The organism is Methylobacterium sp. J-078 (assembly GCF_022829285.1).
Taxonomy (GTDB): domain Bacteria; phylum Pseudomonadota; class Alphaproteobacteria; order Rhizobiales; family Beijerinckiaceae; genus Methylobacterium.
The window spans coordinates 222,001-275,912 of the sequence record NZ_JAKSYI010000069.1; the positions used below are offsets into that span (position 1 = coordinate 222,001).

The 53,912-nt window shown below is 69.8% G+C and carries 51 protein-coding genes, 1 pseudogene and 1 riboswitch (1 of these 53 running past the window's edge); of the genes and pseudogenes, 27 read left to right on the forward strand and 25 right to left on the reverse strand.

The annotated features are described in order from the left end of the window. Together MKK58_RS11890 and MKK58_RS11895 are read right to left on the reverse strand one after the other, a co-directional pair. Positions 1-1,271, reverse strand: partial view of a CheR family methyltransferase gene (locus MKK58_RS11890; RefSeq protein ID WP_243912248.1) — the 5' portion only. 178 nt of this gene lie to the left of the window's left edge; 1,271 of the gene's 1,449 nt are visible here — the first part of the coding sequence; its start codon is at positions 1,269-1,271; the stop codon falls past the left edge of the window. Between the two features lie 11 nt (positions 1,272-1,282). Then, positions 1,283-1,906 (reverse strand): chemotaxis protein CheW, encoded by a 624-nt coding sequence (locus MKK58_RS11895; RefSeq protein ID WP_313899282.1) that lies wholly within the window; start codon positions 1,904-1,906, stop codon positions 1,283-1,285. 135 nt (positions 1,907-2,041) lie between these two features. Here MKK58_RS11895 and MKK58_RS11900 point away from each other — a divergent pair, with 135 nt between their 5' ends. From MKK58_RS11900 to MKK58_RS11935, 8 genes are all read left to right on the forward strand, one after another. Next, positions 2,042-2,317: a PepSY domain-containing protein gene (locus tag MKK58_RS11900; protein WP_243912249.1), complete on the forward strand. Its 276-nt coding sequence runs from the start codon at positions 2,042-2,044 to the stop codon at positions 2,315-2,317. Between the two features lie 282 nt (positions 2,318-2,599). Next, positions 2,600-4,375, forward strand: a complete 1,776-nt coding sequence (locus MKK58_RS11905; RefSeq protein ID WP_243912250.1) for an acetolactate synthase 3 large subunit — start codon at positions 2,600-2,602, stop codon at positions 4,373-4,375. 112 nt (positions 4,376-4,487) lie between these two features. Beyond that, the gene (ilvN, locus tag MKK58_RS11910) at positions 4,488-5,030 is read left to right on the forward strand and encodes an acetolactate synthase small subunit (protein ID WP_238280494.1); all 543 of its coding nucleotides are present in this window, start codon (positions 4,488-4,490) and stop codon (positions 5,028-5,030) included. A 105-nt stretch (positions 5,031-5,135) separates the two neighbouring features. After that, positions 5,136-5,399, forward strand: coding sequence for a type II toxin-antitoxin system PemK/MazF family toxin (locus tag MKK58_RS11915; RefSeq protein ID WP_243912251.1), 264 nt, complete (start codon positions 5,136-5,138; stop codon positions 5,397-5,399). Then, on the forward strand, positions 5,396-6,034 hold the full coding sequence (locus tag MKK58_RS11920; RefSeq protein WP_243912252.1) for a glutathione S-transferase family protein: 639 nt from the start codon (positions 5,396-5,398) through the stop codon (positions 6,032-6,034). The genes MKK58_RS11915 and MKK58_RS11920 overlap by 4 nt, the downstream gene beginning before the upstream one ends. Positions 6,035-6,125: 91 nt before the next feature. Beyond that, entirely contained in the window at positions 6,126-6,770 is a 645-nt protein-coding gene (locus tag MKK58_RS11925; RefSeq protein WP_243912253.1) for a TetR/AcrR family transcriptional regulator C-terminal domain-containing protein, read from the forward strand. Between the two features lie 26 nt (positions 6,771-6,796). Continuing rightward, positions 6,797-7,816, forward strand: coding sequence for a ketol-acid reductoisomerase (gene ilvC / locus MKK58_RS11930; protein ID WP_238280482.1), 1,020 nt, complete (start codon positions 6,797-6,799; stop codon positions 7,814-7,816). A 218-nt stretch (positions 7,817-8,034) separates the two neighbouring features. Beyond that, positions 8,035-8,688, forward strand: a complete 654-nt coding sequence (locus MKK58_RS11935; RefSeq protein ID WP_243912254.1) for a pyridoxamine 5'-phosphate oxidase family protein — start codon at positions 8,035-8,037, stop codon at positions 8,686-8,688. 10 nt (positions 8,689-8,698) lie between these two features. Here the strand turns inward: MKK58_RS11935 and tam are convergent, their stop codons facing one another. The 3 genes from tam to trpS are packed head-to-tail and all read right to left on the reverse strand — an operon-like array spanning position 8,699 to position 11,269. After that, on the reverse strand, positions 8,699-9,481 hold the full coding sequence (gene tam / locus MKK58_RS11940) for a trans-aconitate 2-methyltransferase (RefSeq protein WP_243912255.1): 783 nt from the start codon (positions 9,479-9,481) through the stop codon (positions 8,699-8,701). 25 nt (positions 9,482-9,506) lie between these two features. Beyond that, a complete protein-coding gene (locus MKK58_RS11945) occupies positions 9,507-10,205 on the reverse strand; it encodes a haloacid dehalogenase type II (protein ID WP_243912256.1) in 699 nt (232 codons plus the stop codon). Next, positions 10,202-11,269 (reverse strand): tryptophan--tRNA ligase, encoded by a 1,068-nt coding sequence (gene trpS, locus MKK58_RS11950; protein ID WP_243912257.1) that lies wholly within the window; start codon positions 11,267-11,269, stop codon positions 10,202-10,204. Before trpS ends, MKK58_RS11945 begins: the two co-directional genes overlap by 4 nt. A 244-nt stretch (positions 11,270-11,513) precedes the next feature. Between trpS and MKK58_RS11955 the strand changes: the two genes are divergently transcribed. After that, entirely contained in the window at positions 11,514-13,301 is a 1,788-nt protein-coding gene (locus tag MKK58_RS11955; protein WP_243912258.1) for a di-heme-cytochrome C peroxidase, read from the forward strand. 8 nt (positions 13,302-13,309) lie between these two features. Here the strand turns inward: MKK58_RS11955 and nth are convergent, their stop codons facing one another. Continuing rightward, the gene (nth, locus tag MKK58_RS11960) at positions 13,310-14,101 is read right to left on the reverse strand and encodes an endonuclease III domain-containing protein (RefSeq protein WP_243912259.1); all 792 of its coding nucleotides are present in this window, start codon (positions 14,099-14,101) and stop codon (positions 13,310-13,312) included. A 256-nt stretch (positions 14,102-14,357) separates the two neighbouring features. Then, positions 14,358-14,466: riboswitch (glycine riboswitch) on the forward strand. A 51-nt stretch (positions 14,467-14,517) separates the two neighbouring features. On the opposite strand from nth, the gene gcvT reads away from it, so the two are divergent. The 5 genes from gcvT (at position 14,518) to MKK58_RS11985 (ending at position 20,251) form a co-directional block, all read left to right on the forward strand. Continuing rightward, entirely contained in the window at positions 14,518-15,648 is a 1,131-nt protein-coding gene (gcvT, locus tag MKK58_RS11965; protein WP_243912260.1) for a glycine cleavage system aminomethyltransferase GcvT, read from the forward strand. 31 nt (positions 15,649-15,679) lie between these two features. Next, positions 15,680-16,042, forward strand: coding sequence for a glycine cleavage system protein GcvH (gcvH, locus tag MKK58_RS11970; RefSeq protein ID WP_243912261.1), 363 nt, complete (start codon positions 15,680-15,682; stop codon positions 16,040-16,042). Between the two features lie 178 nt (positions 16,043-16,220). Next, a complete protein-coding gene (gcvP, locus tag MKK58_RS11975; protein ID WP_243912262.1) occupies positions 16,221-19,067 on the forward strand; it encodes an aminomethyl-transferring glycine dehydrogenase in 2,847 nt (948 codons plus the stop codon). Positions 19,068-19,196: 129 nt separating this feature from the next. Further along, positions 19,197-19,631: an EamA family transporter gene (locus MKK58_RS11980; protein WP_243912263.1), complete on the forward strand. Its 435-nt coding sequence runs from the start codon at positions 19,197-19,199 to the stop codon at positions 19,629-19,631. A 107-nt stretch (positions 19,632-19,738) separates the two neighbouring features. After that, on the forward strand, positions 19,739-20,251 hold the full coding sequence (locus MKK58_RS11985) for a methylated-DNA--[protein]-cysteine S-methyltransferase (protein WP_243912264.1): 513 nt from the start codon (positions 19,739-19,741) through the stop codon (positions 20,249-20,251). A gap of 22 nt (positions 20,252-20,273) precedes the next feature. Here the strand turns inward: MKK58_RS11985 and MKK58_RS11990 are convergent, their stop codons facing one another. Continuing rightward, complete coding sequence (locus MKK58_RS11990) at positions 20,274-20,984, reverse strand: GyrI-like domain-containing protein (RefSeq protein ID WP_243912265.1); 711 nt, start codon at positions 20,982-20,984, stop codon at positions 20,274-20,276. Between the two features lie 290 nt (positions 20,985-21,274). Here MKK58_RS11990 and dapF point away from each other — a divergent pair, with 290 nt between their 5' ends. Both dapF and mtaB read left to right on the forward strand, forming a co-directional pair. After that, positions 21,275-22,168, forward strand: a complete 894-nt coding sequence (gene dapF / locus MKK58_RS11995; protein ID WP_243912266.1) for a diaminopimelate epimerase — start codon at positions 21,275-21,277, stop codon at positions 22,166-22,168. A 2-nt stretch (positions 22,169-22,170) separates the two neighbouring features. Next, positions 22,171-23,415: a tRNA (N(6)-L-threonylcarbamoyladenosine(37)-C(2))-methylthiotransferase MtaB gene (gene mtaB / locus MKK58_RS12000; RefSeq protein WP_243912267.1), complete on the forward strand. Its 1,245-nt coding sequence runs from the start codon at positions 22,171-22,173 to the stop codon at positions 23,413-23,415. 30 nt (positions 23,416-23,445) lie between these two features. Here the strand turns inward: mtaB and MKK58_RS12005 are convergent, their stop codons facing one another. After that, positions 23,446-24,147 carry an RluA family pseudouridine synthase gene (locus MKK58_RS12005; protein ID WP_243912268.1) on the reverse strand — a complete coding sequence of 234 codons (702 nt, stop codon included), beginning with the start codon at positions 24,145-24,147 and terminating at the stop codon, positions 23,446-23,448. Between the two features lie 41 nt (positions 24,148-24,188). On the opposite strand from MKK58_RS12005, the gene ftsY reads away from it, so the two are divergent. Continuing rightward, a complete protein-coding gene (gene ftsY, locus MKK58_RS12010) occupies positions 24,189-25,640 on the forward strand; it encodes a signal recognition particle-docking protein FtsY (protein WP_243912269.1) in 1,452 nt (483 codons plus the stop codon). A gap of 71 nt (positions 25,641-25,711) precedes the next feature. Next, positions 25,712-26,329, forward strand: a complete 618-nt coding sequence (locus MKK58_RS12015) for a septation protein A (protein WP_243912270.1) — start codon at positions 25,712-25,714, stop codon at positions 26,327-26,329. Between the two features lie 9 nt (positions 26,330-26,338). Here the strand turns inward: MKK58_RS12015 and MKK58_RS12020 are convergent, their stop codons facing one another. Next, positions 26,339-27,055: a Crp/Fnr family transcriptional regulator gene (locus MKK58_RS12020; protein WP_243912271.1), complete on the reverse strand. Its 717-nt coding sequence runs from the start codon at positions 27,053-27,055 to the stop codon at positions 26,339-26,341. A 417-nt stretch (positions 27,056-27,472) separates the two neighbouring features. On the opposite strand from MKK58_RS12020, the gene MKK58_RS12025 reads away from it, so the two are divergent. After that, entirely contained in the window at positions 27,473-27,703 is a 231-nt protein-coding gene (locus tag MKK58_RS12025; RefSeq protein ID WP_243912272.1) for a DUF6894 family protein, read from the forward strand. A gap of 144 nt (positions 27,704-27,847) precedes the next feature. On the opposite strand, the gene MKK58_RS12030 is transcribed toward MKK58_RS12025, so the two are convergent. From MKK58_RS12030 to MKK58_RS12045, 4 genes are all read right to left on the reverse strand, one after another. Further along, positions 27,848-28,447: a DsbE family thiol:disulfide interchange protein gene (locus MKK58_RS12030; RefSeq protein WP_243912273.1), complete on the reverse strand. Its 600-nt coding sequence runs from the start codon at positions 28,445-28,447 to the stop codon at positions 27,848-27,850. Further along, on the reverse strand, positions 28,444-28,593 hold the full coding sequence (gene ccmD, locus MKK58_RS12035) for a heme exporter protein CcmD (RefSeq protein WP_373320918.1): 150 nt from the start codon (positions 28,591-28,593) through the stop codon (positions 28,444-28,446). Before ccmD ends, MKK58_RS12030 begins: the two co-directional genes overlap by 4 nt. Before the next feature lie 61 nt (positions 28,594-28,654). After that, positions 28,655-29,446, reverse strand: a complete 792-nt coding sequence (locus MKK58_RS12040) for a heme ABC transporter permease (protein WP_243912274.1) — start codon at positions 29,444-29,446, stop codon at positions 28,655-28,657. A 70-nt stretch (positions 29,447-29,516) separates the two neighbouring features. Then, positions 29,517-30,083 carry a DUF2380 domain-containing protein gene (locus MKK58_RS12045; protein WP_243912275.1) on the reverse strand — a complete coding sequence of 189 codons (567 nt, stop codon included), beginning with the start codon at positions 30,081-30,083 and terminating at the stop codon, positions 29,517-29,519. Between the two features lie 176 nt (positions 30,084-30,259). On the opposite strand from MKK58_RS12045, the gene MKK58_RS12050 reads away from it, so the two are divergent. Beyond that, positions 30,260-31,249 carry an AraC family transcriptional regulator gene (locus tag MKK58_RS12050; protein ID WP_243912276.1) on the forward strand — a complete coding sequence of 330 codons (990 nt, stop codon included), beginning with the start codon at positions 30,260-30,262 and terminating at the stop codon, positions 31,247-31,249. On the opposite strand, the gene MKK58_RS12055 is transcribed toward MKK58_RS12050, so the two are convergent. From MKK58_RS12055 to MKK58_RS12065, 3 genes are all read right to left on the reverse strand, one after another. Further along, positions 31,250-33,223: an HWE histidine kinase domain-containing protein gene (locus MKK58_RS12055; protein ID WP_243912277.1), complete on the reverse strand. Its 1,974-nt coding sequence runs from the start codon at positions 33,221-33,223 to the stop codon at positions 31,250-31,252. It lies immediately after the preceding gene. A 78-nt stretch (positions 33,224-33,301) separates the two neighbouring features. Then, positions 33,302-34,129, reverse strand: coding sequence for a Crp/Fnr family transcriptional regulator (locus MKK58_RS12060; RefSeq protein ID WP_243912278.1), 828 nt, complete (start codon positions 34,127-34,129; stop codon positions 33,302-33,304). 233 nt (positions 34,130-34,362) lie between these two features. Then, positions 34,363-34,611: a hypothetical protein gene (locus tag MKK58_RS12065; RefSeq protein WP_243912279.1), complete on the reverse strand. Its 249-nt coding sequence runs from the start codon at positions 34,609-34,611 to the stop codon at positions 34,363-34,365. 225 nt (positions 34,612-34,836) lie between these two features. On the opposite strand from MKK58_RS12065, the gene MKK58_RS12070 reads away from it, so the two are divergent. Further along, complete coding sequence (locus tag MKK58_RS12070) at positions 34,837-35,052, forward strand: hypothetical protein (protein ID WP_243912280.1); 216 nt, start codon at positions 34,837-34,839, stop codon at positions 35,050-35,052. A 78-nt stretch (positions 35,053-35,130) separates the two neighbouring features. Here MKK58_RS12070 and MKK58_RS12075 read toward each other — a convergent pair whose 3' ends face one another. The 3 genes from MKK58_RS12075 to MKK58_RS12085 form a co-directional block, all read right to left on the reverse strand. Beyond that, positions 35,131-35,895 (reverse strand): SH3 domain-containing protein, encoded by a 765-nt coding sequence (locus tag MKK58_RS12075; RefSeq protein WP_243912281.1) that lies wholly within the window; start codon positions 35,893-35,895, stop codon positions 35,131-35,133. Between the two features lie 115 nt (positions 35,896-36,010). Beyond that, complete coding sequence (locus tag MKK58_RS12080) at positions 36,011-37,084, reverse strand: hypothetical protein (protein ID WP_409565235.1); 1,074 nt, start codon at positions 37,082-37,084, stop codon at positions 36,011-36,013. Between the two features lie 104 nt (positions 37,085-37,188). Further along, positions 37,189-40,200 (reverse strand): penicillin-binding protein 1A, encoded by a 3,012-nt coding sequence (locus tag MKK58_RS12085; protein WP_243912282.1) that lies wholly within the window; start codon positions 40,198-40,200, stop codon positions 37,189-37,191. A gap of 204 nt (positions 40,201-40,404) precedes the next feature. Between MKK58_RS12085 and MKK58_RS12090 the strand changes: the two genes are divergently transcribed. The 3 genes from MKK58_RS12090 to MKK58_RS12100 all read left to right on the forward strand — a co-directional run bounded on the left by MKK58_RS12090 (position 40,405) and on the right by MKK58_RS12100 (position 43,939). Beyond that, on the forward strand, positions 40,405-42,072 hold the full coding sequence (locus tag MKK58_RS12090; protein WP_243912283.1) for an alpha-amylase family protein: 1,668 nt from the start codon (positions 40,405-40,407) through the stop codon (positions 42,070-42,072). 231 nt (positions 42,073-42,303) lie between these two features. After that, positions 42,304-43,284 (forward strand): hypothetical protein, encoded by a 981-nt coding sequence (locus tag MKK58_RS12095; protein ID WP_243912284.1) that lies wholly within the window; start codon positions 42,304-42,306, stop codon positions 43,282-43,284. A 4-nt stretch (positions 43,285-43,288) separates the two neighbouring features. Then, the gene (locus MKK58_RS12100; protein ID WP_243912285.1) at positions 43,289-43,939 is read left to right on the forward strand and encodes an NADAR family protein; all 651 of its coding nucleotides are present in this window, start codon (positions 43,289-43,291) and stop codon (positions 43,937-43,939) included. A 99-nt stretch (positions 43,940-44,038) separates the two neighbouring features. On the opposite strand, the gene MKK58_RS12105 is transcribed toward MKK58_RS12100, so the two are convergent. Further along, a complete protein-coding gene (locus MKK58_RS12105; protein WP_243912286.1) occupies positions 44,039-44,347 on the reverse strand; it encodes a DUF3892 domain-containing protein in 309 nt (102 codons plus the stop codon). Positions 44,348-44,439: 92 nt separating this feature from the next. Here MKK58_RS12105 and MKK58_RS12110 point away from each other — a divergent pair, with 92 nt between their 5' ends. Further along, positions 44,440-44,739, forward strand: coding sequence for a HigA family addiction module antitoxin (locus MKK58_RS12110; RefSeq protein WP_243912287.1), 300 nt, complete (start codon positions 44,440-44,442; stop codon positions 44,737-44,739). A gap of 15 nt (positions 44,740-44,754) precedes the next feature. Here MKK58_RS12110 and MKK58_RS12115 read toward each other — a convergent pair whose 3' ends face one another. After that, positions 44,755-46,389, reverse strand: coding sequence for an ABC1 kinase family protein (locus tag MKK58_RS12115; protein ID WP_243912288.1), 1,635 nt, complete (start codon positions 46,387-46,389; stop codon positions 44,755-44,757). 202 nt (positions 46,390-46,591) lie between these two features. On the opposite strand from MKK58_RS12115, the gene MKK58_RS12120 reads away from it, so the two are divergent. Together MKK58_RS12120 and gyrB are read left to right on the forward strand one after the other, a co-directional pair. Then, entirely contained in the window at positions 46,592-47,236 is a 645-nt protein-coding gene (locus tag MKK58_RS12120) for an MBL fold metallo-hydrolase (RefSeq protein WP_238279518.1), read from the forward strand. A 220-nt stretch (positions 47,237-47,456) separates the two neighbouring features. Beyond that, on the forward strand, positions 47,457-49,904 hold the full coding sequence (gyrB, locus tag MKK58_RS12125; protein WP_243912289.1) for a DNA topoisomerase (ATP-hydrolyzing) subunit B: 2,448 nt from the start codon (positions 47,457-47,459) through the stop codon (positions 49,902-49,904). A gap of 38 nt (positions 49,905-49,942) precedes the next feature. Here gyrB and MKK58_RS12130 read toward each other — a convergent pair. From MKK58_RS12130 to MKK58_RS12145, 4 genes and pseudogenes are all read right to left on the reverse strand, one after another. After that, positions 49,943-50,077 (reverse strand): annotated as a pseudogene (locus MKK58_RS12130) (transposase); the annotation flags it as partial. Positions 50,078-50,161: 84 nt separating this feature from the next. Next, entirely contained in the window at positions 50,162-50,647 is a 486-nt protein-coding gene (locus MKK58_RS12135) for a response regulator (protein ID WP_243912290.1), read from the reverse strand. Positions 50,648-51,059: 412 nt separating this feature from the next. Continuing rightward, positions 51,060-52,241, reverse strand: a complete 1,182-nt coding sequence (locus tag MKK58_RS12140; RefSeq protein ID WP_243912291.1) for a DUF1624 domain-containing protein — start codon at positions 52,239-52,241, stop codon at positions 51,060-51,062. Next, on the reverse strand, positions 52,241-53,912 hold a 1,672-nt coding region (locus MKK58_RS12145; RefSeq protein ID WP_243912292.1), incomplete at its 5' end, for a TonB-dependent siderophore receptor. The genes MKK58_RS12140 and MKK58_RS12145, both read right to left, overlap by 1 nt.

Sequence of the window (53,912 nt, forward strand, 5' to 3'; positions counted from 1 at the left end):
CCGAGGCCGAGCATCAGCAGGCCGAGCTGGTAATGGGCCATCACGAAGTCCCGGTCGAGGTAGAGGGCGCCGCGCAGGGCCCGCTCCGCCTCGGCATCCCGCCCGAGGGCGCGGGCCAGCAGGCCGTCGTAATAGTGCAGGGCGGGGTCGGTGGGCGCGGCCCGGATCGCGATCCGCAGCGCCCGCCAGGCCGCGCCGGTCTCGCCGGCATCCGCCAGGGCCCGGATGCGCGCGAGGTCCGGCATTGCCTCGGCCACGTCCTCGGGCGGCGGGGCGGGCCGCGCCACGCGCGCGTCCGGTGCCGGCATGGGAATGGGAACAGGGATGGGTGCGGGGTCGGGGAGCACGGCCGGGCTCCAGGCCGGCGGCGCCGGTGCGGGCCCGACCGCGCCCGGCGGCCGGTAGGCGACGGTCCCGGGCAGGTTGACCGACTCGAACAGGGCGGCGATGGCCGGGTTCGGCTCGGCGTGACCGAGGAGCAGCCAGCCCTCCGGGCGCAGGCGCCGGCCGAGCCCGCGCACGATGCCGAGGACCGCGTCCGCCTCGAAGTAGATGAGCACGTTGCGGCACAGGATCAGGTCGAATTCCGCCTGAGGCAGGGTGCCCCGGCCGTCGAGGAGGTCCACGAGGTTGCGCCGCTCGAACCGGACCATCCGGCGGAATTCCGGCCGCAGGGCGTAGGTGCCGTCGCGCCCCGCCCCCGCCACCGGGGGGCCCGGCACGAAATGGCGCAGGCGCTCGCCCGGCGGCAGGGTGCGCAGGGCCCAGCGGCCGTAGATCCCCGCCCGCGCGGTCTCCAGCGCCGTGACGCTGATGTCGGTGCCGAGGATCGAGACCCGCCAGTCGGGAAGCGCCGGGCCGAGAAGCTCGTGCAGCAGAATGGCGATGGAGTAGGGCTCCGCCCCCGTGGAGCAGCCCGCGCTCCAGACCCGCAAGCTGCGCTCCGCCACGCGCGCGGCGATCAGGGCGGGCAGGATCGTGGCGCGCAGGGCCGTGAACTGCTCGGCGTAGCGGAAGAAAAACGTCTCCCCGATGGTGATTTCGGCCTCCAGGGCCGCCCATTCGGGCCCGCCCGCCGCGCGGTCGTCGAGGAGGGCCCCGTAGGCGGTGGCGTCCGCGAGGCCCTGCGCCCGGAAGCGCTTGCGCAGCCGGTCGAACAGCAGGTCGTCCTTGTCGGCATAGTAATGGTGGCCGGTGCGGGCGATGATCCGCGCCTTGAGGGACGCGAAACCCGGATCGGCTTCCGGTCCGGAACGCGGCGGACGGCTCAACGGCGGCGCGCTCAGGCCGCGGGCAGGGCGGCGAGGCGGCGGGCCGCCGCGTCGGAGAGCGCCGAGAGGCGGTCCCGCTCCTCTGCCGAGAGGAGCGATCCCAAGCCCAGCACATGGACCAGGGCATCGCCGCGGGCGATCTCCGCGACGACGCAGCCGTTCAGGGTCCGCTCGGCCGGGACCGGGCGGATCGCGGCGGCCGCGACGGTGACGAGGTCCTGGACCCGGTCGACCAGGAAGCCGGTGTCGCCCGGCGCGTCGAGCAGGATGTGCCGGTAGAGCCCGTCGGCTTCCGGCGCGCCCGCGCGCAGGCCGAGGAGCCGGGCGAGGTCGAGGACCGGGACCGGCCTGCCGCCGAGGTTGAGGAACCCCGCGAGGGGACCGCCGCCAGCCGGCGGCGCGTGCAGGTCCGGCAGCGGCAGCACCTCGCTCACCGAGGCCCGCGCCAGGGCGCAGGCGACCCCCGCCACATCGAGGAGGAGGAAGGATTCGGGGGGAAGAACGGCATCGGTCTCGGACAGGGCCGGGGGTCCTCGCTGGCGGGATCGCGCTGGCGGGATGCAGGCCGGGAACGCGATCCCCGTCCGGCATCCCCGGCGTGAACCTAGATAGGACGGCGGCGCGCGGGCAGGCAAACCCGAATCCGGGCGCGCGACCCGCCGCCGTGACACGGCGCACCGGACCCGCCTCGCGGGCCGGGGATTTCTCGGCTAAGCCTCGCTCCCGCCCGCCGTGCATCCCGCTCGCTTCCCGCCCACAGGATCAACCCCATGTCCCGGTTCGCCCGTTCCGCGATCGTCGCCCTCGCGACCCTGCCCCTGGCCCTCGCGTTGGCGCCGGCGGCCCGGGCCGAGACGCCCGGCCCCGACTGGCTGACGCCGGCCCAGGTGACGCAGGCGCTGAAGGGCGCGGGCTATTCCGAGATCACCAAGCTGGAGGCCGATGACGGCCACTGGGACGGGGAGGGCCTCAAGGACGGGCGCAGGATGAAGTTCGATGCCGATCCGAAGACCGGCGCGATCCTGGGCGAGGTTCCGATCGAGTAGATCGGCGATATCGTGCCTTCGGCGTTGACCGCTTCCCATCTCTTCGGTAAGACACGCGTCACGATTTTCGATTCGTCCGACGCTTCCCGCGCCGGCCGAACAGGACAAGATCTCTACCGATGCGTGCCATCCTTATCGTAACGGAAGCGCCACTGACGGGGCGGGCCTGACACCAGGGTCCGCGATCCGGATGGTGGCGCATGCAGGGTCCCTCGGGGCCCTTTTTTATTGCCGCGACGAGCCGACGACACGAACACGCACACAGTTTTAAGGAGCAGGACGATGGGCGGCGAGGTCATGACCGGGGCCGAAATGGTCATCCGGGCGTTTCAGGATCAGGGTGTCGATACGCTGTTCGGGTATCCCGGCGGCGCGGTGCTGCCGATCTACGACGCGCTCTTCCACCAGGAGACCCTGAAGCACATCCTCGTGCGCCACGAGCAGGGCGCCGTCCACGCCGCGGAGGGCTACGCGCGCTCGTCCGGCAAGGTCGGCTGCGTCCTCGTCACCTCGGGGCCCGGCGCCACCAACATCATCACGGGTCTCACCGACGCACTGCTCGATTCGATCCCGCTGGTCTGCATCACCGGCCAGGTCCCGACGCACCTGATCGGCACGGACGCGTTCCAGGAATGCGATACGGTCGGCATCACGCGCCACTGCACGAAGCACAACTACCTCGTCAAATCGATCGACGACCTGCCGCGCATCCTGCACGAGGCGTTCTACGTCGCGTCCCATGGCCGCCCCGGCCCGGTCGTCATCGACCTGCCGAAGGACGTCCAGTTCGCGTCCGGCGTCTACGAGCGCCCGACGCAGAACGGCCACAAGACCTACAAGCCGGCCTTCAAGGGCGACGCGGCCCAGATCCAGGCGGCGGTCGAGCTGATGGCCTCCGCGCGCCGGCCGATCCTCTACACCGGCGGCGGCGTCATCAATGCCGGCCCGCACGCCTCGGCCCTGCTGCGCAGGCTCGCCGCCGAGACCGGCTTTCCCGTCACCTCGACCCTGATGGGTCTCGGCGCCTTCCCGGCCTCGGACGACCAGTTCCTCGGCATGCTCGGCATGCACGGGACCTACGAGGCCAACCTGGCGATGCATGATTGCGACGTCATGGTCTGCATCGGTGCGCGCTTCGACGACCGCATCACCGGCCGCCTCGACGCCTTCGCGCCGTTCTCGAAGAAGATCCACGTCGACATCGACGCCTCCTCGATCAACAAGGTCGTCAAGGTCGATGTCGGAATCGTCGGCGATTGCGGCTCGGTGCTCGAGGACATGCTGGCCGCCTGGAAGGCGCAGCCGCGCCAGCCGGACAAGGCGCGCCTGGAGGATTGGTGGACCAAGATCCAGGCCTGGAAGGCGCGCGACTGCCTCGCCTACTGGCCGTCGGGCACGATCATCAAGCCGCAATACGCGGTGCAGCGCCTCTACGAGGCCTGCAAAGGCCGGGAGACCTACGTCACCACCGAGGTCGGCCAGCACCAGATGTGGGCGGCCCAGTACTTCAAGTTCGATGAGCCGAACCGCTGGATGACCTCCGGGGGCCTCGGCACCATGGGCTACGGCCTGCCGGCGGCCATCGGCACGCAGCTCGCCCACCCGGAGGGCCTCGTCATCGACATCGCCGGCGAGGCCTCGATCCTGATGAACATGCAGGAGCTGTCCACGGCGGTGCAGTATCGCTTGCCGGTCAAGATCTTCATCCTGAACAACGAGTACATGGGCATGGTGCGCCAGTGGCAGGAGCTGCTGCACGGCTCGCGCTACTCGCAGAGCTACTCCGAGAGCCTGCCGGACTTCGTGAAGCTGGCGGAAGCCTACGGCGCCAAGGGCATCCGCTGCGAGAAGCCGGGCGACCTCGACGCGGCGATCGCCGAGATGCTCGACTACGACGGCCCCGTCGTCTTCGACTGCGTCGTCGACAAGAAGGAGAACTGCTTCCCGATGATCCCGTCGGGCAAGGCGCACAACGAGATGCTGCTGTCCGACTACCTCGGCGAGACCGGGGTCGAGCTCGGCGACGTCATCTCGGAAGAAGGCAAGATGCTGGTCTGAGCCTCCGGACCCATCCCACCGCATCCGGACCGGGCTCCCGCCCGGTCCCATTCGATCGGCCCGGCCGGGCCTCACACGACACGCCATCGCAGACGCAGATCCGGGGCAGCCCATGAACGCCATGAACACGCACTATCCCGATGCCGGCCGGGTCGAGCCGATCAACCGGCACACCCTGGCGGTCATCGTCGACAACGAGCCCGGCGTGCTCGCCCGCATCTCGGGCATGTTCTCGGGGCGCGGCTACAACATCGAGAGCCTGACGGTCTCGGAGACCGAGGTGGCGCGCCACCTCTCCCGCATCACCATCGTCACCGCCGGGACCGACGCGGTGATCCAGCAGATCAAGGCCCAGCTCGACCGCCTCGTGCCCGTGCACCGGGTCGTCGACCTGACCCTCCAGGGCAAGGCCCTCGAGCGCGAGCTCTGCCTCGTCAAGGTGGCGGGCACCGGCGAACACCGGACCGAGTCGCTGACCCTCGCGGCGGCCTTCGGCGCCAAGACCCTCGACGCGACCCTAAACTCCTTCGTGTTCGAGGTGACCGGCACCACCGAGGAGATCGACCGCTTCATCGGCCTGATGACGGTGATCGGCCTCGTGGAGATCTCCCGCACGGGCATCGCCGCCATGGGGCGCGGCGCCGAGGCGATGTAGGTCCTGGCGGCGAGACCGCGCTATGATGTGATGGCGCCGGTCTGCGACGGAGGCGAGCGAAGCCGGAGCGGGAGGGGTCGGACTACGCGGTCCGTCTGTTGGCCGATGAGGTCCGGCGCCTTGGTCGGTCCGAAGGCCAGACCGTGGAGGTCCTTCCGAAGGCACCGCGCGAGGACGCCGCTATCTCGGCGCTCTGGCCAGGCCGGCGCGGTTCTCGTCGATCAGGTCCGCTCCATCGATCGCCGTGCGCGAACGCTCCGATGGCTGGGAACGGTCCCAGCCCAGACCCTCGCGGAAGCCCGCTCCAAACTGGCGGCCCTCATCGGCATACCGGTGGGCGACCCGCCGAAGGAAAACGAACCGCCATGACCACCCTCTACTACGCCCCCGGCGCCTGCTCGCTCGCCTCCCACATCGCCCTGGAGGAGACAGGCGCGCCCTACGAGACCGTACGGCTCGACCTCGCCAAGGGCGACCAGCGCGCGCCCGAATACCTCGCCGTCAACGAACGCGGCCGCGTGCCGGCGCTGGTGGAGGGCGACTGGGTGCTCACCGAGAACACCGCGATCCTGCGCCACATCGCCCGCACGCACCCGCAGGCCGGTCTCTGGCCGGAGGCCCCGCGCGACCAGGCCCGGGTGGACGAGTGGCTGGGCTGGCTCTCGATCAACCACCACCCGGCCTACGCGCATATCCGCCGGGCCGGGCGCTACACCAGCGACGAATCGGCCTTTCCCGGCATCCAGGCCAAGGGGGCCGAGACCTGCGGCGACCTGTTCACGATGACCGAGGTCAAGCTCTCCAACGGCGGCTGGGCGCTGGGCGAGCGCTATAGCGTCGTCGACCCCTATCTGCTGCTGTTCTGGACCTGGGGGCGGGGCCCGACGCTGGGCTTCGACATGGCCGAGCGCTTTCCCGCCTGGACGCGCCACGCCCGCGCCATGGCCGCGCGCCCAGCCGTGAAGACAGTGTTCGCCCGGGAAGGCTTGACGCTGCCCGAATAAGGATCCGGCGAGGGAGCGCCCCCTTGTTCGGATCGCCGAATCGGACTACGAAGCCGCGTACCGTACGGTACGGTACTGGTATTCGACAGGCATGACCGCGACGGCCACACGGGAAGAGACCGGGCACGAGGCGCCTTCGGCCCGCCAGCAGGCGGTGCTCGATGCCGTGCTCGCCCTCCTGGTCGAGGAGGGGGACCAACTCACCATGGACGCGGTGGCGCGCCGGGCGAGTTGCTCGAAGGAGACCCTCTACAAGTGGTTCGGGGACCGCGACGGGCTCCTGACCGCCACGGTGCGCTGGCAGGCCTCGCGGGTCCATGCGGGCCGCGACGCGGGTGGCCCCCTCGACGCCGAATCCCTGCGCGAGCGCCTGCTCGACTTCGCCGTGAGCTGGCTCGACGTCATCGCGGGCCGCACCTCGGTGGTGCTCAACCGCATCGCCATCGCGCATGCCGGCTCGCGCAAGGGCAACCTCGGCGCCATCGTGCTGGCGAACGGGCGCCTGGCCATCGGCGCGCGGGTCAAGCCCGTGCTCGAGGCGGGACGCGCGGCCGGGCTCCTGGCCTTCGACGACGGCGAGACCGCCTTCCGGACCTTCTTCGGTCTGGTCGGCCGCGACATCCAGATCCGACTTCTTCTCGGCGACGCTCTCGAACTCGACGCCACCGAGATCCGACGCGACGCGGCCCGCGCCGTCGACCAGTTCCTGGCCCTCTACGGCCAGGCCCATCCCTGACACCCCACGAAGAGAGGAACCAATCCATGCGGGTCTATTACGATCGCGACGCCGACCTCAACCTGATCAAGGGCAAGAAGGTCGTCATCGTCGGCTACGGCAGCCAGGGCCATGCCCACGCGCTGAATCTCCGCGATTCCGGCGTCAAGGGTATCGTCATCGCGCTGCGCGAGGGCTCGGCCACCGCCAAGAAGGCTGAAGCCGAGGGCTTCACGGTGATGAACGTGGCCGACGCCGCCAAGCAGGCCGACGTCGTCATGATGCTGACCCCCGACGAATTGCAGGGGGACATCTACAAGGAGTCCCTCGAGCCGAACATGAAGCAGGGCGCCGCCCTCCTGTTCGCCCACGGCCTCAACGTGCACTTCAACCTCATCGAGCCCCGCAAGGACCTCGACGTGCTCATGGTCGCCCCGAAGGGCCCCGGCCACACTGTGCGCGGCGAGTACCTCAAGGGCGGCGGCGTGCCGACGCTCATCGCCATCGCGCAGGACGCCTCCGGCAACGCCCACGACCTCGGCCTGTCCTACGCTTCGGCGAACGGTGGTGGCCGCGCCGGCATCATCGAGACCACCTTCAAGGAAGAGTGTGAGACCGATCTGTTCGGTGAGCAGGCCGTGCTCTGCGGCGGCCTCGTCGAGCTGATCAAGGCCGGCTTCGAGACCCTCGTCGAGGGCGGCTACGCCCCCGAGATGGCCTATTTCGAGTGCCTGCACGAGGTGAAGCTGATCGTCGACCTCATCTACGAGGGCGGCATCGCCAACATGAACTACTCGATCTCGAACACCGCCGAGTACGGCGAGTACGTCACGGGTCCCCGCATCGTCACGCCCGAGACCAAGGCCGAGATGAAGCGCGTCCTCAACGACATCCAGTCCGGCAAGTTCACCCGCGACTGGATGCTGGAGAACAAGGTCGGCCAGACCTCGTTCAAGGCCACCCGCGCCAAGCTCGCCGCCCACCCGATCGAGGAGGTCGGCGCGAAGCTCCGCGGCATGATGCCGTGGATCTCGGAGAAGGCGCTGGTCGACAAGGCCAAGAACTGATTCTTGCCCGTTGCAGCCGGGCTTCGCTCGGCTGCACGTCGCGGAGGAAGCCGGCGTCGCGCGAGCGGCGCCGGCTTTTTCGTGCGCGGACGACAGGTCGCCTCGCCCTCGCCATGGCGAGAGATGAAGGGATCGAATGTTGTGCTCGGAGAGGTTTCCCGCGATCATCGCCGCCAACGGCTGCCCGGTTGAGAGCGGCCGAAACGCAGAGGACCCCCATGGCATCGCTCTATTACGACGAGCATCGCGCGCTTCAGGAAGAGTTCAACACCGTCAAGCTCGCGGAGCGCCTGGACACCGGATGGGTTCAGGAGCAGATCGGCGAGACCGAGGCCGCCTTCATCGGCAGCCGGGACATGTTCTTCCTGTCCACCGTCGACCCCGACGGCATGCCGACCGTCTCCTACAAGGGCGGCAGCCCCGGCTTCGTGAAGGTGCTCGACGGCAACACGCTGGTGTTCCCCGGCTTCGACGGCAACGGCATGTGGTACTCGATGGGCAACATCGAGGGGCAGTCCAAGGTCGGCCTGCTGTTCATCGACTTCGAGACCCCGCACCGGGTCCGCGTCCAGGGCCATGCCCGGATGCTGCGCGACGATCCCCTGATGGCCGAGTACACGGAGGCCAAGTATCTCGTCCGGGTCGAGGTCACGAAAGCCTGGGTCAACTGCCCGCGCTACATCCACAAGTATCAGAAGGTGGCGCAGAACCGATACGTGCCGACCCCCGAGAAGGAGACGCCGCTCGCCCTCTGGAAGCGCCTCGACATGGTCGCCGACGTCATCCCCGAGGAGGACAAGGCCCGCGTCGCGAAGGAGGGCCGGATCGAGCTGCCGGAGTACGAGGCCCGGGTCGCCCGCGGCGAGAGCTGAGCCGCGATCCTTACGGCGCCCGGCGCGCGACGATGAAGACCCGCGGAAAGGCGAGCAGACGGCGTCCGTCGCTCCGTGGGGGATACGCTTCGTCGATCGCGGCCGCGTAGGCTTCGAGGAAGCCGGCCGCCGCGTCGGGTGCCAACGGGTCCAAGAAGGGGCGCAGCCCGGTCGCGCTCACCCAGGCGAGGATGGCGCCCGCATCCGCCATCCGGTGGTAATAGGCGGTGCGCCAGACATCCACGTCGGCGGCGAGCGGCGCCAGGAGATCGTAGTAGCCGGCCGGCTCCAGCATGCGTCCGACCCGGCCGGCCACGACCGGGTCGCCGATGGCCTCGGCCCAGGCGCCGGCCGCCGCGATCTCGCGCATGAGGCGGTGCGAGGGCTCCGCGAGGTTGTCGGGCATCTGCACCGCGAGCACCCCGCCCGGCGCGAGGAGGCCGAACAGGCGGGGCAGCAGCACCCGGTGGTCGGGCAGCCATTGCAGCACGGCGTTGGCATAGATCAGGTCCGGCGCCCGTTCCGGCCGCCAGGTCGCGGCGTCGCCCTGCGCGAAGGCGAGGCCGGGCAGGCGGGTCCGGGCGCTCTCCAGCATCGCCGGAGAGGTGTCGAGGCCGATCACCTCCGCGTCGGAGTAGCGCGCCGCGATCAGGGCCGTGGAATTGCCGGGCCCGCAGCCGAGATCGTAGACGAGGCGCGGCGCGTCGAGGGGGATGCGGGCCAGAAGCTCGGCCGCCGGGCGAGTGCGCTCGTCCTCGAAGCGAACGTAGAGAGCGGGATTCCAGTCGGTCATGCGCGCCCTCGCTCCCGTTCCGCCCTCAGCACCCGAGTTGGTCGGCCAGATCGGCCAGATCCCGCGCCGCGTAGGTGACCGACCCGGCGGGCGCGGTCTCGCCACCGCCCGGCCCGTGCTCGCGGGGGCGAGCGATGTGGGCGGTGGACAGGCCGTGATGCGCCGCCGCCGCGAGATCGGCCGAGTGGGCGGCGACCATCAGGGTCTCCGCCGGGGCGAAGCCGAGGGCCGTTACCGCGTCGCGGTAGAGGGCCGGCTTCGGCTTGTAGTCGCGGGAATGGCCGGCGCCCAGGATCGCGTCGAAGATCAGCCCGTTGCGGCGGGCGAGGTCGATCATCAGCCGAACATGGCCGTTCGAATTCGGCGCCAGGAGGTGACGCGTCCGCAGGCGCCGCAGGGCGTCCGGCACGTCGGGCCAGGCGTCGAGCTGGTGCCACGCCTGGACAAGCTCCCGCCGCACGGCATCCGGAACGTCGGCGATGCCGAATTCCGCCAGCACCCGGGGCAGGGATTCCGCCTGGAGCGTATCGAGGTCCACGAAGGGACGGACACCGGAGCGCACGGTCTCCATCGCGGGCTCGTAGCGCCGTCGCCACGCATCCGCGAAGGCACCGGTATCCAGGGACGGGTCGGGGCCGAGCAGGCGCGCGGCCTCGCGGGCGATTCCGGAGCGCCAATCGACGAGCGTCCCGAAGACGTCGAAGACGAGCGCCCGGATCATCACCGCACCGCGTGCAGCCGCGTCCGCCGGACGAAGCCGACGATGTCCTTGACGGCGTCCAGGGTCGGGGCCGCGATGGCCTCTGCGCGCTCGGCTCCGTCGGCCAGCACCGCGTCGATCTCGGCCGGATCGGCCACGAGGCGCTTCATCTCGGCCCCCAGCGGCGCCAGGGTCTCGACGGCGAGTTCGACGAGCGCGCCTTTGAACGCGGAGAACTGGGCGCCGCCGAAATCGCGCAGCACATCTTCCCGCGAGACGTCCTTCAGCGCCGCGAAGATGCCCACGAGATTGTCGGCCTCGGGGCGGCCAGAGAGACCCGCGACCTCGGAGGGGAGGGCGTCCGGATCGGTCTTGGCTTTCCGCACCTTGGCCGCGATAGAATCGGCGTCGTCCGTGAGGTTGATCCGCGAATTGTCGGAGACGTCCGACTTCGACATCTTCTTGGTGCCGTCGCGCAAGCTCATGACGCGCGCCGCCGGCCCACCGATCAGCGGCTCGGTGACGGGGAAGAAGCCGGCCCCTTCATCGTGCCCATGGGCGGCGATCGACTGCGAAAAATCGTTGTTGAACTTCTGCGCGATGTCGCGGGTCAGTTCGAGGTGCTGCTTCTGGTCCTCGCCCACGGGCACGTGGGTGGCGCGGTAGGCCAGGATGTCGGCCGCCATCAGCACCGGATAGGCGTAGAGCCCGACGCTTGCGTTCTCCCGGTCCTTGCCGGCCTTGTCCTTGAACTGGGTCATGCGGTTGAGCCAGCCCAGCCGCGCGACGCAGTTGAAGATCCAGGCGAGTTCGGCGTGCTGGGGCACCTGGCTCTGGTTGAAGACGATCGAGCGCTTCGGGTCGATCCCGGCGGCCAGGAACGCGGCGGTGACCTCACGGATCTGGCCTTTCAGCGCGGCCGGGTCCTGCCACAGGGTGATCGCGTGCATATCGACGACGCAGTACAGGCACTGCGCATCGCGCGCCTGCATCTCGACGAAGCGCTTGATGGCGCCGAGATAGTTGCCGAGATGCAGGTTGCCCGTAGGCTGTACGCCCGAGAACACCAGTTCCTTGAACGCGCTCATCGTGGCGGGGTCCTTCCTGGAAGGGCCGAGGCGACCTCGCATCCCTGGAAAACCCGGCTTCTGGCATCGCGGCTCGGGCGGGGTCAAGAACCCGCGCCCGTCCGACACCATCGGCCGTTTTTCAACGCCGAGGCGCGCGCCCCGACAATAACTATAAGTTGTTTTCTATCTGGAATCCCGATACCAGAATCCATGTCGCGAATCGGGATGATTCGAAACGACGACAGTATTCCCGGAGGGCAGCATGCCATCACGTCTTGTCCGCGCCGGGCGCCGGGCCGCCCTTGGCGTCGTCGTCCTGCTGCCTCTACTACCCGACACTGTCCCGGCGCAGTCCCAGCCGCAACCGGTACTGGTCGACCAGGGTGCGAACTGGGCCGGGGCGGAGAAACGCCGGGCGTTCTACAGCCAGGACCAGGGCTCGCAGCTGATGCCCCTGACGTGGCTTCAGGCACTTCGGAAGCCGGACGGCGCGCCCTTCCTGGCCGACAGCCTCTCACGCTACGGTTATCTGCCGAACCCGGACAGCCCGACCGGCCTGCCCGTCGGCTTCACCGCCGCCGGCTCGCCCGGCGGCGAGTTCGCGGGCATGACCTGTGCCGCCTGCCACACCCGGCAGATCGACGTGGGCGGAACCGCCTACCGGATCGACGGCGGCCCGGCGATCGTCGATTTCCAGAGCTTTCTGGCCGATCTCGACAAGGCCGTGGGCGGGGTCGTCGCGAGCCCTGAGGCCTTCGCGCCCTTCGCGCGGTCCGTCCTCGGCGCCGAGGCCTCGGAGCCGAACACGGTGCGCGCCCTCTTCGTGGCGGTCGACAACTGGTACTATCGCTACCACACGCTGATCTCGCGGGCCCTGCCCGCCAAGCCCTGGGGTCCGGCCCGCCTCGACGCCGTCGGGATGATCTTCAACCGCCTCACCGGCCTCGATATCGGCACGCCCCCCAACACCGTGATCCCCGAGAACATCCACGTGGCGGACGCGCCGGCGCGCTATCCCTTCCTGTGGAACGCGCCGATCCAGGACAAGACGCAGTGGCCGGGCTTCGCCGACAACGGCGACGACGTCCTGGCGCTGTCGCGCAACCTGGGCGAGGTCTTCGGCGTCTTCGGAACGTTCGAGCCCAAGGCCGAGTGGTGGCGCGTCCTCGGCTACGATTACCTGAGCAACAATTCGGCGAACTTCGACGGGCTGCGCAAGCTGGAGAATCTCGTCAAGCAGATCGGGCCGCCGAAATGGCCCTGGGCGCTCGATGTCGGCCTCATCCGACAGGGCAAGGCCATCTTCGCGAGCACGGACCCGGCCGTGAACTGCAAGGGCTGCCACTGGCCGCGACCCGGCACGCCGCGCTTCTTCAACGACCAGACCTGGGCGACGCCGATCCAGGACGTCGGTACCGATTCGCGCGAGCACGCGGTCATGAAGTGGACGGCCAAGAGCGGCGTTCTCACCGGGGCGCACGTCCCCTTCCTCCAGGCGCCGCTCAAGGCAGAGGGCGAACTGGCCTTCAACATCCTGGCCAACGCCGTGCTCGGCTCGATCATCCAGAGCTACGTGCCGCCGCTCTTTGCGTCCCTGCGCACCCGCGCGGAGAAGGGCGCCGCGGTCGCCGACATGGCGAAGGACTTCGTGCTTCCGCCTAAGCTGCGTGAGCTGAAGGGTGCGTTCCCGACGCGGCCCGACGGCACGCGGCCGGAGATCCTGCGCACCGAAAGCGAGAGCTTTCCCTACGAGTCGCGCGTTCTCGAAGGCATCTGGGCTGCCGCGCCCTACCTCCACAACGGCTCGGTGCCGACCCTGGCCGAGCTTCTGAAGAAACCGGCGGACCGCAAGGCGCGGTTCAAGGTCGGTCCGAACTACGACACCACGGAGGTCGGCCTCGCGGCGGACCAGACCAAGTTCGACTTCGTCCTCGAGACGACGGATTGCAGCGCCCGGGATTCCGGCAACAGCCGCTGCGGCCACGATTACGGCACGAACCTCTCACCCCAGGAAAAGGCGGCCCTGATCGAGTACCTGAAGACCCTGTAGGTCTTCGCTCACGGCTCGCGGACCGCGCCCCCGGCGCCGGTGCGGGCCTGCCCCTCCGGGCAGAGGTCGAGGAGGACGCAGCGCCCGCAGGCGGGGTTGCGGTGGTGGCAGACGTGCTGCCCGTGTAGCATCAGCACCTCGTGGTTGTCGTAGAGGGCCTGCGCGCTCCAGTCGGCGGGCAATTGCGCCCGCAGGATCGGGTGCGACGGCCCGACATCGACGCGGGGGCCGATGAGGCCGGTGCGCTGGGCCACGCGATGGTGGTGGCTGTCCACCGGCAGGGCCGGCATCCGCAGGAGGCTGAAGGAGAGCACCGCCGCGCTGGTCTTCGGCCCCACCCCGGGGATCGCCTCGAGCCAGGCCCGGGCCTCCTCCACCGCCATGTCCTTGAGGAAATCGAGGGTGAGGGCGCCCTGACGTGCCTTCACGGCGGAGAGGATCGCCTGGAGGCGCGGCGCCTTTAGTTCCGGCCAGGTCACCCCCGCGATGGTCGCCTCGATCTCGGCGACGGGGGCCGCCAGCATCGCCTCCCAGTCGGGATAGCGGGCCCGCAGCGCCTTGAAGGCGCGGCCGGATTCGGCATTGCGCGTCCGGTGGGAGAGGAGCGAGGAAACGAGTTCACTTAAGGGATCGAGACTGTGGAAGTACGGGATCGGGCAGCCATAGACCGGGCAGAGGCGCGCGTGGATCGCCAGGGCCTTGTCGCTGAGGGCAGGGTCGACCGCGGTCGCTGTAGATTTCGCGGGTCGGGTCCGGCGGGGGCGGGGGCCGGCGAGGTCGTGCCCTGATGCGATCGGCATGCTGGGTGAATCCGCGTGCGTCGGCGCGGTTCCCCGACGCGGCACCGGTTCACCCCCGGGCTGACGGATTTGGCAAAGCGTAACGCGCTGCCCCGGCGGGGTGCCTTGCATGACGCAGTGCACTGTGAAACCCTGGACCGGTCATCAAAGATGGTACGGGAGAGCCCAGGTCGAGCGTTTCACCAAGCGAAGCCTTCGAACCATGGCGCCGACGGAGCAACCACCCCCGGAAACTCTCAGGCACAATCACCGTACCGTTGGACAATCTGGAGAGAGGCGCCTGACGGCGTCCACCGAAGGAGAAATCCCGGGCCGCATCCGCGGTCGGGGAGAAGCTCTCAGGTAACCGCGACAGATGGGGGCAACCGGAAACGCTCAGCCGAGCTTCCGGAAGCTGCTTGTCGTGGAGTGATCCGATGTCCCCCGATGTTGCCCGCACGCCCCTGCATGCCTTCCACCTGCGCCACGGCGGCCGGATGGTCCCGTTCGCCGGCTACGCCATGCCGGTGCAGTATCCGGCGGGCCTGCTCAAGGAGCACTTGCACACGCGGAGCGGCGCCGGCCTGTTCGACGTGTCGCATATGGGCCAGATCCGGCTCACCCCGCGCTCTGGCGACCTCGACGACGCGGCGCGCGCCCTCGAAACCCTGCTGCCCATCGACGTGCTCGGCCTGACGCCGGGCCGCCAGCGCTACGGGCTCCTCCTCGACGCGTCGGGCGGCATCCGCGACGACCTCATGGTCGCCCATTGCGGCGACAGCCTCTTCCTCGTGGTCAACGCCGCCAACAAGGCCGCCGACGAGGCCTATCTGCGGGCGCATCTCTCCGACGTCTGCACCGTCACCGTGCTGGCCCGGGCCCTCGTCGCCCTGCAGGGGCCGGGCGCGGAGGCGGCGCTCGCGCGCCTCGCGCCGGAGGTGGTTGAGATGCGCTTCATGGACGTGCGCATGCTCGGGCTCATCGGCGCCTCTGCCCTCATCACCCGCTCCGGCTATACCGGCGAGGACGGCTTCGAGATCTCCGTGCCCGAGGACCGGGCCGAGGCCCTGGCCGAAGCGCTGCTGGCCGATCCCACGGTGCTGCCGATCGGGCTCGGCGCCCGCGATTCCCTTCGCCTCGAAGCGGGCTTGTGCCTGCACGGCAACGACATCGATCCCGGCACCGACCCGGTGGAGGCCGGCCTGTCCTGGGCGATTCCCAAGGTGCGCCGGCGCGGCGGCGCCCGGGCCGGCGGCTTTCCCGGGGCGGCGCGCATCCTCGACGCCCTGGAGACCGGCCCGGCCCGCAGGCGCGTCGGCCTTCGTCCGGAGGGTCCCACGCCCGTGCGGGCGGGGGCGCCGCTCTTCGCCGACGAGACCGGCGCGGCCATCGGGCAGGTCACCTCCGGCGGCTTCGGGCCGAGCCTGCAGGCGCCGCTCGCCATGGGCTACCTGCCGGCCGCGCTCGGCGCCCCCGGCACCCGCGTCTTCGCCGAGGTGCGCGGCAAGCGCCTGCCCCTGGTGGTGTCGGGACTGCCCTTCGTTCCGGCGGGCTTCAAGCGCGCCTGACCCCCTTCCATCCAACACCCAGGAGAGAGCGATGCGGAAGTTCACGGACGAGCACGAGTGGCTGGACTGCGCCGGCGACGTCGCCACGGTGGGCATCACCACCCATGCGGCCGAGCAGCTCGGGGACCTCGTCTTCATCGAGCTGCCGAAGGTCGGCGCCAAGCTGACCAAGGGCGAGGCCGCGGCCGTGGTCGAGTCGGTGAAGGCGGCCTCCGACGTCTACGCGCCGGTCTCCGGCGAGGTGACCGAGATCAACGACGCGGCTGTGGCCGACCCGTCCAGCGTCGGCGCCGATCCGCAGGGCGCCGGCTGGCTCTACCGCATCCGCCTCGACGATCCGGCCAGCCTCGACGGCCTGATGGACGAGGCGGCGTACGCCGAGTTCGCGAAGTAGCGCCGCCGCTTACCCTCCCCCTATGCGGGGGAGGGTGCCCACGGAGTGGGCGGGAGAGGGGACGACCTCTCCGGATACGGCGCTCCCTCATCCGCCCCGCTGCGCGGGCCACCTTCTCCCGCAAAGGGGAGAAGGGATGCGACGGCATCGTCCAGATCATTCACAATCCGAGGCCCCCATGCCCCACGACCGCTACGACCCCTACGACTTCGCCAACCGCCGGCACATCGGCCCGACGACGCAGGAAATCGAGGCGATGCTCGGCGTCGTGGGCGCTCAGAGCCTGCACGCCCTGATGGACGAGACCCTGCCGGCCGACATCCGCCAGGAGGAGCGCCTCGACTTCGGGGTCGCGATGACCGAGCGCCGGGTGATCGAGCACATGCGGGGCATCGCCGACAAGAATCGGCTCCTCGTCTCGCTGATCGGGCAGGGCTACCACGGCACCACCATGCCGCCGGTGATCCAGCGCAACATCTTCGAGAACCCGGCCTGGTACACGGCCTACTCGCCCTACCAGCCCGAGATCAGCCAGGGCCGCCTCGAGGCGCTCCTGAACTTCCAGACCCTGGTCTGCGACCTGACCGGCCTCGACATCGCCAACGCCTCGCTGCTGGACGAGGCTACCGCCGCGGCGGAGGCCATGGGCATGGCCCAGCGGATCGGCGCGAATGGGAAGACCGCCTTCTTCGTGGATGCCGAATGCCTGCCCCAGACCATCGCGGTGCTGCGCACCCGCGCCGCGCCGCTGGGCTGGACCATCGTGGTCGGAGATCCGGCCACCGACCTCGATCCGGCCCAGGTCTTCGGCGCGATCTTCCAGTATCCCGGCGTCTGCGGCGGCATCCGCGACCTGACCGGCGCAATCGCCGACCTGCACGCGGCCGGCGCGGTTGCGGTGGTGGCGGCCGACCCCCTGGCGCTCACGCTCCTGACCTCGCCGGGCGAGATGGGCGCCGACATCGCCATCGGGTCGATGCAGCGCTACGGTGTGCCGATGGGCTATGGCGGCCCGCACGCGGCCTACATGGCGACCCGCGACGCCCACAAGCGCACCCTGCCGGGCCGCCTCGTCGGGGTCTCGGTGGATGCCCGCGGCAACCGCGCCTACCGCCTCGCGCTCCAGACCCGCGAGCAGCACATCCGCCGCGAGAAAGCGACCTCGAACATCTGCACCGCGCAGGTGCTGCTCGCCGTCATCGCCGGCATGTACGCGGTGTTCCACGGCCCGCGCGGGCTCAAAGCCATCGCAGCCCGGGTCCATCGCGACGCCGTGCGCCTCGCCGGTGGCCTGGAGGCGCTGGGCTTCACGGTGGAGCCGGAGCACTTCTTCGACACGATCACCGTGCGGGTCGGCGCCTTCCAGGGCCTGATCCTCGGGCAGGCGGTCGCCAACGGCGTCAACCTGCGGAAAGTTGGCGCGGAACGCATCGGCATCACGGTGGACGAGCGCACCCGCCCCGACATCCTCCAGGCGGTGTGGCGCGCCTTCGGGGCGACGGACCCGGTCTACGATGACGCCTGGCCGGAGAGCCGCCTGCCGCAGGCGCTGATGCGGACCTCCCCCTACCTGACGCATCCGATCTTCCACATGAACCGGGCCGAGAGCGAGATGACGCGCTACATGCGCCGCCTCGCCGACCGGGACCTGGCGCTCGACCGGGCGATGATCCCGCTGGGCTCCTGCACCATGAAGCTCAACGCCACCGCCGAGATGCTGCCTATCTCCTGGCCGGAATTCGCCGAGATCCACCCCTTCGTGCCGGCGGACCAGGCGTTGGGCTACCGGGCGCTCATCGACGACCTGTCCGAAAAGCTCTGCGCCATCACCGGCTACGACGCGATCTCGATGCAGCCGAATTCCGGCGCGCAGGGGGAATATGCCGGGCTGCTCGCCATCCGCGCCTATCACCTGTCGCGGGGGGACGCGCACCGGACCGTCTGCCTGATCCCGTCCTCGGCCCACGGCACCAACCCGGCCTCGGCGCAGATGTGCGGGATGAGCGTGGTGGTGGTGGGCGCGGATGCGCAGGGGAACGTCGACCTCGACGATTTCCGCAAGAAGGCGGAGCTGCATTCCGAAAAGCTCGCCGCCTGCATGATCACCTACCCGTCGACCCACGGGGTCTTCGAGGTCCAGGTCCGCGCGATCTGCGACATCGTCCACGGCCATGGAGGACAGGTCTATCTCGACGGGGCCAACCTCAACGCCCTGGTGGGTCTCGCCCGCCCCGGCGACATCGGCGCGGACGTCAGCCACCTCAACCTGCACAAGACCTTCTGCATTCCCCACGGCGGCGGCGGCCCCGGCATGGGCCCGATCGGCGTCAAGGCGCACCTGATCCCGTTCCTGCCCTCCGACCCCCGCACGGGCGAGGAGGGGGCGGTCTCGGCCGCGCCCTACGGTTCGGCCTCGATCCTGCCGATCTCCTGGAGCTACTGCCTGCTCATGGGCGGGCGCGGCCTGACCCAGGCGACCCGCATCGCCATCCTCAACGCCAACTACATCGCGGCCCGCCTGAGCGGCGCCTACCCGGTCCTGTATTCCGGCGCCCAGGGGCGGGTGGCGCACGAGTGCATCATCGACGTGCGGCCATTCCAGAAGAGCGCGGGCGTCAGCGTCGACGACATCGCCAAGCGCTTGATCGATTGCGGCTTCCACCCGCCGACCATGTCCTGGCCAGTGGCCGGCACCCTGATGATCGAACCCACCGAATCCGAGACCAAGGGCGAGATCGACCGCTTCTGCGACGCCATGCTGGCGATCCGCGAGGAGATCCGCGCCATCGAGGAGGGGCGGATCGACCGGGCGAACAACCCGTTGAAGCACGCCCCCCACACGGTGCGCGACCTCGTGGGGACCTGGGAGCGCCCCTATTCCCGCGAGGCGGCCTGCTTCCCCTCCGGAAGCCTCGGGATGGACAAGTACTGGCCCCCGATCAACCGGGTCGACAACGCCTACGGCGACCGCAACCTCGTCTGCGCCTGCCCGCCGGTGGACGCCTATAGCGAGGCGGCGGAGTAGGGGCGTCGCGCCGGCCGCTTATCGCCCCCATTCGGGGTGGGAGCGGCCGGCGCGGGTCTCTATACCCAGCTCAACCCCCGATCCGGATCGGCCGCAGAGCCACACGGGGGAAGTCGCGAGAGGCGCTTTATGGGACAGATCACATCGTCCTGGCTGTTCTGGGCCGTGCTCTCGGCCGTGTCCGCGGCCCTCACGGCGATCTTCGCCAAGGTCGGCGTCGAGAACGTCGGTTCCGACTACGCCACGTTCGTGCGGACCCTCGTCATTCTGGTGGTGATCGCCGGCATCCTCGCGTGCACCGGCGGCTGGCAGGCGCCCACCTCGGTGTCGGGGCGAACCTACCTCTTCCTGGTGTTGTCCGGCATCGCGACCGGGGCATCCTGGCTCTGCTACTTTCGGGCGCTCAAGCTCGGCGAAGCGGCCCGCGTCGCACCCATCGACAAGCTCAGCGTCGTGCTGGTGGCCGTGTTCGGCGTGCTGTTCTTGGGCGAGCGGCTCTCGGCCCTGAACTGGGCCGGCGTCACCCTGATCGCGGCCGGCGCCGTTCTGGTCGCGTTCCGGTGATGAGCGACGGCCGCCACAACGCTTCGGCCATCTTCGCGTCGGAGAATCGCCCATCCACCCGACAGGGGCCTGCGCGGTCGATCGCGACCGCCACACCGGAGCATGCCATGCCGGAGACGCGCTACACGATCCTGCCCAGCCCTATCGGGCCCCTCGTTCTGGCGGGCATCGACGCGCGGCTGGCCTGCATCGGCTTCCCCGCCGGCAAGGGCGCGGTGACGCTCAAATCCGACTGGCTGCGGGACGACACAGCCTTCGGACAGGCGCGGGCGCAGCTCGATGCGTATTTCGCCGGGCGCCTGAACCGGTTCGACCTCGAACTCGCCCCGCGCGGCACGCCGTTCCAGCTGGCGGTCTGGCAGGCGCTCACCGAGATCCCGCCGGGCGAAACGATCAGCTACGGCGAACTCGCCCGGCGCATCGGGCGCCCCAGCGCCAGCCGGGCGGTGGGGGCGGCCAACGGGGCCAACCCGCTGCCCATCGTGGTGCCCTGCCACCGGGTGATCGGCGCGGGCGGGGCGCTGACGGGCTTTGCCGGCGGGCTCGAGACGAAGCGCTTCCTGCTGGCCCTGGAGCGCGGGCAGGGCGCCGCGGCCCAGGCACAAATGAGCCTGCTCTGACCCGAGCGGCTCAGGCCCGAACCTATTTCGGCAGGGCGTAGATGTTCACGTCGAGCTTCTCGTCGGCCTTGTCGTTGAGGTCGGTGACGTATTCCTCGATGAACCGGTCCTGCACCACGACGTCCTTGGCGTCGAGATAGGCGGTCAGGGTCTCGTAGGTGCCGTCGATCTCGTCGTAGGAGCCCTTGTGCGGGAAGCGCAGGGCGCGCCCGCTCGGCGTGGTGCCGAAGCGCAGGCCGTCCGCCTCGGCGGGTTTGGGGTCCGGCATCGCGGCGATCGGGATCATGGCGTCGTACTGGAAGCCGTCGTCGTCCGTCTTGGCGAAGACCGCGAGGGGGCGGCCCACCGCCTGGATGCCGGCCTTGGCCAGATCCGCCTCGATGCGCTGGAACGCGGCCTTGAGGCTCGGCACCGCCTCCTCCCACTTCGCGCGGCCCGCCAGGATGGCGGCGGGCTTGGCCGGCAGCGAGACCTCGTCGACGTCGTTGGCGTCGCCGGGCGTGGCCACCAGGGTCTGCCGCGGGCCGGTCGTCGGCGTGGCCGAGGGCGCCGCACCGGCCTGGGCCGGCACCGGAATGTCGGCCGTGCCGGGATTCTTCGGGTCGGGATTGGTGGTGGTCGGCAGCGGGTTGGCCGCGGCCGGCGGGGTCGCGGGCGCCGGCTGGGCGAGGGTGGCGGCTGGGAGCGCGAGGCACCCGGCGAGCAGGACGACGAGCGACTGGGAACGGATCAAGGCGGTGGCTCCGGAGCGTCGCTGAGGCGCGGGTGACGTCGAATCGCATGACCCGGACCCAGAACCGGGAACCTAGGCGCGATGGGGCCGCCCGGCGAGAGCGCATGCGTGCCGCGACGCACGAAGCGCGCGCAGCGCGGCGCTTCTGCAACGCAGCCGCGCCCCGAGCGCGCTGTCTGCCCCCGTGCGTGCGCCGGCGCTTTGCCCTATAGCCCCACCGGATCGAACACCCGTCACGCGGGGCACGCAGACGAGGCGGCAATGGACATGACGGCAACGGACACGGCGACATGAGCGAGCTGGCCCATCGGCGGTTCCTGAAGATGCACGGGGCCGGCAACCGGATCGTGGTCCTGGACCTGCGCGGCACGTCCGTGCAGGTCACGGCCGGGGAGGCGCGCGCGATCGCGGCCGATCCGCGCTCGGCCTTCGACCAGCTCATGGTCATCCACGATGCCCGGAACCCCGGCACCGACGCGTCCCTGCGCATCTACAACACGGACGGCTCGGAATCCGGCGCCTGCGGCAACGGCACCCGCTGCGTCGCCTACGCGATGTTCGACGACCCCGCCATGGCGCGCCCCGCCGAGAGTGGTCGGCTCACCCTGGAGACCCGGGGCGGCCTGGTCAGCGTCAAGCGGGTGGCCGAGCGCTCCTTCACCGTCGACATGGGGCGGCCACGATTCGCCTGGGCCGAGATCCCGCTCGCCGAGCCGTTCCAGGACACGCGGCGGATCGAGCTCCAGATCGGGCCCATCGACGATCCCGTCCTGCACTCGCCCGGCGTCGTGAACATGGGGAACCCGCACGCGGTCTTCTTCGTGGACCGCGATCCCGAGACCTACGACCTCGCTCGCATCGGCCCCATGCTGGAGAACCATCCCGTCTTTCCCGAGCGTGCCAACATCTCGGTGGCGCAGGTGCTGGGGCCGGACCGGATCAAGCTCCGGGTCTGGGAGCGCGGGGCCGGGCTGACGCTCGCCTGCGGCACCGCCGCCTGCGCCACCCTGGTGGCGGCCGCGCGCCTGCGCATGATCGGCCGGGGCGCCACGGTGAGCCTGCCCGGCGGCGACCTCGTCATCGAGTGGCGCGCCGACGACCACGTGCTGATGACGGGCCCGGTGGCGCTGGAATGGGACGGCACCTTCCCGCCCGAGATGTTCGCGGACGACGGCGCGGCCTGACGATGGCGGTCGAGACCCTGACCTTCGGCTGCCGCCTCAACACCGTCGAGTCCGAGGTGATGCGCGGGCACGCGGAGGCCGGGGCCGCATCCGCCGACCTCGTCATCGTCAACACCTGCGCGGTGACGGCGGAGGCCGGGCGCCAGGCCCGCAAGGCGATCCGCCGCCTCGCCCGTGAACGGCCCGGCGCCGAGATCGTGGTCACGGGCTGCGGCGCGCAGGTCGAGACCGAGGCCTACGCGGCGATGCCGGAGGTGGCACGCCTCGTCGGCAACGACGCGAAGGGCCGGGCCGAGACCTGGGCGGGGCCGGCGCGCCCGGAGGCGCGGGCCGCCATCGACGACATCATGGCGGTGCGAACGGCCACCCCGACCCGGATCGCCGGCATCGCCGGGCAGACCCGCGCCTTCGTGCCCGTGCAGAACGGCTGCGACCACCGCTGCACGTTCTGCGTCATCCCGTTCGGGCGCGGCAATTCCCGCTCCGTCCCACTGGCCGACGTGGTCGCGCAGGTCGCCAGGATCGTGGAGGCGGGCGGGCGCGAGGTGGTGCTCACCGGCGTCGACCTCACCGCGTATGGCCGCGACCTTTATGCCGCCTCGAGCCTCGGGCGCCTCGTCCAGGCGATCCTCGCGCAGGTGCCGGAGCTCGCCCGCCTGCGCCTCTCCTCCATCGATTCCATCGAGGCCGACGACGCCCTGATGGCGGCGATCGCCGGCGAACCGCGGCTGATGCCGCATTTCCACCTCTCCCTCCAGGCCGGTGACGACCTCGTCCTGAAGCGGATGAAGCGGCGCCACACGCGCGCCGACGCGGTCCGGTTCTGCGACGCGGTCCGGGCCCTGCGCCCCGGTGCGGTGTTCGGGGCCGACCTCATCGCGGGCTTTCCCACCGAGACCGAGGCCCAGTTCGCCCGCTCCCTCGACCTCGTGGCCGAATGCGGGCTGACGCACCTGCACGTCTTCCCCTACTCGCCGCGCCCCGGCACCCCCGCCGCACGGATGCCGCCGGTGCCGGGCGATATCGTGCGGGAGCGCGCGGCCCGCCTGCGCGCGGCGGGCGCCGTCGCCCTGGCCGCGCACCTCGCCGGGGAGGTCGGCCGCACGCACCGGGTGCTCACCGAGCGCGGCGGCCTCGGGCGCACGGAGGGCTTCACCCCGGTGCGGCTGGCGCCGGAGCCTCCGCCGGGGATCTTTCGCGAGGTGACGATCGCCGGGCATGACGGCCGCGTGCTCATCGCGGGTTGAGGCGCCGGCGTGGTCCCGATCGCGATGTCCTCAGCCGCCGAAGCCGCAGGCCTCCAGGCCCGTGCGCATATGCGCGGGGGCCGGCGCCTCGACGTGGATCGGCGGCTTCTTCGGATAGAGCGGCAGGGCGAGGGCGCGGGCGTGCAGTTGCAGGCCGGGCCCGCCGCTGCGGGGGGCGGTGCCGTAGATCGGGTCGCCCAGGATCGGAAAGCCCAGCGTGGCGCAGTGGACGCGCAGTTGGTGCGTGCGTCCGGTGACCGGCGAGAGGGCGAGCCAAGTCAGGCCGCCGCCGCGCCCGAGGACCGTGAAGCGGGTCAGCGCGGGGTCGCCGGCCGGGTCGGCCTTCATCCACCAGGAGCGGGGATCGTCGGAGCGCCGCGCCAGCGCCAGGTCGATTTCGCCGGCCTCTGCCTCGGGGCCGCCCTCGACCAGGGCCCAGTAGGTCTTCTCCACCGTGCCGCTGGCGGCGAAGAGCTTGTTCAGGCGGGCGAGCGCCTTGGCGTGGCGCCCCAGGGCGAGGCAGCCGGAGGTGTCGCGGTCGAGGCGGTGCGCGGCCTCCGGCCGGCGCGGCAGGCCGAAGCGTAAGCGCTCGAGATGGTCCGTAAGGGTCTCGCCGCCCTTCGGGCCGGGATGGACCGGCAAACCGGCCGGCTTGTCGATGACGAGCACGAGGGCATCGCGGTAGAGGAGGCGCGCGCCTATGTCTGTTACGAGGGCATCGGCTGTGGGCATACCGACGCGCTAACCATGCCGGGTCCGGGGAGCAAGCGGGAATGAGCGAAGACAAGAGGCCGGGCTGGCTGCTGCGCAAGATGTTCGGCACCAAGGAGGAGCCACGTCCCGCGCCGGTGCCGGTGCAGCCGCCGGACCCGAAGCCGGACCAGACGCGGGCGCCCGCTCCGGAGCCCGAACCGGTCGTAGCGCCGATCGCGCCCCCACCCGAATCCCCGGCCTCGTTCTCCGAGGGCCAGCCGGACTTCGCCACCGCCGCGACGGACGTCGCCCACGTGCCGCCCCCGCCGGGGGAGCCGGCCACCGGCACGCCCGACAAGAACGCGGTGCCGGACGAGCTCGAAGGCGCCGACCTGCAGCCGGTGGAGGGGGCCGAGGAGCGCCCACCCGCCGGCACGGCCGGCGACGACCCGGGCCGGGGCGCCGAGGCCGCCGACACTGCGGCCAGGGCCTTCGCGCCCGAGCCCGTCCTGGTGCCTGAGCCGGCCCCCGAGCCCGTGCCGGAACCCGAGCCCGAGGTCTCGACACAGATCTTCCTGCCCGAACCCGACCTGGGCTCCGAGGAGCCGAAGCGCGGCTGGTGGAGCCGCCTCACGGGGGGCATGAAGCGCACCTCCACGGCGCTGACCGAGCGGGTCACGGGTCTCTTCACCAAGCGCAAGCTCGACGCCGACACCCTGGAGGAACTCGAGGACGCCCTGATCCAGGCCGATTTCGGCATCGAGACCGCGACGCGGATCTCGGAAGCCGTCGGCAAGGGCCGCTACGAGAAGGGCATCTCGCCGGATGCGGTCCGCGAGATCCTGGCGGCGGAGGTGGAGCGCGCGCTCACCCCCGTGGCGATCCCGTTCCGCATCGACACCTCGAAGAAGCCCTTCGTGATCCTGATGATCGGGGTCAACGGGGCCGGCAAGACCACGACCATCGGCAAGCTCGCCCTGAAGCTGAAGGCCGAGGGGCACTCCCTGATGCTGGCCGCCGGCGACACCTTCCGGGCGGCGGCGATCGAGCAGCTCAAGGTCTGGGGCCAGCGCACGCAGACCCCGGTGATCGCGCGGGCGCAGGGGGCGGACGCGGCGGGCCTGGCCTACGATGCCTACGAGGCGGCCAAGGCCCAGGGCACCGACGTCCTCCTCATCGACACCGCCGGCCGGCTCCAGAACAAGGCCGGGCTGATGGCGGAACTGGAGAAGATCCTGCGGGTGATCCGAAAGATCGACCCGCAGGCCCCCCACGCCGTCCTCCTCGTCCTCGACGCCACGGTGGGCCAGAACGCGCTCAGCCAGGTCGAGCTGTTCTCGAAGGCGGCCAACGTCACCGGTCTCGTCATGACCAAGCTCGACGGCACGGCGCGCGGCGGCATCCTGGTGGCGCTGGCGGCCAAGTTCGGTCTGCCCGTGCACTTCATCGGTGTGGGCGAGGGGGTGGAGGACCTGGAGCCCTTCGAGGCCCGCGACTTCGCCCGCGCCATCGCGGGCCTGGACGCCGGCTGAGGCGTGGCCCTCGCCCCCTGAAGCGCCGTGTCGCGGCGGGCCGCCGCCCGGAACCCTCTATGATGGACCCCATGCAGATCGAAGCCGTCCCCCCGCACCGCCACCTGCCGCCCCTCGTGAAGCTCGCCCTCGAGCTTGGGCCGCTGATGATCTTCTTCTTCGGCAACGCCTATGCCGAGCGCCTCGGGGTGCACCCCGACCAGAAGCTGTTCGTGGCCACCGGCGTGTTCGTCGTCGCCACGGTGGTGGCGCTCGGCATCCACTACGCGCTGATGCGGCGTCTGCCCATCATGCCGCTCGTGTCGGGCGTGGTGGTGGTGGTGTTCGGCGGTCTCACCCTGGCGCTCCAGGACAAGACCTTCATCATGATGAAGCCCACCATCGTGAACACGCTGTTCGGTCTCGTGCTCCTGGGCGGGCTCGCCTTCGGCAAATCGCTCCTCTCGGTGGTGCTCGATTCGATGTTCACCCTGACCGAGGACGGCTGGCGCAAGCTCACCTTCCGCTGGGGCGTGTTCTTCCTCGTGCTGGCGGCCATCAACGAGGTGGTGTGGCGCACCCAGACGGAGGATTTCTGGGTCAGCTTCAAGGTGTTCGGCATCATGCCGCTGACCATCGCCTTCGCGCTGGCGCAGACGCCCCTGCTGATGCGCCACGAACGCAAGGAACCGGGGGCGGGCTCGGCCTGAGCGGGACCCTCAGGGGGCGCCGAGGATGCGGGCATACTCGGCTTCCGGCACTCCGTAGGACGCCCCCGCGATCGTCCTGAGAACGGCGCGGTCGCGGATGCTGATGCCGCCGCGCCGGGTCTTCAGGGCGCCGGAGAGTTCGAGGACGCGCAGACCCGTGGTTACGCCTGCGCGGCGCACGCCGAGCATCTGCGACAGCAATTCGTGCGTGAGCGGCAGGTCCTCGCGGTCGGCCCGGTCGTGACACATGAGGAGCCAGCGGGCCAGGCGCTGCTCGATGGTGAACTGCGCGTTGCACAGGGCCCCCTGGGCCAGCTGAACGGAAAACACCTGGGCGTAGCGCAGCAGGTGTTCGCTCAAGGTCCGGCTGGCGGCCAGCGCCTGGCGAAAGGGGCCGGCCTCGATGCGCAGGGTTCGACAGGGCACCTGCACCAGGATGGTGTGCGGCGAGGCATCCACTCCGTTGAGAAGGGCGAGGCCGGTCATACCCTCGGGGCCGATGATGCCCGCCTCGGCGCGGGTCCCGTCGCCCGCATGGGCCACCAGAGACAGCATGCCGGGCTCGGGGAAGTGGACCGCCGCCACGGATTCCCCCGGCCCTTCCAGGACCGCGCCCTGCTCGAACGAGCAGCGAACGAGATGCCCTCGCAGACGGTCGAAATCGGCCGCGCAGAGGGTGCGCAGCAGGTGGTTGCGGATTTCAGTCTGGATGGGGAACGACGTCACGACTCCGCAGATCTCACGGGCGGGACTCCGAACGCATCATCACCCGCGGCCCGATCCGTCTCGGGCGACGCAGCGGACATGACACATCGACCGAACGTTGTGAAGAGAATGCTTCAGTACACTTCAGTCCGCTAACGTACGAATTAAAGTTTCCAGCGAAATCTATCACAACCCTAAGATTTAATACTGCGGTAGTCCGGGAGAATACCTGCGGCGGCGACGCCGGAACCAGTCCCCCACAACCACCCCATCGGTCCAGGGAGCGGACCCGGGGAGCGGGCCGGGCGCTTGAGCCCGTGGGTCTTGCGGCTTATGGTCGGCGCGGGGACGATGGAGGGCGGCGCCTGCCGCTCGAGCGATGCCGTTCGGCCCGCGCGCGAGGCGGCATCGGCCTGGGACGCGCCGGACGAGACGCCCATGCCTCGGTACTTCCTCAACATCCGGGACAACGACGCCCTGATCGCCGACCCCGACGGAGACGACATCCCGGACCTCGACGAGGCCCGGACCCTCGCCCTGGAGATCATCCACGACATCCTGGGACGCCCCAACGTCTACGGTGCGCCCGGACCCTGGCAGGCGCGCAGCTTCGAGATCACGGACGAGGCCGGCACGGTCCTGCTCACGATCCCGTTCGCGAGCGGCTGATCGGGGCGGGCTGCTCGCAAGATCGAGGTCCTCGACCACGAGACGCTGAAGGCCGTCGCCGGCGCAGCGACGTGATGCCCGAGCGTGCGTACCGGCGCCCGATCGGCGTCGCCCCCCGAGGCAAGGTTGCCCCCAGGAATGCGCTCAGCGCGCGGCCGGGGTCCCGGCGGCGCGGATCTTGTCGAGGACGCCGGCGTAGTTCTCCGGCGTGACGATGCCGACGAGCTTGTCGCGGATGGTGCCGTCCGGTCCGATGATGAAGGTCTCGGGCACGCCATAGACCCCGAAATCGATGCCGACGCGGCCCTCGACATCCATCCCCACCGCCGCGAAGGGCACGCCGTTGCGGGTGAGGAACCGGCGGCCGTTCTCGGCCGTGTCCTTGTAGTCGACGCCCACCAGCCGCACCCCCGGCTCGCGTGCCAGCCGCATGAGCTGCGGGTGTTCGATCTGGCAAGGCGCGCACCAGGAGGCCCAGAAGTTCACCACCGTGACCCGGCCCAGGAGGTCGTCGCGGCTCAGCCCCGGCACCGGGGCGCCGTTGGCGTTCAGCCCCGGCATCGCCGCCAGGGCGAAGGCCGGAGCGGGCTTGCCGATGAGCGCGGAAGGAATCGCCGCCGGGTCGGCGCCCGAGCGCAGGCGCAGGAAGAAGATCCCCGCGAGCAGCGCGAAGGTGACGAGGGGCAGGACGAGCAGAAGCGAGCGCCGGGCCGGGGCCGGTGCCTCCGTCAGGGGTCCGCTCACGGGCGCTCCCCCGTGCCGTCCTGCAGGGCGGCGAGGGCCCGCGCCTGGGCTCGGTGGTCGCGCAGGGCGTGCAGGATCAGCCCGCCGACGACGAGGGCGGTGAAGGCGTAGGCGCCGAGGATGAAGCCGGCATGGGGTCCGAGCATCAGGGTGCGACTCCCGTGGATCGGGCGAGGGGGCAGAGCATCGGCGGTCGCGCGGCCGGTCTCACAGGCCCGGAACGGCCCGGCCGAGGGGCGCCGCCGACCGGCCCTGGGCCGGGGCGGCGCCGCTGTCGAGCCGCTCGGCCTCGCGGATGGTCAGGGTGCGAACCCGGCGGCGCAGGATCTCGGTGCGCATGCCGGCGAGGTGCAGGGTCACGCCGAGCACGGTGAAGGCCAGGATCATCTCCAGGAGCGGATAGAGCATGCTCGGATCGATCGCCGAGCCGCCCATCCGCATGATCGAGGCGGGCTGGTGCAGGGTCGACCACCAGTTCACCGAGAACTTGATGATGGGCAGGTTCACCGCGCCCACCAGGGTCAGGATCGCGATGGCGCGGGCGGCCCGGTTGGGATCCTCGATGGTCCGCCACAGGGCGATGATGCCGCAGTAGATCAGGAACAGCACCAGCATCGAGGTCAGGCGCGCGTCCCAGACCCAGTAGGTGCCCCACATCGGCTTGCCCCAGAGGGACCCCGTCACGAGGCAGATCAGCGTGAAGGCCGCCCCCACCGGCGCGGCGGCGCGCTGCGCCACGTCGGCCAGGGGGTGCCGCCAGACCAGGGTCCCGAGGGCCGAGATCGCCATGGAGCCGTAGAAGAACACCCCGAGCCAGGCCGCCGGCACGTGGATGTACATGATCCGAACGGTCTCGCCCTGCTGGTAGTCGGGCGGCACCACGAACCAGGTCAGGTAGAGTCCGACCGCCAAGAGCAGCCCCGAGAGCCCGGCGAGCCAGGGCATCACGGGCTGCGTCCAGCGCAGGAAGTGGCCGGGATGGGCGAGACGAGTCCACATGGTCCCGCCCTCTACCCCAGGGTGCGGTGCAGCGGCAATGCGGGGCCTGCGCGCAAGGCGCCGCAGCGGATCAGTTCCGCGTGCGCTCCGCCGCGGCGATCTCACGGGCGAGGAACGCCGTCATCCGCTGCCAGGACGCGTCGTTGTCACCGCGAAAGTTGAGTTCCCGCGCGATCCGGGTCTCGCCGGAGGCGGTGTCCACCAACCGGGCGAACATCTGCATGATCAGCGTGCTGCTCTTGTGGACGACGCCCACGAAGGCAAGCCGTGCTCCGGTCGCGCGCGCCTGCGCCAGGATGCAGGCGGCGTCGGTCTCGGGGCAGGCCTTGGCGAGAGCCTCGGCGGACATTTCGACGACGCCAAGCCGGCTCGTATGCCCAAGCCGGCTCGCGAGGTCCCGTGCCATGGCGGCGAGGCGCTCGGCATGGGCGACAGATTGATCCTGGGGTTCACCGGAGGTGTCGAGCAGGCGGATCGGTAGGACGACGAGGTCCGGCCCCGGGACGGGCTGCGCTCGGGCGGGGGTAGGGACCGCGAATCCTACGAGCGCGGCCAGCAGGAGGGCCGGGCGGACGCGGCGATGGCGGGCGATCTGCAGGATGGCGATCGGTGGAATCGTGGCGATCGGTGGAATCATGGCGCTGTCCGCTCCTGTGCCGGCCGCGCACGCTCCGGTGCGCTTCCCGCCGGCCGCACGATCATGCCGGTCGGACGTGGGCACGGTCTTGCCATTCGGTGCCAGAGAATCGAGCCTTGTCGGGAGGGACGGGCCTTGCCCGGGGGACGGACCATCCGGCCAAGGGAGTGGTCGTCATGCGGATCGGCTTGACCAAGGCGCGCTCGATGGGGCCGGTCGCGGAGGCCGTCGAACGCGGTGGCGGGTCGGTGGCGCGGGTGTTCGCCCGCGCCGACCTGCCCCTTCGACTGATCGAGGAGCCCGACCGGCTCATCCTGCTCTCCGACCAACTCCGGATCGTGGAGAGCGCGGCGCGCGAGATCGGCGACGCGGCCCTGCCGGCGCGCCTGTCGCTCGGCGCCGGGGTGGCGAGTCTCGGGCCCTACGGGATGAGGGTCTGCGCCTCGGAAAGCCTCGGACTCGCGCTCAATCTCGGCACGGCGCTGATCGTCCGGCACCTCCAGACCGCCACCGCCATGGCGGTCACCGTCCGGGACGGGCGCGCGCACGTCAGCTACGCGGTGACCGACGCGAGCGCGGTCGGGCGCCAGAAGAACGAGATCCTCGCCCTCGGCTACATCCTCGACGTCCTGCGCCGCTTCCTCGGCGCCGATTTCGTCCCCGCGGAGGCCAGTGTCTCGGGCGCGATTCTGACAGACCGCGGCGCGATCGAGGCCGCCCTCGGCTGCACCCTCAGCCTGCGCAGCGGAGCCGGAATCACCTTCGATGTCCGCCATCTCGCGGCCGCCAACCCGAGCACGACCGCCGGGGGCGATCAGCGCGACACGGCTCCGGTGCCCGACCCGGCGGATTTCATCCTCTGCATCGGCCACCTGATCCGCCTCGGCCTGCTCGAGGCCCGGCCGCCGATCGACTGGCTGAGCCGACGGCTCGGCCTGTCGCGCCGCTCGCTCCAGCGCCGCTTCGAGGCCCACGGAACCACCTTCCTGTCCTGCCTGACCTCGGTCCGGACGGAGGAGGCCAAGCGGCTGCTGGCGACGACGGATCGTCCGATCGGACAGATCGCCCTCGATCTCGGCTACGCGGACCCGGCGCATTTCAGTCGGGCCTTCCAGGACTGGACCGGATGCCCGCCCAGCGCCTGGCGGCGGGGCGTCCGGCCCTGATCAGCCGTTCGCCTGGAACCCGGCCAGGGGGGCCGCCACGCGGCAGACGAGGCCGGTGGGGGCGTAGTCGAGACGGATCGTGCCGCCGACGGCGCCGACGAGCCCGCGCTCGATCAACCGAGAGCCGAAGCCCTTGCGCGCGGGCGCCACCACGGGCGGGCCGTTCGCTTCCGACCAGACCACCCGGACGGACGGGCCTGTGGGCTCCGGGACGAGGCTCCATTCCAGGGAGACGCGGCCGTCGGGGACCGAGAGGGCGCCGTACTTGACCGCGTTGGTCGCCAGTTCGTGAAGCATCAGCGCCAGCGACAGTGCGGCCTTCGCGCCGAGGACGATGGGGGGACCGGCGACGTGGAAGCGCCCGGGCTGGCGGTCGTCGTGGATCGAGAGGGCGCCGCGCATCACGGCCTCCATATCGGCGCTCTCGTGCACGCCGGCGAGTAGGATGTCGTGGGCCTTGCCCAGGGCGATGAGGCGGGCCGCCAGGGCTTCCTTGGCCGCCTCCATGTCGGTGACGTTGCGCAAGGTCTGCGAGGCGATGGCCTGGACCATCGCCAGGGTGTTCTTGAGCCGGTGGCTGAGTTCGCGATTCAGGATGCGCTGCTGCTCGTCCGCCTCGATCCGGGTCAGGCCACCCCAGGCCCGCTCGGCCACTTCGCGGGCGAAGGTGACCTCGCCCGCGCTCCAGTCGCGGGGGACGCGGTCGAGGACGTAGAGGATGCCGACGAGCCGGCCGCGTCTCAGGACCGGCACCTTGATCACCGCCCGCAGGCCGAGGCGCGCATAGGCCGCCGGATCGTCGACGCCCTCCGGGTTGGCGGCGATGTCGGGCACGCTGAGGACGTCGCCGCGCGTGAGGCGGCCGACGCTGGCGGCCAGGGGCGAGCGCGCGGCGGCGGGCAGCCCCGCGGCGCCGGGCGCATCGGCCCCTTCGGCGACCCAGTCCGGGGTGATCGAGGCGATCTGCCCGCCGGGATCGACCTGGACGTAGCCCGCGCGGACGACGCCGAGGGTGCGGCCCAGGCTCTCGGCCGCTGCCGCCACCACGTCCGCATGGGTGTGCAGGTCGCGCAGGCGGTCGCTCAGGGTGATCAGCGCCTCGCGGCGGGCATCGGTGCGCTTCTCCTCGGTGATGTCCTCGATCATCGCGGTGGCGTGGACGTCGCTGCCCAGGCGCTGCGAGACGAGGTTGACCCGGGCCCAGATGATGCGCCCGTCCAGGCGCCGGTAGCGCTTCTCAAGGCGCAGTTGCAGGGTCTCGCCGGAGGCCAGGCGCGCGTGCAGGGCCTCCCGGTCGGGATCGTCCTCGGGGGGCGTCCAGCGGGCGAGGGAATGGGCGAGGATCTCGGATTCCGGCGCGCCCCAGATCTCGCACAGCTTGGCGTTGACCGCGAAGGCCCGCACGCTGCGGGGATCGAACTGGACGATGCCGATATTGGCGCCCTGGAACACCGCCCGGAACTGGGCGGCGGCCCGGTTGCGCTCCGTCAGGTCGAGCATGGCGCCGACCATCCGCACGGCCACGCCGGAGGCATCGCGAACGAGGTGGCCCCGGTCGAGCACGTCGGCATAGGTGCCGTCGGCCCGCAGGAAGCGGTACTCCTGGCTCCAGGCGTCGCCGCTGCCGGCGATCGCCCCGTGGAGGCCGGCCTCGACGCCGGCGCGGTCCTCCGGATGGAGGCGGGCGCGCCACCAGGCGTCGGTGGGCTCGATCGCGTCGGGCGCCCAGCCGTAGGCGGTGGTCAGGCCCCCGTTCCGCAGCACGGTGCCGGTGACGAGGTCCCAGTCCCAGATCGCGTCGTTGGTCGCCCGCGCGGCCAGGCGGTAGCGCTCCTCGACGGCGCGCGGGAGTCGGACCTCCTCCACCGGGGCGATCTCGCCGCAGGCCGGGGCGCCGGGGCGGCCGGGCTTCGCATCCGGACCGGACCCGTCCTGCGGCGTGCCGGGCGGCCTCTCTGCGGCGGGCGTCGTCATGGAGGGGGCGTCATGGAGGCGGCGTCATGGCGGGTGTCGATAAGTCCGGTCTCGGGGTCGGGCGGGGCGGGTCGGCGTTCAAGCGGGCTCGGGGGTGGCCAGCACCCGGGGATCCTGCGGGCCGGGCCGGCCGGACGGCGGCTCGACCGCGAGGAGCAGGCCGTCGGCCCCGTAGATCGCCCCGAGGACCGCCTCGTAGTGGCGCCGGACGACCCCGTGGCACTCGCAGGCCGCCGCCTCCGCCTGGGGCCGGCTGCGCATGGTGATGCGCCCGCGCCCGACCTCGATCAGGCCCTGGCGGCTCAGGGTGCGCAGGATGCGGGTGAGGTAGGTGCGCTGGACGCCGAGCATCGCGGCGAGCAGTTCCTGCGTCACCGGCAGGGATTCGGTCCCGATCCGGTCCTGCAGGGTCAGGAGCCAGCGCAGGCAGCGCGCCTCGATGGGGTGCAGCGCGTTGCAGGCCACGGATTGCAGCACCTGGGCCAGCAGGCAGTCGGCGTAACGGGTGAAGAGGTTGCGCAGGGCCGGCGAGCGGGCCTTGGCATCCTGCAGACGGCCCGCGTCGAGGCGCAGGACCGGGCCGCCGATCTGCACCGCCGCATGGGTCGAGGCCGGCAGGAAGCCACTGCTGACGATGCCCCCGACGGCACCCTCGCGACCGACGGTGGCGGTCTCGGCGCCGCGCCCGTCGCGCATGACCACCATCAGGCTGACCACGGTCTGGTCGCAGGGAAACGCGATCGTCTTCACGGACGCACCGACCTCGAACAGGGTCTCGCCGCGTTCGCAGACGACGTATTCGAGGTGGGGATCGAGCAGGGCCCGGTCCTCGGGCCGCAGGCCGTCGAGGAGGAGGTTGCCCGGAACGGGGATGATTCGGGACGAGGCGGTGTTGCGGGTCGACATCGAACCCCGCACCGGATCCGAACCTTCAGGGGAGATCGAAGCGCGAGCCGGATCGTCCGTCAAATCTTGGGCCGAAGCCATGGAGCGCGCCGCGTTCACCGTCTGTCTCTTCGGCCTCTAGCGCATCGCCCGCGCGGCCGTCTGTCTACAAGTAGACATAAGTGAGACAATTCCGTCCTTTTGATGGGAAGTCTTGGTGACGGGATGTCTTCGGCGGAAGAGCGAGGGCTGGCTCAAGCCTGCCCGGCCTCGTCGCCCTCGCCGATGCAGTCCAGGGCACGCTCCACGGCGGTGACCGCGTCGAGGAGGTTCTGGACCGTGCGCTCGACCTCTCGGGCCGGGCGGCCCATCGCGGCGGCCCGGGCGCTCACCGCCTCCAGCTGCTCCAGGAGCGCGAAGAGGTCGTCGGCGACCGCCACCACGTCGGTGACCACGACCGCCGGGGCGGAGGGGCGTCGAAGGAAGGGGACTACGTTGCTCATTGGCCCCATGTGTCGCGTGTTCGCCGCAAAAGCGCCAGCCTGCGGGCCGTCGGATTCCACATCTTCGGCCCCCTGAGGCCGCTTGCCTGCCAGGGTGGTGAGCGCATTCGTGGCGCGGTGACATCACTCCGCCAGGAACCGGCGACGATTCGTTAGCCTTGCGCTTGACGCGCGCAGGACGTCGGCAGCACCACGGGTCCACTCGCGACACCAGGAAACCAGCCGATGCGCCTTGCCCCCCTCGTCCTCGCCGCCGCCCTCCTCGGCGGTCTCTGCGCCTGCAACAGCGACAGCCCGAGCGGTCGCAGCGGCGTCTCCGACGCCTTCGACACCAGCAACTACCGTCGCTCCAACGATACAAACGGCACCCAGACCCGCCGCGACGTGAACCGCCAGTACACCCAGCCCTCGATGCCCTCGATCGCGAATCGCGGGAACTGAGGCGAACCGAACGCCCCGGGCTTTTCAAACCCCGGCCCCACGCCGCCACGGCGGCGGCGGGAGCCGGACTTCGTTCCGTCAGGCTTCGGCGCCCTCCGGCTCCTCGGCCTCCTCATCCGGATCGCCGGCCTCCGCGCCTGGACCGTCCGCCCCATCATCCGGATCAGACGGTTGGGCGAGCGGCCGGAGGAATGACCGGTGGACATGCCCGTCGACGAGCCCGTCGCCCTCGACGTCGATGCGCGCCCAGTCTTCGCGGTTTCCGTCGAAGGCCATCACGGTCACCACTGTTCCGGTCGCGATCGCGCTCAGGATCGGGAAGTCGAGCCCCGGCCCCGCCCGAAGCTTGAGACTGCCGCGCGCGACCACGCGAAACTGACCGATTTCCGCCGCGACAGCGCGTCCCCGCGGGGCGGGCGCTGATGATTGCCACCCCTTCTGGGCGGCCTTACGCAGCCAATCCGGCGCGTTGGCGGAAGCGCCACCGGCCCCCCAGACCAGTCGGGACGTATCCCGCGGCGACGTGCCGAAGCCGACATGGAGCGTCGTCGAGCCCATGTAATCGACGCCCGCACCAATGCCGGTCGCCCCGTGGGCGGCCGCGGCCGTGACGAAATCCGCCACGCTGGACCGATCGCTCGCCTTCGTGAAATCGAGGGCCCGGTGCCCGTCGACGAGTAGCTGAAGGTCGGCGGCATAGCCGTCGTCGTGCCGCGTCGATCCCGTGCGCTTGCGACACGTGCCCTTCGGGCACTGTCCGCCGGAGGTCACGCGAACGATCTGGATGCCGGCCGCATCCGCGGCCTTGATCAGCACCGCCTTCAGCGTCGGATGGATCGGCAAGTCCCTGATCTTGCCCTTCGTGTCTTCCCGTACGATCGCCATAACCACCCTCACAACTAAACCAGAGCGATGATCAGACAACCTCAAGTTATATTCAAGGGCTTCGGTGGCTCCCTCAGTTCTTCGCAAGCGCGTCCGCGAAGGCGATCATCCGGTTGCGGGCATAGGTCGGCAGGCCGGCGCTGATCGAGGTACCGGTGTTGAAGGACGAGTTGCCCATCAGCACCTGGGCCGGCAACAGGTTCTTGAGCACCGGCACGCGGGCGTATTCCTGCTTGCGGTCGAGGACATCGGCCTTGATCGCGAGCGCCATGTAGGTGGTCACCACGGTCTTGGTCGGATCGCCCGGCATGGGCTGGAACACCGCCAGGAACTTGCCGAAGCGCAGGATCTGGTTGACCCAGAAGATCGTCTGCTCCAGCCCGCCGGTCACCGGGGTGTCGATCTTCGTGAGATTGCCGAGCGCGGCGATCTCCGCCGGGGGCAGGGTGCGCAACTCGCTCTGGAACGCGACGAACTCGGCGATCTTCTTCGTGGCCCCGTCCTCCAGACGGTTGGCGAGCTTCACGCCGAGCGGCAGCTTGCCCTCGAGGTCGTAGCGCGATTCGATGCAGGTGGTGCCGGCCTCGCACCAGGGCCGGTCCGGCCGCTTGGCGAAGGCGGCGGCCGGGTCCTTGTTCGGCGTCGCATCGGTGGGGTTGAGTGCCTTGTGCTTGATCACCGGGTCCATCTTGGCCACGAAGCCGAGGGTGGCGTAGGCGGAAAGATCGATGCGCTCCGGGGCCTTGGCCACCACGAAGCGCCCCTGCGCCACGTAGACCTTGAGGGTCTCGTGCCGGCGCTTGGCGACCCCGTTCAGGGTCTGCACGTAGTCGGGCTCGGTATAGGCCGGGTGAGGCGCCAGCGCCGCGCGCTCGCCGGGGCGGAGCTTGCCCCAGTCGAGGTAGGGCACGAGGCCGCTCTCGGGCTTGGCCGGATCGTCGCGGTGGTCGGTGAACAGGATGGTGCCGGGCTTCAGCCCCGCCACGCTCGCCGCCTCGATGGCGGGCACGTCCTTGATCCGCTCCGAGAGGGCGGGGGTCACGGGGGGCTGCTGCTTCATGCCCTCCTGGGCGTCGGCGGGTCGCGGGCCGGCTTGCGCCGTCAGAGCCAGGGCGAGGAGGAGGGTGGCCGGAACTTGGCTGTGCACGTCGGGGCCTCGGGGGTCAGGAGCGGGGCGCGTCACGGAACGCCCGGTCGCGGGCGGCTCACACTCCGCGCACGGCGGCGCGGCGGGCGTTTCGGGAGGGACACTCAGTAGGGCGGGTCGTCGCCGAAGAGGTAGTCGGGATCGCGGCGGCGCGGGCGGGGGCGGACCTCCTCCTCGTCGCCGAAGGGCGAGCGCTGGGTGCCGGGCCACGGCTGATAGGTCTCGGCTTGGGCCCGGCGGCCGCGCCGCTCGCCGAACGGGTCGAGCAGGTCGGAATCGGGCCCGGCGCGTCGGTTGTAGACCCCGCCGGCGAGGTCGGGGGAATCCGGGTCCGCGCCGAGGTCGCCGTCCTCCGGATCGGGCCGCATGGCGGTCCGGGTCTCGCGGGGCAGCAGCTTGTACTGGGTGTCGGCCATGCGGCCGTCCGTGACCCGGAAATGCTCCTGGAAGCCGCCGCCCTCCACGCGCTCGCCGCTGCGCGGGTCGATGCTCGCATCAGCGAGGAACTGGCGCGCCTCCGGGGTGGGGGGCGCGAGGGGCGTGCGCGGCACGCCGTTGGCCCAGGCCGCCTGAAGGATGGTGCCGGCGATGGGCACGGCGAGGTGGCCGCCGGTCTGTCCGCGCCCGAGGGTCCGGCGGGTGCCGTCGGCGTTGTCGTAGCCGACCCAGACCACGATGGTGATCTCGTTGGTGAAGCCGGCGAACCAAGCGTCGTTCTCGTTCTCGGAGGTGCCGGTCTTGCCGGCGACCGACGACGAGAACCGGGCGAGCGCGGCCGCCGTGCCGTGGTTGGTCACGCCCTGCAGCATGGTCTTCAACTGGTAGAACGCCACCCGGTCGGCCGAGCCGATGCGGGTCGGGGCTCGCGCCGCGCGGGTATAGAGGGCCTTGCCGTCGCGCTCGATCGATTCGAGGGCGTAGGGCGCCGGCCGGGCGCCCTCGTTGGCCACCGCCGCGTAGAAGGCCGCGAGATCCACCATCCGCACCGGTTGCGCGCCGAGCACGAAGGGGTAGTAGCGCTCGCACTCGGCGTAGATCTGCGCCTCCAGGGCGAGGTCGCAGACCTTCTGCAGGCTGGCCGGCGCCTTGTCGGCGATGCCACCCTGGAGCAGGCGGGCGGTGACGAGGTTCTTCGAGAATTCGAGGCCGCGGCGCAGGGTCGTGGCCCCGGCACCGCCGCCGTCGTAGTTCTTCGGCGACCAGGACTCGCCGACCCCGCCGATGGGCGGCAGGGTGATGGCGGAATCCATCACCAGGGTGTTGGGCTGGAGCCCTGCGTTGAGGGCGGCGAGGTAGGTCAGCGGCTTCAGGGTCGAGCCCGGCTGGCGCACGGTCTGGGTGACGCGGTTGAGCTGGCTCAGCGGATAGGAGAAGCCCCCCGCCATGGCGAGGATGCGGCCCGTGCGGTTCTCCAGCACCAGGGCGGCGCCCTGGACGCCCGGGCGCACGCGCAGGTCGGTGCGCGGATTGCGCGCGTTCGGGTCGCGCAGCTTCACCCGCACCACGTCGTAGGGCTGGAGTTTTCCGCGCGCGGGGCCGGGCTCCAGGCTGGCGGTGCGGCCGTCGGCGAGGCCGACCTTCGGGGTGCCGCCGCGTCCCGCATCCAGCACCACCGCGAGGGGCCAGTGCACGTCGTAGAGCACGGGCCGCGCGGTCTCCAGCGCCCGCTGCCAGGCCGGTTTCGGGCGCTCGATCTTGGGCGCCGCCTTCTCGGCGGCCGCCGCGGCCTTTCGCTCGGCCTTCGTCTTCGGGGCCGGGACGGGCTTCGGGGAGTCGCCGACGAGGAGCGGCACGCCCAGCGGCGAGGCCTCGACGGCCGGAGCCGCGCCTTCGAGCTTGTGCACCGCGTCGGCGATGTTGAGTTCCGGCCCCTCGTAGCGGGCGCGGCCGGTGGAGCGCTCATAGGTGGCGAGGCCCTCCTGCAGGGCCGTCTCGGTGGCGGTCTGCAGGCCGGCATTGATCGTGGAGCGCACCACGTGGCTGGCGGCCGTGAGCGAGTCGACCCCCGCGAAGGTGCGCACCTCCCGGGCCAGGTGGTCGACGAAGTAGAACCCGGCATCCCGCCGGGTCGCGTCGAGGGGCTTGAGGCCCAGCGGCGCGTTGGCCGCCTCGCCGAGCTGCGCCTCGGTGATCACGCCCTCCTCCTTCATGCGCGCCAGCACGTAGGCCCGGCGCTCGCGCGCCCGGTCGGGGTACTTGTCGGGGCTGTAGAAGTTCGGGCCCTTGGGCATGCCGGCCAGCAGCGCCGCCTCCGGCACGGTGAGCTGGCCCACCGATTTGCCGAAGTAGCTGCGCGCCGCCATCTCGATGCCGTAGGCGCCGCGGCCGAGATAGATGCCGTTGAGGTAGAGTTCGAGGATACCGGCCTTCGGCAGGATGTGCTCCAGGCGGGAGGCCACGATCATCTCGCGGATCTTGCGCTCGTAGGTGACGTCGTCGCCCACCGAGAGGTTCTTGACCACCTGCTGGGTGATGGTGGAGCCGCCCGCCGGCCGGCCCGGGGAGGCGAGGTTGCCGATGAAGGCGCGGATCACGCCGCGCTCGTCGATGCCCTTGTGGGTCTCGAAGCGCTTGTCCTCGGCCGCCACGAAGGCCTTTTGGACCATCGCCGGAACCTCGGCGATGGGCACGCTGAGGCGCCGGCCATTGGCCTCGAAGGCTTCCGCGTAGCGTTTGCCCGCGCCGTCGAGGATGAGGCTGGCGCCCGGGAGCTTGCGCTCCTTCAGGGCCTCGGCCGAGGGCAGGTCGGCCACCGCCTTGTTGAAGAAGGCGATGACCTCGCCCGCGTCGAAGGGCGAGTCCTTCGGGTTCTCGCCCTTGCAGAACTGGCGGTAGCTGACGTTCAACTCGCCGATGTCGAGGCCGTGCAGGATCTTCGGGGCGCTGGCGCCCGCCACCGCGCTCGGATCTTCCATGGCGGTCGAGATCAGCTCGTCGAGGTTGATGTCCTCGATGTCGAAGGCCTTGCGCATGTGGGCGCAGCCGTCGCGCAGGATCTGCACCACCTGGGCCCGGTCCGTCACCGGATCGAACTGCGTCTTCACCGCGTCCGGCCGCGTCGTGACCTGGCTGAGCGTCAGCGCCGTGGCGAACAGCTTGATCAGGATGATGTTCATGCGGGCCGGGATACCGGAGGAAGGGTCGTGGCGCGGAGGGGCCGCACGGTCATAGCCGAGACCGCGTGCCGGAGCGTGGCAGATGCGCTGCACAAGGCGGCTGATTTAAGGACGATGCGGCCACGCTTGGGGCATGCCCCAGCGGCAACGCTTTCTCGCGGGCCCGCGTTATGGCCCGGGGCGGCCGCCTCCGGAGACGCCCGCATGATCAAGGACCTCTGGTACAAGAACGCCGTCGTCTACTGCCTGTCGGTCCGGACCTTCCTCGACGGCAACGGCGACGGCATCGGTGATTTCGCCGGGCTGGAGCGCCGGCTCGACTACCTGCAGGGCATCGGCATCACGGCGATCTGGCTGATGCCGTTCCAGCCCTCGCCCAAGCGCGACGGCGGCTACGACATCTCCGACTATTACGGCGTCGACCCGGATTACGGCTCGCTCGGCGACTTCGTCGCCTTCACCCACGCCGCCAAGCAGCGGGGCCTGCGCGTCCTGATCGACCTCGTGGTCAACCACACCTCGGACCAGCACCCCTGGTTCCAGTCCGCGCGCTCGGACCCGGATTCGCCCCACCGGGACTGGTACGTCTGGTCGAAGACCAAGCCGCCGCACGCCGACGAGGGCATGGTGTTCCCCGGCGTGCAGACCACCACCTGGACCCGGGACGCCAAGGCGGGGGCCTACTACTTCCACCGCTTCATGCCGTTCCAGCCCGACCTCAACACCGCCCATCCGGCGGTGCGGGCCGAGATCCAGAAGATCATGGGTTTCTGGATCCAGCTCGGCGTCTCGGGCTTCCGCATGGACGCGGTGCCCTTCGTCATCGCCAAGAAGGGGCCGGAGGTCACGGGCGAGCCCGACGAGCAGTTCGACATGCTGCGGGACTTCCGCGAGTTCCTGCAATGGCGCCAGGGCGACGCCATCATCCTCGGCGAAGCCAACATCCTGCCCAAGAAGGACCTGGACTATTTCGGCGACGACGCCGACCGGCTCCACATGCTGTTCAACTTCCAAGTCAACCAGGCCCTGTTCTACGGCCTCGCGGCGGGGGACGGACGCCCCCTCGCCAAGGCCATGCGCAAGACCTGGAACCGGCCCGATTCCGCCCAGTGGGCGGTGTTCCTGCGCAACCACGACGAGCTCGACCTCGGGCGCCTCACCGAGACCCAGCGCCAGGCGGTGTTTTCGGCCTTCGGGCCCGAGAAGGGGATGCAGCTCTACGACCGGGGCATCCGGCGCCGCCTCGCCCCGATGCTCGGCGGCGACCAGCAGCGCATCGAGCTCGCCTATTCGCTGATGTTCACCCTGCCGGGCACGCCGGTGCTGCGCTACGGCGACGAGATCGGCATGGGCGACGACCTCGCGCTCAAGGAGCGCGAATGCGCCCGCACGACGATGCAGTGGAGCCCCGAGGCGCAGGGCGGCTTCACCAAGTGCGAGACCCCGACCCTGCCGGTGATCGACAGCGGTCCTTACGGCTTCGACCACGTCAGCGTGGCGGCCCAGCGCCACGACCGTGGTTCGCTGCTCAACTGGATGGAGAGCGTGATCCGCACTCGCAAGGAGGTGCCGGAGATCGGTTGGGGCGACTTTTCCGTGATCGAGACGGCCTCGCCGGCGATCCTGGCGATCCGCTACGACTGGGAGGGCAACTCCGTGCTCTGCGTGCACAACCTCGCGGGCACGCCGATGGAGGTCGAACTCTCCGCCGAAATCGGGGGGCCGGAGGGCCGCACCCTCGTGGACCTCCTCACCGGCCGCCGCTGCGAGGCGGACGCCGACGGCCGCCATTGCCTGATGATGGAGCGCTACGGCTACCACTGGTTCCGCGTCGGCGGCCTAGACGCGCCGTTGAAGCGGCGGGTGGGGTGAGCCGGCCGATCCGTCCGACGGGCGCGGCCCGCGAGGGCCTTTTGACCGCGCCGGGCGCGGGGGACTGGGTGAGCCTGACAGTGGAGGGCGCCGGCGAGCGATGACGCCTTTGCAAGGACAACATCTTCAACCCGCAACTTAAGCGATTGCCAAGCCATACAACTTGAAGTAGAAATACCCGATCATGAGGTTGGGCGGTGAGACCCGACGCTGAAATGACGGGAGAAGTCGATGCCCGAGCGGGCCAGGCTGCTGCAATCGATCGCAGCGATCACACGAGACTACCGTGCGGGTGCGTTGCCATCACCTACGCCCGCCCATGTCGAACGATGGATCAACCAGTTTCCACACGACCGCCAGCAACCGATCCTTGCGGAGATGGAGTATGTCCTGGGAAAGACGTACGTCTCCCAGGCGGCTGTGAAGAGCTTCCTCACGCGCCTCATCAACCACAGACGATGGACGAAGGGCGACCCAAGGTCGTTCTGGCGTCAGGTGAATTTTTTGGACATCCAACCGCGCGGCCGATCGCAGACCGAATTGTTGGCTCTGTTCGATGCGATGCTGCAGGAGGAATGCGGGATATCGATCGCCGAATGCGGTCAGGGGACCAGGTTTCTTTACCTCGACGACAGACTTTTCTCCGGGGGACGGCTCGGCACCGATCTGGACAATTGGATCAAGGAGGCGGCGCCGCAGGAAGCACAGCTTCTCGTCGCGCTCGTTGCCCTGCACACGCAGGGCACTTATTTCACGAGGCAGAAACTAGACGCAGCAATTCCCGCCTCGCGCAAAAACATAACGTTACGCTGGGCTTACCAACTTAAAATCGAAGACGGCCTCTTTCAGTGCAACAATTCTGATGTCCTGCGACCGACCGGCCCCGGAAACGATCCTGCCGTGCCGGCTTACATCGAATCACTCGGTAAAGATCAGACTTGGCGCACGGGAGACAGTTTAGGCCCCAAACAATTCTTCTCCTCGATCCAGGGAAGGGAGCTCCTGGAGCAAGAATTTCTCAGACAGGGCGTCGCGATCCGTGCGATGTGTCCCTACCTCAATGTGCACCAGAAGCCATTGGGCAACACGACGATGCGGACAACGGGCTTCGGGACCCTGTTCGTCACATTTCGGAACTGCCCGAACAACGCACCCTTGGTTCTGTGGGCTGGCGATCCGTGGTACCCTCTCTTCCCCAGGTTGACGAACTGACGTGATGGCCGAACCCGACCCGAGGATGTACCGCGCCGACGAGGTCGTCGCCTTTCGTAAGACAGGCGAGGCGTTCGGTGGGCTGTCGAACATGGCGCCCGGCTTTCCCCTTTGGATCGCCGGCGTATCGTTGCGGACCTCGGAAGCTCTCTATCAAGCGTGCAGGTTTCCGCATCGGCCGGAGGTCCAGAGGCTCATCGTGGAGCAGGTCAGCCCGATGACAGCGAAGATGCGCTCGAAACCCTATCGAAACGACAGTCGTGAGCATTGGGACGATCTGCGCGTGCCTGTCATGAAGTGGTGTCTTCGGGTGAAACTGGCGCAGAACTGGACAAGCTTCGGAGACCTTATCCTCGCAACGGGCGGGAGAGCGATTGTCGAGGATTCTCGAAAAGATGATTTCTGGGGTGCGATCAGGGATGCCGATGGCAACTTTCATGGCAGGAACGTCCTGGGGCGGCTCCTCATGGAGTTGCGGGAGAAGCTAAGGCAGGAGCCGGATAGCCTGAAGGAAGTCGCGCCGCTGAAACTTCAGGATTTCACCTTGCTGGGCCATGAAATCCCGCTGGTGGCAGCCGAGACGTCGAGGGCCGGGGAGCGACGCAAGCCCGCCCAGGCCAGGACCGAGACCTTGCACCTGTGGGCCTCGTCCTAACGCGAGATCTCCCGCAGGCATGCGATGCGCATCCCTCGGGACGGCGGTCCTGCCTCCAGCAGGGCCGTCGCGGCGTTCACGCCCCAACCCCGAACCGGATTAGCAATCCGGAAGATCGTCCAGGTTGTTCCGGGTGGTCTGATCTCGATCCGTGCGCAGGTACTTTCCCGTCGCACCCTGGACGCCCCGGATCTCGGTCCGTCCGTTGGTCCAGGGAACGTGATAGGTGTGCAGCCCGGACTCGATGTCGTTGATGGCGTCCTGCTTCCGGCGTGGGGACCATGGGTCGCCGTCGTTGCACAACGCCGTGATGTCGCCCTGCCGGTTCTTTCCGGTCTTCCTGACCGCACGATCAGCCCTGGTGTCCGCGTCCTTCCGTTGGCAGCCCGCCGAGACTACAAACTTCACGTAATTTCAGCCGCGAAAAATAAAACCTCATAGAAATCTTTAACGACGGTCGAGCCGGGGATAAAGTCGGCGGACCGCACAGGAGATCGGCCATGGCCCGCATCCGCACCCATCCCGGCGAGATCCTCGCGGAAGAATACCTGGCGCCCCTCGCCCTCTTGGCCCGGCAGGTCGCGGCGGAGATCGGCGTGCCGCCCAACCGGGTCTCCGAGATCATCCGGGGGCGGCGCGGCATCACCGCCGACACGGCGATCCGGCTCGGCGTCCGCTTCGGGACCGCGCCGCAATTCTGGCTCAACCTCCAGAACGCCCACGACCTGTCGGCGGCGCGGGCGACGGTGGATTATTCCTCCGTCCGCCCCCGCGCGGCCGAACCCGCCACGACGTCCTGAGGCTCGCCCGACCCGCTACTTGTTGCGCCCGAGCAGGACCAGCCAGCCGATCCCGATCACGCAGACGACCGCGCCCACCGTGATGAAAGCCGGGGTGCCGAGGTCCATGAAACGGGGGGCGAGCTGCGTCGCGAAGGCGGCCACGATGAGCGCCACGGCGATGCGGGCGGCGGCGCGCTCGATGCCGCGGGTAAGCTTCTCGATGCCCTTGAGCTCGATCTCCACGGTGACCCGGCCCTGCTTCAGGCGCACCAGCATGAGGTGGATCAGGGTCGGCAGCTCGGAGGCCGCGCCGAACAGGCCCGCGCCCACCGCCTCGACCTTGCGGGTCAGCCCCTTGATCGAGAATTGCGAGGCGAGCTTGCGCCTCACGGTCGGGCCGGCGGCGGAGAACAGGTCGAAGCCGGGATCGAGCTGGCGCATCACGCCGTCGGCCGTCACCAGTCCCTTGAACAGGATGGCGAGATCGGTGGGCATGGCGAGATCGTTCTCGCGCGCCATGGTCATGAAGTCGGTCAGCAGCGCGCCGAAATCCAGCGATGCGCCGGTGTGGCGCGCCACGAAGGCCTGGGAGGAGGCCTCGAGCTTGGTCAGGTCCGGGTTGCTCGAGCCGCTCCAGTCCAGGAGCACCGCCATCAGCCCGTCGGAATCCTCCTTGAGCATGGCGCCGATCAGCATCAGGAGTTGCGTGCGCCGACGCTGAGACAGGCGCCCGATGATGCCGAAATCGATGAAGCCGATCCGGTTGCCCGGCATGATCAGCATGTTGCCGGGATGCGGATCGGCGTGGAACACGCCCTCGATGAGCGCCATCTGCAGGAAGGCGTCGGTGCCCTTCTGGGCGAGCAGCACCTTGTCGTAGCCGGCCGCATCCAGGCGGGCATGGTCGTTGGGCGGGATGCCGTGTACGAATTCCTGCACGAGCACGCGCTCGGAGGTCCATTCCCAGTGGATCTTGGGCACCACGATGTCCTCGCGGTCGGCGAAGATCGCCGCGATGGTCTCGCAGTTGCGGGCCTCGTTGATGAGGTCGAGCTCGCCGTAGAGGCCGCTGGCGAGGTGGCGCATCTGTTCCTGGGGCTGGTAGCGCCCGAATTCCGGCCACTCGTCCACGACGATGCGGGTGGCGTGGCCCATCAGGCGCAGGTCCGCCTCGATGGTCTTGCGCAGGCCCGGACGCAGCACCTTCACCACCACCTCCTCGCCGGTGAGGAGGCGGGCGCGGTAGACCTGCGCGATGGAGGCGGCCGCCAGCGGCGTGGTGTCGAACTCGGCGAAGATCTCCGAGGCCGGGCCGCCGAGATCCTCCTCCAGCTGCGGCCGGATGCGCTCCCAGGGGATCGGCGAGACCTGGCTGTGGAGCTTCTCCAGCTCCTCGGTCCATTCCGGGGTGAGGAGGTCGGGCCGGCTCGCCAGGATCTGGCCGAGCTTGACGAAGGTCGGCCCGAGCGTCTCGATGGCGCGCCGCACTCGCTGGGGCTGCGACAGGCGGGCGATGTCCACCTGCGGCGTCCGGCGCTTGGCCAGCCGCGCCACCTGGGCGAGGCCGAGGCGCTCGACCACCTTGGTCACGCCGAAGCCGATGAGGACGGACGCGATCTCCCCGAGGCGCTGCCGGTCCCGTGCGGCGACGAAGGCGGTTTTCAGCATGTGCGCGCGAGACCCGGGGCGGGGGAGGGGAGGCCGTCCGCGACGGACGGCCGAATGGTGGTTAAGGCTCCGCTAGTCCCCTGGCGAGGCCGAAGTTTGACCATGACGCCGCCGGGGACGCGGCGGATTCGCCCCCGCACCGATCTCGGGCTAGACAGACGGCATCCCGCGCCGCCGCGGCGCCATCCCCGCGAGACCCCCGATGCCAGGCACGCCCCGCGCCGGAATTGTTCCGGTGACCCCCTTCCAGCAGAACTGCACCCTGATCTGGTCGGACGAGACCAAGGTCGGCGCCGTGGTCGATCCGGGCGGCGACCTGGAGCGCATCGAGGCGGCGATCGCCGGTCAGGGCATCACCATCGAGAAGATCCTGCTCACCCACGGGCACATCGACCATGCGGGCGGCGCGGCCGAATTGCGGGACCGGCTCGGCGTGCCGATCGAAGGTCCGCACGAGGCCGACCGCTACCTTCTCGACAGTTTGCCGGAAACGGGCGCCAATTACGGCCTCGACGGTGCGCGCGCGGTGACGCCGGACCGCTGGCTCGCGGACGGCGACGTGGTCGAGGTGGGGGGCCTGGCCTTCGACATCCTGCACGCCCCCGGCCACTCCCCCGGCAGCGTGGTGTTCATGAGCCGCGACGCGCGGTTCGCCCTGGTGGGCGACGTGGTGTTCAAGGGCTCGGTCGGCCGCACGGACCTGCCCGGCGGCAGCCACGAGCAGCTGATCCGGGCGATCAAGGACCGGGTGCTGCCGCTCGGAGACGACGTGGCCTTCATCCCCGGCCACGGTCCGACCAGCACGCTGGGCGAGGAGCGCCTGACCAACCCGTTCCTGCAGGATTGAGATGCGCCGGGCCCGTCCCCGGCGGGCCGGCCGGGCGCCCTTGACCTTTGATTAAAGCGGCGCGCGCATCATGCAACGTTTCCGGGCCCGTACGGACCCGGAAACGATGCATTCTCAATGCGAAACGCCTATATTGCGCCGATAGAAGAAACGCAGGCGCGCGGGGGTCCGGCCTGGGCCGACGAGCCCAGCCCGAGAGCCCGCCTGCCCGAGGAAGTTCATGTCCGACAGCTCCCACAAACTCGCGGCCGATGCCTACGGCGCGGAATCCATCCGGGTCCTCAAGGGGCTCGACGCCGTGCGCAAGCGCCCCGGCATGTATATCGGCAATACCGACGACGGCTCGGGCCTGCACCACATGGTCTACGAGGTGGTGGACAACGCCATCGACGAGGCGCTCGCGGGCCACGCGGACCTCGTCTCCGTGACCCTCAACGCCGACGGCTCGGTCACGGTTTCGGACAACGGGCGCGGCATTCCCACCGACATCCACAAGGAGGAGGGCATCTCGGCGGCCGAGGTCATCATGACCCAGCTCCACGCCGGGGGTAAGTTCGACCAGAACTCCTACAAGGTCTCCGGCGGCCTGCACGGCGTCGGCGTCTCCGTGGTCAACGCCCTGTCGCAATGGCTGCGCCTGCGCATCTGGCGAAACGGCATGGAGCACGCCATGGAGTTCCGCCACGGCGATTCGGTCTCGCCCCTCGTGGTGGTGGGCGAGGGCAATGGGAGGCGAGGCACCGAGGTGTCGTTCCTCGCTTCCACCGAGACCTTCACGAGCATCGAGTTCGACTACGCCACCCTGGAAAAGCGCCTGCGCGAGCTCGCCTTCCTCAATTCCGGCGTGCGGATCGTGCTGACCGACGCGCGCCATGCCGAGCACAAGCGCGAGGAACTCTACTACGAGGGCGGCGTCGAGGCGTTCGTGCGCTACCTCGACCGCTCGCGCAAACCCATCGACGGCGTGGCCAAGCCCATCATGGTCCGCTCGGAGCGCGACGGCATCCGCGTCGAGGTGGCCCTGTGGTGGAACGACTCGTTCAACGAGACCGTGCTGCCGTTCACCAACAACATTCCGCAGCGCGAGGGCGGCACCCACCTGGCGGGCTTTCGCGCGGCGCTGACCCGTCAGGTCACCGGCTACGCCGAATCCTCCGGCATCGCCAAGCGCGAGAAGGTGACGCTCACGGGCGAGGATTGCCGCGAAGGGCTCACGGCGGTGATCTCGGTGCAGGTGCCCGAGCCCAGCTTCTCGTCGCAGACGAAGGACAAGCTCGTCACGGCCGCCGTGCGCCCGGCGGTGGAGAACGTCCTCAACGAGGGCCTCTCGAACTGGCTCGAGGAGAACCCGACCCAGGCGAAATCCGTCATGGGCAAGGTGATCCTGGCGGCCTCGGCCCGCGAGGCGGCCCGCAAGGCCCGCGAGACGGTGACGCGCAAGGGCGTCCTCGACATCGCCTCGCTGCCGGGCAAGCTCGCCGACTGCCAGGAGCGCGACCCGTCCAAATGCGAGATCCTGCTGGTCGAGGGAGATTCCGCCGGCGGCTCGGCCAAGCAGGGTCGCGACAGAACGTTTCAAGCGGTTCTTCCGCTGCGGGGCAAGATCCTCAACGTCGAGCGGGTGCGCGCCGACCGGATGCTGTCGTCGGACCAGATCGGCACCCTGATCACGGCACTGGGGGCCGGCATCGGCCGCTCGTCCACGGACCGCGAAGGCTTCAACCCCGAGAAGCTGCGCTATCACCGCATCATCATCATGACCGACGCGGATGTGGACGGCTCGCACATCCGCACCCTGCTGCTCACCTTCTTCTATCGGCAGATGCCGGAGGTGATCGAGCGCGGGCACCTCTACATCGCCCAGCCGCCCCTCTACAAAGCTGCCAAGGGCAAGCGCGAACTCTACCTCAAGGACGAGCGCGCGCTCGAGGACTACCTCATCGACGCGGGCGTCGAGGGAGCCGTGCTGCGCCTCGCCTCCGGCACCGAGTTCGGCGGCCCGCAGCTGAAGGCCCTCGTCGAGGAGGCGCGCCAGTTCCGCGGCCTGATGCAGGCACTCCACACCCGCTACGACCGCGCCGTGGTGGAGCAGGCGCTGATCGCCGGCGCCTTCCGGGTCAACGTCGACGAGAACCAGGCCGAAGCCGAGGTGCTGGCCGAGGGGTCCGCCCGGCGCATGGACCGGATCGCCGACGACATCGAGCGCGGCTGGGAGGGCTCGGTGTCGGAGGGGGGCTATGTCCTCAGCCGCACCCTGCGTGGCGTGCGCCAAGTGGCGACCCTCGACGCCGCGCTGCTGGCCTCGCAGGAGGCCCGCCGCCTCGCCGACCGGGCCGAGGCCCTGCGCGAGATCTACCACGAGCCCGTCACCTACGCGCGCAAGGGCGACGAGACGGTCCTGCACGGTCCCGTCGGCCTGTTCGAGGCGGTGATGGCCTTCGGCCGCAAGGGCCTGCAGCTCCAGCGCTACAAGGGCCTCGGCGAGATGACGGCGCAGCAGCTCTGGGAAACCACCCTCGATCGCGACGTGCGTTCGCTCCTCCAGGTCAAGGTCAAGGACACCCAGGACGCCGACGACCTGTTCGTGAAGCTGATGGGCGACGTGGTGGAGCCGCGGCGCGAGTTCATCCAGGACAACGCCCTCAGCGTCGCCAACCTCGACGTTTGATCGCTCCAAGATTGGACAGTCGATGAAATGCTGAGAGACTTCCGACGGTAAAAGGTCGGCTCGGACACGCCCATCTTTCGGCAGTCCTCGTCCACCGTCGCACCGTTCTCCGCCTGCCGCAGGGCAAAAGCGATCTGTTCGTTCGTGAAGCGTTTGCGAGGCTTGGCATCCACCCTCCTGCAGAGTTCAGGATGCCCAAAAAACTTGCGCTCGGCGTGGTCCAGTTTGCTGGGTCAGGGTCACACTGGAGGCGGGGATCACGTCTTGTCCGGCTCGGTCGAGGCAGCGGCTATGGCGCCAACGCCGTGGCCCAGGTCCAATCCCCTATGGGGCGGTACGCTGCTCGGCAGCACGGGGGCGTTCGAGGGCTCGTCACGCACCCGTGCGACGCCGGCCTCCACCTGTTGGACGAGATCCGCGAACCTGTACGGCTTGCTGAGCAAGCGCGTACCCGGCGGCAACTCGCCTAGAATCTCAGCGGTCGCTCCCGAAGTGACGATGATGCCGACATCAGGCCAACGGTGGTGAACGAGGTGGGCGAGGGCCACACCACCGCCCACGATGCCGCGCCCCGTGATCAGCATGCGCACGGTGGCTGGTCCTTGGAGCACCGCCACTGCCTCGGCGGCGGTGCCGACCTCGATGGTCTCGTAACCGAGATCCGACAGCATGTCGGCTGTGACCATCCGCACGAGTTGGTCGGCCTCGGCGATGAGGATGGCGATGGGCTTGCTGTCAGTCACAGACGGGCTCCGCATGATCGGGGCGGGAGCGCATGCTGCTCTCAGGCACTGGCGGCCGGGACCGAAGCCAGTGATGTTTCCTTATGCGCCGATTGTCCGCTCGGCGCGATGTTTCATGGTGGTGGCACACGGGGAACCGAGGGGCGGGCGCTGGTGAGGCCCTTCTTTCCCGACCTGGCCGTGGGACGGACCTGCGGCTCCCGACCCATCCCCGCTGGACACCGAGGAGCGATCGACGTTCGAACGCGGTCGCTCGGGCTGAGCGGTTTCGGAATCCACACGTTCCCACGCCACCCTTCTGGAGACATGACCGACCACCGAGTGCGCACTTGCGCGAAACGGGTCGTCCCGGTGTTATCAAGCCCGAAGAGGACGCGGGCTGCGACGACCCTCTCCATTTCCGTTCACAGAGCTAAAGATACCTGAGGCAAGCGATATCGCGCCGGGATGCCTTAAAACGTGAGAACCAGGCCGTAGGCCAGTAGAGCGGTACGATCAGCCCGACGTACCAAGCCAGTATCCAGCCATAACTCGCTACGCCGAACACGCTGCCCTGCGTCGGCCCCCAGACGGCGGCAGAGCCATGGTACAGCAACCTCAGTACCGTCAGGTGCAGCAGATAGAAGAACATGGGCGCTCCGCCGAACACCGCCAGGGCCGCGACGGCCGATGCGTCGCGCGTCCGCTCCAGCGCAACGAGGAGCAGCGCCCCGATGCCGAGCGTCAGCAGCAGGAACAGCAGCGAGGGAGGATACTTCGTCAGCGCGAGGAAGCTCAGCGTGGTCCGAAACGCATCGCCCTCGACCACGAACCAGGGCTTGTCGCCATAGCCGTTCGCCAACCGCAGCAATACGAAGGCGCCGAGCATCGTGAAGCCCAGGGCCATGAACCGGCGCTCGCGGGTGCGCACCGCGACGCTCGGCAGGAACCAGGGACCGATTGCGTAGCCGAGCACGATCACGCCGATCCAAGGCAGCACCGGATAGGTCGTCTTTGCGATCAACCAGAACGGCAGCGCGATGACGTCGCGCTGGTGCAGCATCGCCCAGACCGGGAAGAACGGTTGGTCGGGCTGGAGGTGGATCGGGTCGAGGAGGTTGTGTCCGCAGACGATCAGCAATCCGACCGCGAACAGGACCGGACGTGGCAGGCCGATCAGGGCCGCGAGCACGATTATGCAGACGCCGATGCACCAGATCACCTGCAGCCAGAGCGTCGGACTGGCCACGCCCCAGTACAATTCCGACAGGTAGAGGACCTCCAGAGCCATCAGCACGAGCCCACGCTTTAGCAGGTAGGCCCGCGTCTCCGCCAGCGAGTGCCGGGTGCCGAACAGGTACGCAGCCACGCCGGTCAACGCGATGAAGATCGGCGCGCACAGGCTGACGGCGAGACGGGCCAGGGCCACGGCCGGCAGGGTGGTCCGGGCGTCGACAGGGTCGGCCACGGGAACGTGGAGGAACCAGGTCTCGCGCAGGTGATCGAGGAGCATCAGCACCATCACCAGCCCGCGCAGGGCATCGATCGAGGCGATGCGGCCGGAGACGGCCGGTGCGGAGGCCGACGCCTCCGGTACTCCGTCGTGCACGCCCATCAGAACCGTGCCGTCATGCTGACGGTGACCCGACGCGGTTCGCCGACCCCGACCCAGAAGCTGTTGTAGGAGCGCTCGTAGTAGGTCTCGTCGAAAATGTTGTCGACGTTGATCCCGAAGCGCAGGTTCTCGTAGCGATAGTAGACCAGCGCGTCGGTCAGGACGTAGCCCGGCAGGCGGAAGCGCTCGTTGCCGCTGTCGCCGAGGCGCGAGCCGACCGCCCGAAACCCGCCGCCGATGCCAAAGCCCTTCCAGTCGCCGGCCTGGACCTCGTAGATTCCGAGGAGGGAGCCGCTGTGACGCGGGATGTTGAGGAGCGGCGAACCCACCCGAAGGACTTCGTCGCGGGTGACCGCCGCGTCGATGAAGGCGTAGCCGCCGATCACCCGGAATTCCGGCGTGACCTGCCCGACGAGGCTGACGTCGAAGCCCTGGCTGCGCACGGCCCCGGCGGCGATCTGGAAGAAGAAGTCCGCCGGGTCGGTGGTGAGCACGTTCTGCTTCTCGATGTGGAACGCGGCCGCCGTCACGCTCAAGCCGTCGAACAGGTCGAGCTTGGCGCCCACCTCGTAGGCGAACCCGGTCTCGGGCGCGAAGGGCCGCGACGCGCTGTCGAAGCCGGTGTTGGGTCGGAACGAGGCGGCGACGTTGCCGTAGAGCGCCAGGAACGACAGCGGCTGGTAGACGAGGCCGGCCCGTGGCGAGAACCCGGTGCGATCCTGCTCGGTCCGCTCGCCCGCGACCTTGTCCCGGAAGGTCTGGTTGTAGAAGTCGGTCCGGTTGCCGATCAGCAGCTTCCACTCGGGGCTGAGGGCGATCTGGTCCTGGAGATAGACCGCCGTGTTGCCGACGTTCTCGCTTGCGCTGTAGCGGCGCGTGAAGGGCGGCTTGGCCTGCCCGTAGATCGGGTTGAACAGATCGATGGCGAAGGGGTCGAGGCGCGGGGTCGAGCGCAGGAGATTCTCGGTGCTGTTATAGCGCTCGTGCTCCAGGCCGAGCAGGAGGGTGTGGGCGATGGGCCCGGTGTCGAAGCGCCCGACGAGTTCGGCTTGGCCGATGGCGACGCCCCAGGTGAAGTCGTGCCGGCGGAACTCGCGCAGGAACGTGCGGCCATCGTCGAGGATTCCGGTCACGCCGGTCTGCAGGCCGGTGAGGCTTCCGGTGTTGAGGTGAGTGGCAACCCGCAGATGCCAGTCGGTGTTGAAGGCGTGCTCCAGGCGGACCTGCAGCAGCGCGCTCTCGGACACGGAATCGTCGCCGGGCTCGCCGAAGAAGCGCGAGCGCGGGACGAGGCCGAGGCGGTTGTTCACCGCCACCGTGCCGCGGTCGAAGGTCTGGCGGTTGCGCAGGTACTGCGCCTCGAACGTGATCTTGGTGTCGGGCGTGACCTGCCAGCTCACCACGGGTGCGACGAGGACACGGTCGCCGTCGACGTAATCGCGAAAACTGTCCTGCCGGGCGAGCACGCCGTTGAAGCGGTAGAGGACGCTGCCGTCCTCGCTCAGCGCTCCGCCGGCATCGACCGTGGTTCGGGCGGTGCCGAAGCTGCCGAACAGGGTGCCCATCTCGACGAAGGGCCGGGCGACGGGCTGCTTCGTCAGGATGTTGACGCTCCCGCCCGGATCGCTGCGTCCGTAGAGGGCACCGGCCGGACCCTTCAGGACTTCGATG

Bases quoted from the DNA above. Each gene is read 5' to 3' on its own strand.
- MKK58_RS12100 (WP_243912285.1), top strand. From the start codon at position 43,289: ATGGCCGAACCCGACCCGAGGATGTACCGCGCCGACGAGGTCGTCGCC.
- MKK58_RS12120 (WP_238279518.1), top strand. From the start codon at position 46,592: ATGCCAGGCACGCCCCGCGCCGGAATTGTTCCGGTGACCCCCTTCCAG.
- dapF (WP_243912266.1), top strand. From the start codon at position 21,275: ATGAGCGAGCTGGCCCATCGGCGGTTCCTGAAGATGCACGGGGCCGGC.
- gcvT (WP_243912260.1), top strand. From the start codon at position 14,518: ATGTCCCCCGATGTTGCCCGCACGCCCCTGCATGCCTTCCACCTGCGC.
- MKK58_RS12050 (WP_243912276.1), top strand. From the start codon at position 30,260: ATGCGGATCGGCTTGACCAAGGCGCGCTCGATGGGGCCGGTCGCGGAG.
- gcvP (WP_243912262.1), top strand. From the start codon at position 16,221: ATGCCCCACGACCGCTACGACCCCTACGACTTCGCCAACCGCCGGCAC.
- MKK58_RS12140 (WP_243912291.1), bottom strand. From the start codon at position 52,241: ATGGGCGTGCACGACGGAGTACCGGAGGCGTCGGCCTCCGCACCGGCC.
- MKK58_RS12025 (WP_243912272.1), top strand. From the start codon at position 27,473: ATGCCTCGGTACTTCCTCAACATCCGGGACAACGACGCCCTGATCGCC.
- MKK58_RS12040 (WP_243912274.1), bottom strand. From the start codon at position 29,446: ATGTGGACTCGTCTCGCCCATCCCGGCCACTTCCTGCGCTGGACGCAG.
- MKK58_RS11915 (WP_243912251.1), top strand. From the start codon at position 5,136: ATGAGGTCCGGCGCCTTGGTCGGTCCGAAGGCCAGACCGTGGAGGTCC.
- MKK58_RS11900 (WP_243912249.1), top strand. From the start codon at position 2,042: ATGTCCCGGTTCGCCCGTTCCGCGATCGTCGCCCTCGCGACCCTGCCC.
- trpS (WP_243912257.1), bottom strand. From the start codon at position 11,269: ATGAGCGCGTTCAAGGAACTGGTGTTCTCGGGCGTACAGCCTACGGGC.
- MKK58_RS12095 (WP_243912284.1), top strand. From the start codon at position 42,304: ATGCCCGAGCGGGCCAGGCTGCTGCAATCGATCGCAGCGATCACACGA.
- MKK58_RS12005 (WP_243912268.1), bottom strand. From the start codon at position 24,147: ATGCCCACAGCCGATGCCCTCGTAACAGACATAGGCGCGCGCCTCCTC.
- MKK58_RS11920 (WP_243912252.1), top strand. From the start codon at position 5,396: ATGACCACCCTCTACTACGCCCCCGGCGCCTGCTCGCTCGCCTCCCAC.
- MKK58_RS12090 (WP_243912283.1), top strand. From the start codon at position 40,405: ATGATCAAGGACCTCTGGTACAAGAACGCCGTCGTCTACTGCCTGTCG.
- MKK58_RS11955 (WP_243912258.1), top strand. From the start codon at position 11,514: ATGCCATCACGTCTTGTCCGCGCCGGGCGCCGGGCCGCCCTTGGCGTC.
- MKK58_RS11985 (WP_243912264.1), top strand. From the start codon at position 19,739: ATGCCGGAGACGCGCTACACGATCCTGCCCAGCCCTATCGGGCCCCTC.
- MKK58_RS12060 (WP_243912278.1), bottom strand. From the start codon at position 34,129: ATGTCGACCCGCAACACCGCCTCGTCCCGAATCATCCCCGTTCCGGGC.
- ccmD (WP_373320918.1), bottom strand. From the start codon at position 28,593: ATGCTCGGACCCCATGCCGGCTTCATCCTCGGCGCCTACGCCTTCACC.
- nth (WP_243912259.1), bottom strand. From the start codon at position 14,101: ATGCCGATCGCATCAGGGCACGACCTCGCCGGCCCCCGCCCCCGCCGG.
- MKK58_RS12065 (WP_243912279.1), bottom strand. From the start codon at position 34,611: ATGAGCAACGTAGTCCCCTTCCTTCGACGCCCCTCCGCCCCGGCGGTC.
- MKK58_RS11980 (WP_243912263.1), top strand. From the start codon at position 19,197: ATGGGACAGATCACATCGTCCTGGCTGTTCTGGGCCGTGCTCTCGGCC.
- MKK58_RS11935 (WP_243912254.1), top strand. From the start codon at position 8,035: ATGGCATCGCTCTATTACGACGAGCATCGCGCGCTTCAGGAAGAGTTC.
- MKK58_RS12055 (WP_243912277.1), bottom strand. From the start codon at position 33,223: ATGACGACGCCCGCCGCAGAGAGGCCGCCCGGCACGCCGCAGGACGGG.
- MKK58_RS12115 (WP_243912288.1), bottom strand. From the start codon at position 46,389: ATGCTGAAAACCGCCTTCGTCGCCGCACGGGACCGGCAGCGCCTCGGG.
- MKK58_RS12085 (WP_243912282.1), bottom strand. From the start codon at position 40,200: ATGAACATCATCCTGATCAAGCTGTTCGCCACGGCGCTGACGCTCAGC.
- MKK58_RS12110 (WP_243912287.1), top strand. From the start codon at position 44,440: ATGGCCCGCATCCGCACCCATCCCGGCGAGATCCTCGCGGAAGAATAC.
- MKK58_RS12015 (WP_243912270.1), top strand. From the start codon at position 25,712: ATGCAGATCGAAGCCGTCCCCCCGCACCGCCACCTGCCGCCCCTCGTG.
- mtaB (WP_243912267.1), top strand. From the start codon at position 22,171: ATGGCGGTCGAGACCCTGACCTTCGGCTGCCGCCTCAACACCGTCGAG.
- ftsY (WP_243912269.1), top strand. From the start codon at position 24,189: ATGAGCGAAGACAAGAGGCCGGGCTGGCTGCTGCGCAAGATGTTCGGC.
- MKK58_RS11925 (WP_243912253.1), top strand. From the start codon at position 6,126: ATGACCGCGACGGCCACACGGGAAGAGACCGGGCACGAGGCGCCTTCG.
- ilvN (WP_238280494.1), top strand. From the start codon at position 4,488: ATGAACGCCATGAACACGCACTATCCCGATGCCGGCCGGGTCGAGCCG.
- tam (WP_243912255.1), bottom strand. From the start codon at position 9,481: ATGACCGACTGGAATCCCGCTCTCTACGTTCGCTTCGAGGACGAGCGC.
- gyrB (WP_243912289.1), top strand. From the start codon at position 47,457: ATGTCCGACAGCTCCCACAAACTCGCGGCCGATGCCTACGGCGCGGAA.
- MKK58_RS12070 (WP_243912280.1), top strand. From the start codon at position 34,837: ATGCGCCTTGCCCCCCTCGTCCTCGCCGCCGCCCTCCTCGGCGGTCTC.
- ilvC (WP_238280482.1), top strand. From the start codon at position 6,797: ATGCGGGTCTATTACGATCGCGACGCCGACCTCAACCTGATCAAGGGC.
- MKK58_RS11905 (WP_243912250.1), top strand. From the start codon at position 2,600: ATGGGCGGCGAGGTCATGACCGGGGCCGAAATGGTCATCCGGGCGTTT.
- gcvH (WP_243912261.1), top strand. From the start codon at position 15,680: ATGCGGAAGTTCACGGACGAGCACGAGTGGCTGGACTGCGCCGGCGAC.
- MKK58_RS12045 (WP_243912275.1), bottom strand. From the start codon at position 30,083: ATGATTCCACCGATCGCCACGATTCCACCGATCGCCATCCTGCAGATC.